At 59.4% G+C, this 41,047-nt stretch carries 38 protein-coding genes and 2 pseudogenes; 9 read left to right on the top strand and 31 right to left on the bottom strand.

Annotation, left to right across the window (positions count from 1 at the left end):
- Positions 1 to 46 precede the first annotated feature (46 nt).
- The 5 genes and pseudogenes from BN2476_RS38275 to BN2476_RS38295 all read left to right on the top strand — a co-directional run.
- A complete protein-coding gene (locus BN2476_RS38275; RefSeq protein WP_087739385.1) occupies positions 47 to 682 on the top strand; it encodes a hypothetical protein in 636 nt (211 codons plus the stop codon).
- Positions 679 to 2,679, top strand: a complete 2,001-nt coding sequence (locus BN2476_RS38280; RefSeq protein WP_087739386.1) for a TnsB C-terminal domain-containing protein — start codon at positions 679 to 681, stop codon at positions 2,677 to 2,679. The genes BN2476_RS38275 and BN2476_RS38280 overlap by 4 nt, the downstream gene beginning before the upstream one ends.
- Positions 2,680 to 2,707: 28 nt before the next feature.
- Positions 2,708 to 3,685: an AAA family ATPase gene (locus tag BN2476_RS38285; protein ID WP_087739387.1), complete on the top strand. Its 978-nt coding sequence runs from the start codon at positions 2,708 to 2,710 to the stop codon at positions 3,683 to 3,685.
- A gap of 4 nt (positions 3,686 to 3,689) precedes the next feature.
- Positions 3,690 to 4,325 (top strand): hypothetical protein, encoded by a 636-nt coding sequence (locus BN2476_RS38290; RefSeq protein WP_143811143.1) that lies wholly within the window; start codon positions 3,690 to 3,692, stop codon positions 4,323 to 4,325.
- A gap of 173 nt (positions 4,326 to 4,498) precedes the next feature.
- Positions 4,499 to 4,957, top strand: a pseudogene (locus BN2476_RS38295) (IS30 family transposase); the annotation flags it as partial.
- Between the two features lie 642 nt (positions 4,958 to 5,599).
- Here the strand turns inward: BN2476_RS38295 and BN2476_RS38300 are convergent.
- The 22 genes from BN2476_RS38300 to BN2476_RS38415 all read right to left on the bottom strand — a co-directional run bounded on the left by BN2476_RS38300 (position 5,600) and on the right by BN2476_RS38415 (position 26,565).
- Positions 5,600 to 6,202, bottom strand: coding sequence for a hypothetical protein (locus BN2476_RS38300; protein ID WP_087739389.1), 603 nt, complete (start codon positions 6,200 to 6,202; stop codon positions 5,600 to 5,602).
- 1,467 nt (positions 6,203 to 7,669) lie between these two features.
- Entirely contained in the window at positions 7,670 to 8,821 is a 1,152-nt protein-coding gene (locus BN2476_RS38310; RefSeq protein ID WP_087739420.1) for a PDDEXK nuclease domain-containing protein, read from the bottom strand.
- Between the two features lie 308 nt (positions 8,822 to 9,129).
- The gene (locus tag BN2476_RS38320) at positions 9,130 to 9,462 is read right to left on the bottom strand and encodes a TrbM/KikA/MpfK family conjugal transfer protein (RefSeq protein WP_087739392.1); all 333 of its coding nucleotides are present in this window, start codon (positions 9,460 to 9,462) and stop codon (positions 9,130 to 9,132) included.
- A gap of 10 nt (positions 9,463 to 9,472) precedes the next feature.
- Positions 9,473 to 9,922, bottom strand: a complete 450-nt coding sequence (locus BN2476_RS38325; RefSeq protein WP_087739393.1) for a hypothetical protein — start codon at positions 9,920 to 9,922, stop codon at positions 9,473 to 9,475.
- Position 9,923: 1 nt separating this feature from the next.
- Complete coding sequence (stbB, locus tag BN2476_RS38330; protein WP_087739394.1) at positions 9,924 to 10,631, bottom strand: StbB family protein; 708 nt, start codon at positions 10,629 to 10,631, stop codon at positions 9,924 to 9,926.
- A 76-nt stretch (positions 10,632 to 10,707) separates the two neighbouring features.
- Positions 10,708 to 12,564 (bottom strand): LPD7 domain-containing protein, encoded by a 1,857-nt coding sequence (locus BN2476_RS38335; RefSeq protein WP_087739395.1) that lies wholly within the window; start codon positions 12,562 to 12,564, stop codon positions 10,708 to 10,710.
- Positions 12,561 to 14,327: a type IV secretory system conjugative DNA transfer family protein gene (locus BN2476_RS38340; RefSeq protein WP_087739396.1), complete on the bottom strand. Its 1,767-nt coding sequence runs from the start codon at positions 14,325 to 14,327 to the stop codon at positions 12,561 to 12,563. Before BN2476_RS38340 ends, BN2476_RS38335 begins: the two co-directional genes overlap by 4 nt.
- A 60-nt stretch (positions 14,328 to 14,387) precedes the next feature.
- On the bottom strand, positions 14,388 to 14,741 hold the full coding sequence (locus BN2476_RS38345; RefSeq protein ID WP_087739397.1) for a hypothetical protein: 354 nt from the start codon (positions 14,739 to 14,741) through the stop codon (positions 14,388 to 14,390).
- A gap of 9 nt (positions 14,742 to 14,750) precedes the next feature.
- Positions 14,751 to 14,987, bottom strand: a complete 237-nt coding sequence (locus tag BN2476_RS38350; protein WP_087739398.1) for a DUF3717 domain-containing protein — start codon at positions 14,985 to 14,987, stop codon at positions 14,751 to 14,753.
- The gene (locus tag BN2476_RS38355) at positions 14,984 to 15,247 is read right to left on the bottom strand and encodes a hypothetical protein (protein ID WP_087739399.1); all 264 of its coding nucleotides are present in this window, start codon (positions 15,245 to 15,247) and stop codon (positions 14,984 to 14,986) included. The genes BN2476_RS38350 and BN2476_RS38355 overlap by 4 nt, the downstream gene beginning before the upstream one ends.
- The gene (gene virB11, locus BN2476_RS38360; RefSeq protein ID WP_087739400.1) at positions 15,244 to 16,296 is read right to left on the bottom strand and encodes a P-type DNA transfer ATPase VirB11; all 1,053 of its coding nucleotides are present in this window, start codon (positions 16,294 to 16,296) and stop codon (positions 15,244 to 15,246) included. The genes BN2476_RS38355 and virB11 overlap by 4 nt, the downstream gene beginning before the upstream one ends.
- A 56-nt stretch (positions 16,297 to 16,352) precedes the next feature.
- Positions 16,353 to 16,988: a hypothetical protein gene (locus BN2476_RS38365; RefSeq protein WP_143811144.1), complete on the bottom strand. Its 636-nt coding sequence runs from the start codon at positions 16,986 to 16,988 to the stop codon at positions 16,353 to 16,355.
- A gap of 20 nt (positions 16,989 to 17,008) precedes the next feature.
- Entirely contained in the window at positions 17,009 to 18,520 is a 1,512-nt protein-coding gene (locus BN2476_RS38370; protein ID WP_235851145.1) for a TrbI/VirB10 family protein, read from the bottom strand.
- Positions 18,426 to 19,406 (bottom strand): TrbG/VirB9 family P-type conjugative transfer protein, encoded by a 981-nt coding sequence (locus BN2476_RS38375; protein ID WP_087739403.1) that lies wholly within the window; start codon positions 19,404 to 19,406, stop codon positions 18,426 to 18,428. Before BN2476_RS38375 ends, BN2476_RS38370 begins: the two co-directional genes overlap by 95 nt.
- The gene (locus tag BN2476_RS38380; RefSeq protein ID WP_087739404.1) at positions 19,403 to 20,260 is read right to left on the bottom strand and encodes a VirB8 family type IV secretion system protein; all 858 of its coding nucleotides are present in this window, start codon (positions 20,258 to 20,260) and stop codon (positions 19,403 to 19,405) included. The genes BN2476_RS38375 and BN2476_RS38380 overlap by 4 nt, the downstream gene beginning before the upstream one ends.
- A 325-nt stretch (positions 20,261 to 20,585) precedes the next feature.
- The gene (locus BN2476_RS38385) at positions 20,586 to 21,458 is read right to left on the bottom strand and encodes a TrbL/VirB6 family protein (protein WP_087739405.1); all 873 of its coding nucleotides are present in this window, start codon (positions 21,456 to 21,458) and stop codon (positions 20,586 to 20,588) included.
- A gap of 64 nt (positions 21,459 to 21,522) precedes the next feature.
- Positions 21,523 to 21,768: a hypothetical protein gene (locus tag BN2476_RS38390; RefSeq protein WP_087739406.1), complete on the bottom strand. Its 246-nt coding sequence runs from the start codon at positions 21,766 to 21,768 to the stop codon at positions 21,523 to 21,525.
- Positions 21,758 to 22,435, bottom strand: coding sequence for a TrbJ/VirB5 family protein (locus BN2476_RS38395; protein ID WP_235851146.1), 678 nt, complete (start codon positions 22,433 to 22,435; stop codon positions 21,758 to 21,760). The genes BN2476_RS38390 and BN2476_RS38395 overlap by 11 nt, the downstream gene beginning before the upstream one ends.
- A 24-nt stretch (positions 22,436 to 22,459) precedes the next feature.
- Complete coding sequence (locus BN2476_RS38400) at positions 22,460 to 24,946, bottom strand: VirB4 family type IV secretion/conjugal transfer ATPase (protein WP_235851147.1); 2,487 nt, start codon at positions 24,944 to 24,946, stop codon at positions 22,460 to 22,462.
- A 115-nt stretch (positions 24,947 to 25,061) separates the two neighbouring features.
- Positions 25,062 to 25,466: a VirB3 family type IV secretion system protein gene (locus tag BN2476_RS38405; protein WP_235851148.1), complete on the bottom strand. Its 405-nt coding sequence runs from the start codon at positions 25,464 to 25,466 to the stop codon at positions 25,062 to 25,064.
- Between the two features lie 9 nt (positions 25,467 to 25,475).
- A complete protein-coding gene (locus tag BN2476_RS38410; protein ID WP_087739409.1) occupies positions 25,476 to 25,847 on the bottom strand; it encodes a hypothetical protein in 372 nt (123 codons plus the stop codon).
- A 52-nt stretch (positions 25,848 to 25,899) separates the two neighbouring features.
- Complete coding sequence (locus tag BN2476_RS38415; protein ID WP_087739410.1) at positions 25,900 to 26,565, bottom strand: lytic transglycosylase domain-containing protein; 666 nt, start codon at positions 26,563 to 26,565, stop codon at positions 25,900 to 25,902.
- A 211-nt stretch (positions 26,566 to 26,776) separates the two neighbouring features.
- Here BN2476_RS38415 and BN2476_RS38420 point away from each other — a divergent pair, with 211 nt between their 5' ends.
- Positions 26,777 to 27,175, top strand: coding sequence for a helix-turn-helix domain-containing protein (locus tag BN2476_RS38420; RefSeq protein ID WP_087739411.1), 399 nt, complete (start codon positions 26,777 to 26,779; stop codon positions 27,173 to 27,175).
- Between the two features lie 263 nt (positions 27,176 to 27,438).
- Here the strand turns inward: BN2476_RS38420 and BN2476_RS38425 are convergent, their stop codons facing one another.
- The 3 genes and pseudogenes from BN2476_RS38425 to BN2476_RS38435 all read right to left on the bottom strand — a co-directional run.
- Positions 27,439 to 28,464, bottom strand: a complete 1,026-nt coding sequence (locus BN2476_RS38425) for an autoinducer binding domain-containing protein (RefSeq protein ID WP_087739421.1) — start codon at positions 28,462 to 28,464, stop codon at positions 27,439 to 27,441.
- 17 nt (positions 28,465 to 28,481) lie between these two features.
- The gene (locus tag BN2476_RS38430; RefSeq protein ID WP_087739412.1) at positions 28,482 to 30,446 is read right to left on the bottom strand and encodes a diguanylate cyclase domain-containing protein; all 1,965 of its coding nucleotides are present in this window, start codon (positions 30,444 to 30,446) and stop codon (positions 28,482 to 28,484) included.
- A gap of 1,401 nt (positions 30,447 to 31,847) precedes the next feature.
- Positions 31,848 to 32,201 (bottom strand): annotated as a pseudogene (locus tag BN2476_RS38435) (integrase core domain-containing protein); the annotation flags it as partial.
- A gap of 140 nt (positions 32,202 to 32,341) precedes the next feature.
- Between BN2476_RS38435 and BN2476_RS45985 the strand changes: the two are divergent.
- Complete coding sequence (locus BN2476_RS45985) at positions 32,342 to 32,530, top strand: hypothetical protein (RefSeq protein ID WP_143811145.1); 189 nt, start codon at positions 32,342 to 32,344, stop codon at positions 32,528 to 32,530.
- A gap of 416 nt (positions 32,531 to 32,946) precedes the next feature.
- Positions 32,947 to 33,183 carry a transposase gene (locus tag BN2476_RS49805; RefSeq protein ID WP_369122661.1) on the top strand — a complete coding sequence of 79 codons (237 nt, stop codon included), beginning with the start codon at positions 32,947 to 32,949 and terminating at the stop codon, positions 33,181 to 33,183.
- 637 nt (positions 33,184 to 33,820) lie between these two features.
- Here the strand turns inward: BN2476_RS49805 and BN2476_RS38445 are convergent.
- Both BN2476_RS38445 and BN2476_RS38450 read right to left on the bottom strand, forming a co-directional pair.
- Positions 33,821 to 34,804: a ParB/RepB/Spo0J family partition protein gene (locus BN2476_RS38445; protein WP_087739422.1), complete on the bottom strand. Its 984-nt coding sequence runs from the start codon at positions 34,802 to 34,804 to the stop codon at positions 33,821 to 33,823.
- The gene (locus tag BN2476_RS38450; RefSeq protein WP_087739414.1) at positions 34,801 to 36,009 is read right to left on the bottom strand and encodes a ParA family protein; all 1,209 of its coding nucleotides are present in this window, start codon (positions 36,007 to 36,009) and stop codon (positions 34,801 to 34,803) included. Before BN2476_RS38450 ends, BN2476_RS38445 begins: the two co-directional genes overlap by 4 nt.
- An 817-nt stretch (positions 36,010 to 36,826) precedes the next feature.
- Between BN2476_RS38450 and BN2476_RS38455 the strand changes: the two genes are divergently transcribed.
- Complete coding sequence (locus BN2476_RS38455) at positions 36,827 to 38,203, top strand: replication initiation protein (protein WP_087739415.1); 1,377 nt, start codon at positions 36,827 to 36,829, stop codon at positions 38,201 to 38,203.
- A 189-nt stretch (positions 38,204 to 38,392) separates the two neighbouring features.
- On the opposite strand, the gene BN2476_RS38460 is transcribed toward BN2476_RS38455, so the two are convergent.
- The 4 genes from BN2476_RS38460 to BN2476_RS38480 all read right to left on the bottom strand — a co-directional run bounded on the left by BN2476_RS38460 (position 38,393) and on the right by BN2476_RS38480 (position 41,024).
- The gene (locus tag BN2476_RS38460; RefSeq protein ID WP_328590441.1) at positions 38,393 to 38,761 is read right to left on the bottom strand and encodes an XRE family transcriptional regulator; all 369 of its coding nucleotides are present in this window, start codon (positions 38,759 to 38,761) and stop codon (positions 38,393 to 38,395) included.
- A gap of 613 nt (positions 38,762 to 39,374) precedes the next feature.
- A complete protein-coding gene (locus BN2476_RS38470) occupies positions 39,375 to 39,683 on the bottom strand; it encodes a hypothetical protein (RefSeq protein ID WP_087739417.1) in 309 nt (102 codons plus the stop codon).
- Between the two features lie 48 nt (positions 39,684 to 39,731).
- Positions 39,732 to 40,559 (bottom strand): DUF932 domain-containing protein, encoded by an 828-nt coding sequence (locus BN2476_RS38475; RefSeq protein ID WP_087739418.1) that lies wholly within the window; start codon positions 40,557 to 40,559, stop codon positions 39,732 to 39,734.
- Between the two features lie 51 nt (positions 40,560 to 40,610).
- Positions 40,611 to 41,024, bottom strand: a complete 414-nt coding sequence (locus BN2476_RS38480) for an antirestriction protein (RefSeq protein ID WP_087739419.1) — start codon at positions 41,022 to 41,024, stop codon at positions 40,611 to 40,613.
- Between the last annotated feature and the right edge of the window lie 23 nt (positions 41,025 to 41,047).

Raw genomic sequence — 41,047 nt, forward strand, 5'->3', positions numbered from 1 at the left:
CGGATTTATGAGCAGTTACGAATCCCGACCGTAAGCCTTTGATCTTATGGGAAATTCTCTGCACACAGCGGAGCCGGTCGCGCTCGCCCGTCCGCGCGGTGCGCATCGGTTCGAAGCGTTCAGCCCAAAACTCGGGCGCCGGGTGACGTTTTACCGACGCGCGCAGTTGGACCAATGGCTGCTGCTCGAGGCAAGCCCGGGAGTGATCACGTTTTGCGAGCGTCCGGGCTACGTGCTGATCGACGGGGCCCGACAGCTTGCCGATTTTTGGGTCCGTCACGAAAACCATGAAGAATTAGTTATCCTAGATGATTCGATGTCGGAATGTAGCGGAATCAGTTCACGTCGTGACATCGGCAACAGTGCGTTGCCGATCCGGATAGTCGCGCCCGCCGAGTTCGCCGCCGCGCGCACCTGGACCGAAAACTGGAAGCGCATACTCCCCTACCTTGTCGCCAACGAAGGGCTCGTTCCGTCGACCTTGCCTCGAGCGATCGCCGGGTTCCTGGGAGAACCGCAACGATTGCTCGCTATTGAACGCGAATTCTCCACCGTCGATCCGGTCCTGGTCCGAACCGCCCTGTTTGACCTGCTCCATCGCGGACGCGTCAGCGCGCCCGAGCTTCACACGCATCCGCTGTCGCTGCTCACGTCATTCGCGGCTTCCGAGGGAACACCATGAGCCGCCGCAAACTGGAGTTACAGTCGATCGACGTGAGCGACTGGCCTACGGTAGCCTTCACCGAACTTGACGATGTGTCGCGGGCCACATTCGAGACACGTCAACAGGCCGTATTGCGTTACACAGCCGGAGAGCCGGTCAAGGCAATCGAGCGATCAACTGGCATCAATCGCCGGCAACTGTACCGATGGCTCGAGCGAGCCCAGACACCACACCCTGATGGACGTCCCTTCGGCTTTCGGGCGCTCATTCGCTATTTGCGCATCGCGGACTATGAGCGGGTGCGCGACGTACAAGTGCGAGGCGAGCACGGCAGCCGGGGCACGGCTGGTGCTTTGACGCAGCTGTTCGAGCGTTACCCTGAGTTGACTGGATGGCTTCTGCTTCAGGTCAAACAGCGCAGGGTGCTGCTCGAGCAGCGGCATACGGATGGTCAACTGCGCACGCGCCTTCGTGGTTTGCAATCGATGCACGATGAATTCCTGCGCCGATGTCGATCATTGGGATTGACGGCGGCCGATTATCCATTCAACACCGCCGACCATGCGGTTCGCTCGCTGTCCCGACGGTTGAAGGCGGAACTGCTTCGCACGTTTGGCACCGCGGCACGCTCGGCCGGCGCCTCGCACCTTAAGGGCCTTCCCCGGCTCGACGGCGCGGACGCACCTGCGGCGGTCCGGCCGTACCAGGTTGTCGAATTTGATGGTCATCGGCTCGATATCAGGCTCAAGGTTGTCGTGCGGGATCCGCTTGGTTTCGCGCACGAATTCGAGATCGAACGGGTATGGCTCCTGGTAATCATCGATGTGTGCACGCGTGCTGTGCTCGGCTATCACATAGCGTTTCGTGAGTACAGCCGCTATGACGTCGTCAAGACAATCGAGAATGCACTCGAACCCCATCGTGCGCGGTTGTTCACCATCGCAGGGCTTGAGTATGGACCACAGGACGGTTTTCCGTCGGGTCGCTTGCCCGAACTGGGTTACGTCACGTGGGAGTGGATCAAGCTCGACAACGCAAAAGCCAATCTTGCAAGGGAAACACTGAATTCGTTGTGCGAGTTTGTTGGTTGTGTCGCTGACGCCGGACCGAAGTACAGCCCCGATGAGCGGCCCTATATTGAGAGATTTTTTGGGACGATCGCCAGCCGCCTCTCATCCCGTTTGCCTGGCTACACGGGTGCTCATCCTCGCGATCTGCGCCGGGCACTCGCAGATCCGAAGGGCAATCTGAGGCTCTACGTCTCACTCGACGAACTGTCGGAACTCGTTGAGTACAGCATTTCCCGCTACAACGGCACACCGCACGCCGGCCTTAACAACGCAACGCCTCTCGAAGCGATGGAGTATTTCGTGCGCGGCAAACAGACGCTTGTGAGATGGCTGGCCCATGCGCGTCGCCAGACACTCTGCCTGATGCAATCGGCCCGACGATGCCGGGTGCGCGCCTATCTCTCTCAAGGCGTGCGTCCGCATATCAACCTGCACGGTGTGCGCTACACGAGCCGGTTGCTCGCGGCAGGTACGCATCTGATCGGCGAGTATCTGCTGGTCTACATGAACGCTGACGATTTGCGCTCAGTACGCGCCTTCGTGACAAATGGCGAGGAACTCGGTGTCCTCGAGGCGCAAGGGGCGTGGGGCGTGGTGCCGCACAATCTCAAGCTGCGTCAGGAGATTCTCAAGCAATCTGGCAAGCGCCGACGCCATATTGCTGCGATCGATCCCAATCCAATCGAGGCCTACGTCCAGCAAAAGCTCACGCAGGCGAGGAAGACCCGGAAAGCAGCGACGGATCTCGCCAATGTCACGCGGATTCTGACGTCGGCTCCGACGGTACGCACGCCTGTGGGGCCGAAACGTCGGGTCGAGGTAGAGACTGCGACAACAATCGCCGCGCCAATCCCGGGCACACAACCGGCGACGGACATCGATTTCGCGCCACGGCTATCGGTGCGCCCACGCAAGCTCTCCATCGGTACCGGACAGGTTTTCTGATTTCGTCGCTCACGCCAGGAGGTGCATCATGTCGCTCGAAGTGCCGCGTCCGATTGATCCTTCGCTGCATCCGCTCGTCACGGGCAATTACCGCCTGGCGACGCCCGCGATCGAAGCGTTCTACGAGCTTGTCACCCGCTGCCTGCGCTATCGGATCCCGGGCGCACTTATCTATGGACCGCCGCGCATTGGCAAAACCCGCGCGATCGAGTATGTGCGGCTCCTGCTAGCGCGTCAGCACCCGAAGATGTCCAGCTACCATGCACAGTGCGAGCACAAGCCGAAACACGCGGAAGGCCCCTTCTTCACCAATCTGCTGGAGGCCGTCGGTGATCATGCTCCGCACGCAGGCACGAGCTCGGCCAAACGCACTCGCCTCTCGCTGCGCATCCGCGAGGCCGCCGCCCGCGCCGGGAGCGGGACCGTGCTCCTCTTCTGCGATGAGAGCCAACGTTACAACGAGAATGAATATGAATGGTTGCGTGATGTGCATGACGCGCTCGATCGTCAGCAGATCAAGCTCTTCACGTTCCTCGTCGGTCAGCAGGAGCTGCTGGCGCAGAAGACGGCCTTGCAGGTCGCAGGCAAAACACAGATCGTGGCGCGTCTGATGGTCGAAGAACTGGCTTTTTATGGCATCAAGAACCCAGAGGACGTCGCGACGTGCCTGAATGGCTATGATCAGACCGCGTATCCGGAGGGTTCTCACTGGAGCTTCACGCGGTTCTACATCCCACAGGCGTTTGACGCCGGCTATCGCCTGGTCGCCGACTCGGGCACGCTCTGGCAAGCGTTTGAGGCTGCACATCATAAGGCGAGCCTGCCGGGTAATCTCGAGATTCCGATGGAGTCGTTTACACGCGCTGTCGAGATCGTGCTCAAGGAAAGCGAGCTCAAAGACGCTCCGGGTTACTGTCCTGAGGCTGCCTTGTGGACTCACGCGGTTCAGCACTGCGGCTACGTTCAGTCCCGCCATGCGACGGGCCGCGTGCTGGCAGCGGTGTGATCTCGTGGCGCTGACACGGCCGCGCTTCCCGATTCTGGCGTTTGATGAGGGGGAGCTTTCGCTTTCTCGAGGAAGCGCGCTCAACCCAAAGTGGCTAATGCCGGGCGAATCGATTATCTCTATCCTGTGGAAGTTCGCGTGCGCCAACGTCCTGCCCGGAGACGCGCTCGTGCATCTGATCAGCCCATGGGTTGATCCGTATGACGGCGTTGCACCTGTGCGCGACAACATCGAACTCACGCGCCTGTGCCGCATACTCCGGCTGCCAGAAGATGTGTTACGGGTGTCCTTGCTTGATGCCGCATTTCCCGGCCGGTTTCACGCGGCGTTCCGATATTGCCGGCTGTGCGCCGCGCATGGCTACCACAGCGTGCTATTTCAGCTTGAGGATGAAGAGCGCTGCCCCGCACATCATCAGTCACTCGACACACGCTGTCTGCACTGCGGTGACGAGACACCGTTCATCGTCAGCGCCAGCGTAATCGAGGCTCCGTTTCGATGCTCAGGGTGCCGTTCCCATTTCAGTTATGGTCGACTTTCGCTCCGCTCGACCATTCCCGCGATGCGCAGGCAGGACCGCATGGCGCTCAGTCGCCACTGGCTGCTGCGCTCGGGCAACGACATGAACGATGGCTCCTGAAGTGCGTGTTCGCGAGTTGTCGGCGCCGGCATCTCGTAAGCAGTTGGAGACACTTTTATTTCGTTTCCCGTAACGGCCTGAATCTGCGGAAGTTTTTCGCGCCGCTGCATCATGCGAACGCGAAGTGACAGAATTATTAGCGCAACGGAGTCACTTTTAATACTGTCTACGCCGGCCACTGGGAAGGTGATCTCCTGTGCGGCAGCGCAAGCAGCCAGATTGTGACGCTCGTCGAGCGCCAGACACGCTACGTGATGCTGGTCAAGGTCGCCAGCAAGGATAGCGAGGTCGTCGCCAATGCTCTCATCAGGCATGCGTGCAAGTTGCCACAGGAACTGTATAAATCGCTGACCTGGGATCGGGGAACGGAGATGGCTGACCACAAACGTTTCACCGTGGCCACTGATGTCATGGTCTACTTCTGCGACCCGCAGCATCCATGGCAGCGTGGGTCGAATGAAAATACGAACGGCCTGTTGAGACAGTATTTCCCCAAGGGCACCGATCTGTCCGTGTACTCACAGGCCAGACTCAATGCCGTGGCGAGGCGATTGAATGGGCGTCCCAGGAAAACCCTGAACTACGAAACGCCAGCCGAACGATTCCAGCAAACTATTGCATCCACCGGTTGAATCCGCACCGGCTGAGTGGACGTTGATTTGACTGAGGCAAATGTCCCCAATGGGCCGCAACCCCTGAACGTCGGCAATTGCCGAAATGCTCTCACTCACAATCGGGCCGGTTTCGAAGTGGACCGGCCGTTCGAGTGACCGCGCTGTGTGTAGGGCGACTGGCAGGAGTTGGCCGGATCCGGTCCGATGGCGCGAGTGGCTTACGCTGCTGCTTTGCGGGTGGATTCTGGTCTCCTCGCACGCTCCTCGCCGCTTGCCCTCGCCCTGCTGACGGATTGTTGGCGAAGCCGGCTACGAAGAAGAACTTCGCTGAGTTAGTTGCGGACAAGATGGGCAGAACTGTTTAATTCGCGCATTGCGCCTCGACATGCTTCACGTGCCTCTCTACAGCTGCCGCGCGTCTCCGAATAAAGTCGGTAGCTGCAAAGGCCTGCGTCCCGTTGACATAGAGACGAACCGATCGATGCCTTCCATGAACGGAGCCGCGCCTTCCCGCCTCGTATTTGAGGGCCGCGAGCCTGCCGCCATGCCGATTGTGATTACGTTACCGCCAAAATCGGCTTTCCAGGTCATTCGACATTGATATGCATTCCTTATCATCATGTCGCGACGTTGCTAATGCGCCTTTATGATCAACATCAATCAAGCGTGCCGTTCGCGCGCCCTGTCGGCGTAGGGTTCGCTGGCTTGCACTGGTTGCGGCGCCCGCGTCGGATCGAAGTCCGCCCAACGTCCCTGCTGCCAGCGTCCCGACGCGTGCTCGATCGACGCACCGCCGGCCTCGCGCAACACATTGGCGGCGTTCTGCTGCGTTTCCGGTGCGACGTGAACGGCGAGCAGTACGCCCGAGTTGCGCTGCGCGAAATTCGCGCGCTCTTGCCGGATGCTCCTGCTCGCCTCACGCGTCCGGTACATCGCGCCGATCAGCGAGCCGATATATGCGCCGACACCCGCCGCGATCGCCGACACCAGTACAGGTGCCGAAAACGCAGTAAAAATGCCGACACCAACGACAGCACCGATGACCGCGCCGATCGTCACGCCCACGCCCGCGCCCTTCGGGGCATCGGTGGAAGCCGCCTCCTTGTTCTGGTCGCCGCCAATCGGATAGCGCGCGTGCTGCCCGGGCGGATTGACGAAAAACAGCGACACGTCCTCTTCGACGAAACCGGCTCGAAAAAGCCGTTCGGCGGCGTCTTCGGCGCCCGGGAAAGTGGTGAATCGCGCGGCAACGATGAGGGACATAGTGCCTCCCTTGTTCAGACTTCGGTCGGTAAAGGACGGCTGCCTTGCGCCGGGCGGCCATGAACTGATCCGAGTCAGCAGTGGGCCCGCATACGCGCATTACGCATTTGGGTCGACTTACTGCTTCTTGACGGATGCCTTTGCATATGACAAACACATTTCACCACCTCCGTCTCGTTGGATTGCACTGCAACGGAGGCGACGCAAGCGCCGTCGACGAATTGCCGCATCGACCGCGCGCCCGAACATGCGGGTTACCATGCACGGCCGCGGTCACGACACGGCGTTTTTCACGATGTGCTCCTGCGCATTCACTACGAGTGCTGCGAACAACAAGCGATCAAGCAGCCGCTTGTCATCGCGCCCGTCCAAGTCCATTATAGGCAATATATCATGTTGTGACATACATGCGACCGCGAAGGTGGGAAAACCATGGGGACGGAGTTCCCGGCTGGCCCGCACGCGCCTGACTACCGTGCGCTGTACGTGCACCAACCATTTCGGATACCAAGATTTCTAACAGGCCGATATTTGCTGAGGTAACCGCGACCACGTTCATAACGCCTCTTCCGGACGACCCCGTCATGCAGGGAGCAGCCGGAAATCCATTACAGGGTCCGCTGAGCCGGCTCAGTGTATACGGCTCTCCTCGGTAGCTCGTATTGAAAGAACACGACAAGATCTCGTTAAGACAAACGCCCTTGCTGTCCGGGACAACGCTCTATGTAACATCGAAGCGACATGCCTGGGCGGACGCCAGCCAGCGTGCAGCAACTTCGGCCCTGTCCGCCAACCGGGTCGTCGCGTCCGTCAAGAAGCCACTCGCAGGCTCGCATCCACGCTGCCGGGTTTCACGCGTTGCGTTTCCTCGGTGTCGGGTCTTCTGAAGATCAGTGTGCAGCAGGTCCCGGCGAAGAAGCGCCGTTTCGGCCGGCGAGGAGCGCTGATTCGAAGCGAGGCCGGCGGCGGTTCGCAACAAGACGCGTACGCTGAAAAAGCCGAAGGAGCGTGGCCATTGCGTCATCGGACAGGGCTGGTTCTATGTCAGAAATATGTAGAATTCTTGATGGTTGCGACATCGAGCAACCGAACGGCAGCTTCCTACATCAGCGGACTCACACTCCCGACCCACTGCCCTCGTTCGATACTGCGCGGCCTGACGGCTGGTCTTGCAGCATCGGCGGATCACCAGTCTTTATCTGGCCTCTATTCTATCGGGCGGATCGCGCGATCAAGTATCCGGGGCTCAAATTTTCGAAGAACGGGAAATCAAACCACGCTATAAAGATAACTTTTCTAATCTAAACGGCGATGACGAGATCCTCACTATCCGCAAATCGTTTTCATGATAATTTTTGTGATCCTTAAGATATAGCCAGACCATTCTCCGAATTCCCCGGGTGCGGCTAAGCACATGCTCAGGTGGGTGCTCTACCCACGAACTGGCGACAACGGCAATGTGAGTCTTTATTCGTGAGTCTGAGGATCGCTCGGCCGCGCGAGGCCTCGCGCCTCCAACTCTCGCCGCGTCTTGACGAGTTCGTCGGCCAGCAATTTTTCATCAGGCAAGACGGTCTGGTATTCGGCGGCCAGTACCTTGTTGGACAAGCCTTCCAACGCGTAACGCGCCACGGCCGCATTGGTACGGGCACACAGGATCAAGCCTACGGGTGGGTTCTCACCGGGCAGCATCCAGTGCTCACGGGCATAATTGCAATACATGTGCATTTGTCCGACATCGGCGTGGTTCAGTTCAGTAAGCTTGAGGTCGATGATGACCAGGCAGCGCAGACGCCGGTGGAAAAACAGTAAATCAACGCGGAACCAGCTTTCGCCGATGCGCAGTCGACGCTGGCGCCCAACGAAAGTGAAGTCGCCACCGAGCTCCAGCAGAAAATCTTCCAGCCGGTGGATCAGCGCCTCTTCGAGCTGTGATTCCGAGTATTCGTCCTTGAGGTCGAGGAATTCGAGAACGTACGGATCCTTGATTGCCTCGTCTGGGGTGACCGAATCGCTCGCTTGCGGCCGGCTTCCTTTTTCCAGCATCGCGCGCTTGTTCTTCGAGAGCAGGGCACGAGTGTAGTACTGCGTGGCGATCTGGCGATCGAGCTGACGTACACTCCAGCCACCCCGCAGAGCCTCGCCTTCGTAGAATTCACGCTCTTCCACCGAACGGGTGCGGCGTACCAGATGGACGTAGTGCGACCAGGAGAGCGGGAAAACCGAGGCCAGCTGCTCAAGGCTCAATTTCCGAGACAGCGTCCCGGATTTTTCAGACACGGGCTTCGCTGGCAATTTCCGAGACAGTGTCTCGGAAATCCGGTCGGGCGGGTATGCCAGATAGAACAGGCGCATCTGCTCCAGATTATCGGTGCCAAAACCTCGCCCGAATCGTGCCGACAGGTCTGCCGACAAGCGTTTGAGCAGAGCTTGCCCATAGCCCGCCCGTCCCGCACCGCCTTGATCAAACTCGACGATGCGTCGACCAATTTCCCAGTAGGTGCCCGTCATCAGCGCGTTGACGCTGCGTGCGGCTGCGCGGCGGGCGGCATCCAGCAGGGCGACGATGTCGCCATGAAACGTGCCATATTCGGGGTTGTGGGATGTGAGATCAGTCATGCCGCCCTTATGCTGCTTGCGCGTCCGCACGTCTATTTCGGCCTTTCGCCAACGAGGCTCGACGATTTCACCGCGAGCACAAGCTTGTGGGGTTACGTCTTGCCGGAACTTCTCAATGGTTATCGACGCTTCTCAATGAACCGCAACGTGCCGCGCCGCTGTTCGGCCTTGACGGCCGGCACCGGGCCGACGCCGGATTCGCAGGCTCATCATTGTATCAATGTGACGTGCGAGATGCCGGCCGGCAGCTCCCAAATCAACGATCCAGCTGGTGCGAACGCGCTGGTCATCGGAAAAGCAGGATCGTCTCAAGGCCCGTTCTCGACACTGCCATACTTCGAGTTCACTGCGCTTTTCTGACCGCTGTCGACCGAGCGACACTGATTCAGGAATTCGCCCCGCGCGTTGGACGTGCCACTCAGATCGAAGTGGCCGTGGTGGTAACGCACGATCGAGAAGTAGTTCGCCTCGTACTGGCCGCACTCGCTGCCACCGCTACCACCCATCATCAGCCCTGCCAGGCAGAGCACCGCGCCGCACGCGTTCTCATTGTCGCCATCCGCGCGCGCCGGTGATGTCACCACCATGCCTAAGGTTATGACCGTACAGGCCAGCACGAGCGCCCTCACCTGTCGTTCCATTTCATGCTCCCTATGTGCCAAAGAGATGAAGTGCCGCGATCGCACCAGAGAGCAGCGCCGCGCCTATCGCAGTACACACGGACCAGACGGCGAGCTCCGTGCGACCGATCCCGCCTGCGCGCCGTTGCCCCTCGCGAAGCACATCGCGAAGCAACTCACGGCTGCGTCCGTTGGCTTCGTCGTAATGTCGTAGCGAGATCTCGCCGAGCAGCTGGTCGCGCGCCTCGTCGAAACTGGTCGCTTTCGCGAGCACGTCAACCGTCGTTTCGGAAAAGTCCCTGAGAAACTGCTCATAGCGCGCGGTGAACCGCAGCAGCGTCAGCTCGCCGTCGTCCCTGAACCGCTTGCCGCTCGCCTCAAGCAGCTGCGACAGTTGCTGCACGTCACGACGCAGGAGTGACAGCTCGCCCAGCACCGCCCCGATCAGTTCCTCACGGATCGCGTCGTCCGTGGCGCCCATCTCAGTGCACCACGGCCTTGAAAACCGCGTCGAGCTCCGACGTCACCCGACCCGCGAGCCGTTTGAGCGCAACCATCTGCCGGATATGGGCGCGCTGCTCCTCGGGCGCACCGGACTCGATTGCCTCGGCGTTCATGGCCAGGTAGTCGGTCTGGTCGAGAGAGATCTCCGCGATTGTCTTGCCTGTGCCCTTGATCTTCTCGAAAATGGGGTTCTCATGGATCACGGCGCTGACGTCCAGAGCAAACCAGCCGTTACGGCCGACGGCGTCAAAGAGCCTCGCAAAGGAGCGCACGAGATCCTGTTTCGGATCAACCATGTTGAACACCACCCTGATCTTGCTGGACGGTACACCAATCGCCTGCAGCGACTGGAGCGTCGAAATGGTGTCAACCTGTTGCTTTGAACCGTAGACGGTTGGCACAACAAAACGGTCGAAGTCCTGATGCGAGCCGTCATAGCGTTGCATCAGCATCAGGAAATCCTCGACATTCGAGGCGCCGACATCCACGACGGCGTTGCCAATGGTCATGAGCCGGTCCTGTAACTCGGCAAACTGGTTGCCGCGTAGCGCAGCCGTTTCCTTGCCGTCAGCATTGATCGACTCGACAGAAATGACCTCGGCACCCTCCAGGCGCGGAGCCAGCAGATGATCCGAGACGGTCGTCTTGCCGACGTTGCCTGAGTGGCTCAGTACGACGATTTTCATGGCGTGTCCCTCCAGTGAATGGTTTGCGGTGATGGCCGCGGCATGCGCGTGACCGCGGGCCAGTCCAGTTGTCGGGTTACGGATCGATTTGGAGTGTCGGCGCGTCATGACCTGCCTCGTGCGTGGGTTGCTCCTGTCCGTGTTCCGCGTCGTTCTGTTGCTGCCGCACGCTCTGACCGGCTCGCTCCCGTACGATCTGTTCGCGCATGGCTTCGATCGTTGCTTCGCTCACCTGCGGCATCGGGACATTGAGCGGCCGGTTACCCGCGCGCGCCTCGGCCACGGCGCTTTCGAACTCCCCCCGCAGCTGCTCCTGCTGTTCTTCGGGTAGTCCCCGGATTTCGTCTTCCAGCACCTCGCGCGCAGCCTGTTCCTTGATCCGCTCGCGCGCGGCATCGAGCGTGGCCTGCTGCGCCTTCGTGTATTGCCACTCGCCATTCAGGAACCGCTCACGCGCCTCGTTAATGCGCCGACGCTCATCGACCTCACGACGCATGGCTTCGATTTCCGCCCGCTGCTCGCGCGTCGGCATTCCCGGCACATCGGGCGACGAGACAAGCCATGCGTTGCGACGGCTTGCCACCTCTTTGGGTGCCAGCTCCTTGCCACTTTCATCAAACTGCCGCTGCGTAACCGTCACGACCTTGCTGCCACCCCGTTCGAGCTCGATGCGCTGGCCTGGCTGCAGGCCGCTTTCGCCGATCGCGCGCTCGAGGTCCAGCCCCCACACCGTGTGGTCGCCCGACTCCGTGCGCACGGTCGCGTAGTAGCTCGCGTTCTCCTTCGGATCGTGATGAAAGCGTGCCGCGCCGTGTTCAACCAGGACGCCCGCCGTCACGGCAGGCGGCTTCTGCGTGACGGGGCCCGCTTTCTGGCGCGCCGGTTTGCCTGATGCAGTCCGTGGTGATGTCTGTTGCGACGGCACACTACTGGCGTCCAGCGGCAGCCGCGCCTGATTCAGATCTTCCGGTGCAGGTTTCGCTTCAGAGGATGCAGAGGACTGGCTCGCTGCCGGCCCGGGCTTCGAAGGTCGCGGATTTCTCCGCCGCCTGCCGCCGCCCGGCGATGCCCCGCCGGGACCCGATGTATCCTCGCCCGGTGCCTCAGCGGTTGCCGGCTTGCGGCTATCGCCGGGCTGACCCGGCTGGTTCGGCTGTTCCGCCTGATACGGCTTTGGCCCGTTCACAGGCGTCGCTTCCACGGTGTTCGTGCGAGCGGGATCAGCAGTCGCCGATCGCTCGCCTGCAGCAATTCGCATGGCCTCGCGCGCGGCCTGCAGCGTCGCGCGATCCTGCGCATCCGGCTTGAATCCGCGCGTGGGCATGTCCGCGAGTTCGGCCGCAATCCACGCCTGCCGGCGGAATTCCTCGCTCCCCTTTAGCTGCAACTCGCCCCAGTGCTTCGCCTGTGCAACTGCAACCATGTGCGTGATCACATCGCGATCTTCACTGGCCGTGGCCAGCGAGCGCCCCTTGTCCTCGAAATGCACCGCCTCGCTTTTACGATCGAGATATTTCCCTTCAAACGCCACATACCGGTCCCTGACCGACTTCGGTATCTCGTAGCCACTCTTCTCAAAGATCGGCTTCGGCCGGATCGCGTTTCCACTCATATTGCTGTTGTTCCTGTTCCCCGTGCTGCCGATCGGCTCGCCAAGTCCGGCCGCGGGCTGGACGCCGTCGTCAGCGGGTGAAGCCGGTCTGAGGCCACCCTCGTACTTACTCCGGCCGGCTTCGCGAATCTTCTTCATCCTCGCCTGCGTCGCTTCATCCAGGCCCGTTTCGGGATTGCGCGGCACCGCGCGCGCATTTGACGCGCTCGCCTCGTTCGCCGGCGGTGTCGCGCGTGCCCGGATGGACGAAGCGTCATCGGCATTGGCGGCCTCGATCTCGCGGTAATCGGGCTGACCGTTCGGGAATTCAATCTCGTTCATGGTGTAGCTCCTTCAGGAATAGACGGAGAAGCGGTGCTACCCTCGCCTGATGTATCGGGCGATGTGTCGGGCGACACCTCGGATAGCACCTCGCGCAGATAAGGCATCAGCTGGAAAAGCGATGCGCGAATGCTGGACCGGTTGGCGAAGTGAGCGGCAGCCAGCACGCCGATCTCGTGTTCGCGGACGTCGCGCACGACGTACGTCGCCGGGGTAGCCGGGGTAGGCGCCGTACCCTGTGCGCGGCGGGCGGCATTCTGTGCCTGCCACCACCGCTCGACATCGATCTGCGGCACGGGCGCACTCAATTCACGTGCGACAAACGCGGCGTGCTTCATCTGCTCTTCATCGGGCAGCTTCGGTCCGAAGCCGAACCACGCGCGTCGGCGGTTGGTCTTCTCGAGCTTCGCCATCACGCCCTGCAGGTAGGGGCTTTGCTGAACCAGCCGGTCGACCAGTTCGGGGTCTTCGTAGAAGTACGCCTTCTCGCACAGGATCGGCTCGCACCCGTCCATCGTGATGATCTGTTGGCGGCCGGGCAGTGCCCGCAGTTCCTGCGGCAGCATCAGCGCCCGGCTGTGTTCGGTCTCGTTCGTGCTGGTTGAGGCGCCGCGGCCGCGGCTTCGGCTACGCGAGCGCGACAGGTGAGTAAAGGTCCCAAGCAGCTTCGAGTACTCTTCCGAATCCTTGAGCGTGCGCGGCGCAAAGAGGCTGCGCATCCTGCAGTTGATGGCGAGCGTTTCCGCGCCGTGCCTGCCATACAGCTTCGGATCTTCGAGCTGGGACATGCCGTGAAAGATCAGCATCAGCCGCAGATTGAAGCCGGCAATGAAGGCGTTGGCCGTGTCGATAATGTCGATCTTGCCGGGTGCGGCAAACTCGTCCATCATCAGCGCGCACTGGTATTTCAGGTCCGGATTCTCTGCAGGCTGCTCGCGGGTATTCAGGTCGATCAGTTGCGAGAAAAAGAGGTTGATGAGCAACGCGCCCGCTTTCAGGTCGCCCGGCTTGATGCCCACATAGATCGACATGGGCTTCCTGCGCACATCGCCCAGGTCGAAGTCCGAGCGGCTCGTCGCCGCGTCGACGATCGGGTTGCTGAACACATTCAGCGGCGCCGTCATCGTGGACACGATATTGGCGAAGGCTTCCTTCGACTGCGACAGAAACCGGTTCAATGCGTCCAGGCACTCGAAGCTCAGCGGAGGCAGCGTGTCCGTCGCATGCGAGCGCGTGCTGACAATGGAAGAGATGTGCTCGCGCACGGCCCTCCCCCTGCCCGAGGCCTGTCGCAGTACCTCGCCGAACGTGCAGGGCAACAACGGCGTCTCGAGCAGGTACAGCACAATGCCCACAAAGAGATTGCGCGCGTTGTCGTTCCAGTATTTCAGCCTCGCGTCCACGCTCGACGGATACAGGTGCTCCCCCACCGTCAGCACGTCGCCGACCCGCGTGTAAGCCGATCTGCGCTGGATGAATTCGAGCGGGTTGTAGGCGTGCGAGCGGCCATTTTCCGAAAACGGCGACCAGAGGTAGGTTGCCTGACCGCATTTGCGCCGGTAACCGGACGTGTACAGGTAGTTCTCTTCCTTGATGTCCTCGACGACAACTGAATCGGGATAGGTGAGAAGATTCGGGATGACCATCGAGACGCCCTTGCCCGAGCGCGTACCGGCCGCCAGCATCAGAAAATCCTGGCCGCGGTACTTCAGGTATTCGCCCTTGTACTTGCCGACGATGAACGGCGGATACATGTGTGGCATGTGGTCTCCCGAAGTGCGAACTAAGGCCGGCCGGACTGACGGCCGCGGTGTTCATCACGGTCATTTCTCCAGCAGGCCCGCTTTCACGATGTCGCGGCGTGTGGCGAAGCGCGCGTTGCCGAACTGCGCAATGCGTCCGCGTGATTGAACCAGCGCCATCGTGATCACCACGGCGGGCATCCCGCCAATGACGGCCGAGAGCAGCGTGCAGACGGAAAGTGCGCGCTTGACTGCCGGCACATCGCCATACGCCTGCCAGTAGTCGAACAACGTGAACACACCCACGGCGTCCTGCGGCAGCTTCTGCATGCGGGCGAACAGCAGGCCGCCGAGGTACTGGCCGAGGGTTGCGGCTGCCGCGCTGATCAGCAGCAGCACAACGCACGGGATGAGGATGCGCAGCGTTTTAGGCATTGGTGGACCTCAGTGCGTTGGTGGTGACGATTTCTTGATGGTCAGCGTGGTCAGGATCTGCAATGCGTCGCGCTGCGCATCGTCGAGTTCGGCATCGGCGAGCGCCTCACAGCCATACACGATCACGGCACCGTACAGGCGTGCGAGCGCGCAGGCCTCGACACTCGCGGCGAACGCTTCGTCGGACGCTGCACGCAGGCGCCATCCCTCGATCGCGGCTTCGATGTCGCTGATGGCGTAGTTCATGACCGCCCCTCCCCGCGTACGAGCCAGTGCGCCGCGAGGCCCCGCGCCCATGACGCGGCGTAGACAACGCTCAGCGCCAGCACACCGTACTGATGTGCGCGCCACGCCATGTCGAACCAGAAGGGCTGCGCGACCAGCCCGAAAATGCAGGCCCAGCGTCGCCAGCGTGGACGACTGTCCTGCGACAGGAAGACGGCGAGCGCACCGCACAGGCCGATCAGAGACTGCTCGACAACCTGCATGTCCGGGTCCGCGTTCATGCAATACCTCCGTGCAACTGCCCACCCAGCAGTTCCCATTTCCCGACTGGGTCGTACCAGATCTCGGCGAGTCGTTTGTCACGCATGAAGAGCACGAGATCCATCGTCATGCGCACCTGCTCCAGAATGAATTTCCATTCGAGCGTCTGGCCGACGGCGCTCTGCTTGATGAGCGTCGCGGCACGCGAAGCCGCAGAGCGCGCATCGTTGCAGTGGATCGTAGTGATGCCGCCCGGCGTGCCCGTGTTCAGCAGCGTCATGTAGTCCCACGTCTCGTCCCCCCGGAGTTCCGCAAGCAATACACGATCGAACTTCATGCGCAGCGTCGAGCGCACGATTTCCTTCGCGGGCAGCGTGTCACTGAAAAACATGTGCACACGGTTCGGGTGGTTCGGCAGTGACAGCTCCGGCGTGTCCTCGATGGTGCCAATCCGCTCACAGGACGGCACGAAATCAGACAGCGCCTTGTTGAGCGTTGTCTTGCCCGAGCCAGTGCCGCCCGCCAGCACGATGTTCAGCCGGTTGGCCACGGCAAGTTCAAGCATGCGGGTGACGTCGCGCCGCAACTTCGCCTCCATCATCTCGACTTCGAATGGCTGCAGGTCCACACCGTCCGGAACGGTCTGATGGGGCGACACATCGCGGAAGCTGTCGAACCAGCCGTTGCGCTCATACTCATGGACGGAAAACCGCACGCTCGACGGAATGCGGATCGTGATCGAGATCGTGTCCCGCTCGCACGCCGGTTGCATCAGCACGTGCCCGCGCTGGCCTTCTGGCAACACCACAGGATGGATCGGCTCCTTTGTGGAAAACTTGCCACCCTTCATGACCGTCAGGGCATTGGCCAGCTTGAAGCACGCATCGAGCGTACAGGCGGGCGCCTCGTGCCGTCTCCATCCGCTGGAACCCTGGGTCCAGATCTCGCCCGGTCGGTTGATCGCCACTTCGGTCAGGCTGCCGTCGAAGAAGTTCGCAATGCCCATCTGCTTCAGGAAGTTGCGGGCGACCGTCCCTTTCTCTATCACGTCGATAACAACTGCACTCATCAGTAGTCCTTTGCGTTAATTTCATAACAACCGGAATAAATGACACTGCAGGCCGGTCAGTGCGCCGCCGGTACGGTGACCTGTGGCGCGACCCGCACTGATATGCGATACGGCCGCCGGTCATCCGGCGCGCTGCACGCGAGTTTGCGTAGGGTCTGGGCGGGCGACGTGGAAACCACGGTCGCAACCATCGGTGCCGCGACGGGTCGCGCAATCCACCATCCGGCAGCACCACCAGCCGTTGCCGCGAGCATCACTGCGAAACCGGGTTTTGTTGGTGCGGCTGCCTGCGGATGCTGGACCTTGTTTGAGAGCGACGATCGCGACAGACGGTTAGTTGCATCACCCTCTTCGCTAACCGGGTCCGCTGCAAAGCGTGGCTCTATCAGATCGAGGCCCAGACACGCGCCGACGACTTGCAGGATAAAGCGGCGCAGCGCCGCCGACATATCACCGAACGTGCAACGGTCGAGCGCCATGCATTTCTCGAAGGTGTGCTCGTCACCGATGCGGCACAGCGGCAGCACCCCGGCGGAGTCGAACGACCGGCGTGCATCGACCTGGTCGGCGAACTGTCTCACGCGGCTGCCGTCGAACAGGTCATACAGAGCGTTGCGTAGCGTCGTCTCGAACGCGTCGCGCTCAATGCCGTGGAGCGGGAAGTTCTCCGGAAAATGGATGTGCATCTGCATCGTCATGTCCTCGCCCGTCCTCATTGCTGGTTCGTCCGGCCAATCTCGTTTCCGTCAAGACCGACGTTCTGGTACACACTGCGCAGGTCAACGTCGCGTGCAACAAAGATGTTGATCACCGAGCCCTGATTCGAATACGCGGTCGGCGGGATGTTGATGGTGCTGCGAAGCGTCTCGGCAGCGACATCCTGCGTGGCATTCGAACTGTTCGAGAAGTTGATCGTCTGTCCCGCTCCGATCGCCTTGTTGGCCAATGCCTGACCGAAGTCGCCGATGAGGCTCACCATCAGCGCGCCCTTGAAGCGCTGCCAGAAGTGTTCGTCGACGTAGGCAGGAATTCCTGCCGCGCCAAGCGGATCAGTCGCCGGCGAATTCAGGGGAATACGGACATCGCCGTCGTCGATCTCATCCCAGATCGCACCGATAACACCCTGCCCCTGTATGACCGCATCGCGCTGTTCGCCCTTCGCCAGCGCGCCCTTGCGAACCAGCAAGGTTGTGCCATCGTCCGACCAGACATCCTGTGCGATCGGGCAGCCAATCAGGCCGGGCCGGTCAGTCCGGATCGCCGTCGCCTGCCCGCAGCGGATCATCGTGTTACGGCTGATCAGGTAGTGCCGGTCCGGACGGAACGCGGCCTGCATTGGCTGCAGTTTCGAAGGCCGCAGGGACTGGTCGAACGACGTGTCCTTGCTGTCGTTGCCGCTACTGCTGCGGTGACTGCGGGTGGTACTTCCATGAGCATCGACATTTGTGCCCTGTCCGGATCCACCACGCAGCGCGGACAAACCCATCGACCTGGCCATGCCCGATAGCCCACTGTCGGGCCCCGCATCACTATCACCGCCCGAACCGCCGCGCCCTTCGTCGGACGCAACCGGGCCGCTGCCCTCAGCACTTTCAGCACCATCCGGGCGATCGGCGCCAGCATCATCTGACCGGGACGCGAGCACACTGCCGCTCAGACGCCGCTCCGCCGACGTCAGCGGTCGCGGCTGATTATTCGTGTTCATCTGAACGCCAATCGCAGACGGTTGCGAGGGCGCACCCGCGGGTACCGCGAGGCCCGCTCGCGCGGCGGATGCGGCGGCCGCTGCCGCCGCGGCATCCGAGGCCTCGCGGTCGCGCTCCTGCTCATCGCGCTTGATGCGCGCCTTCTGCGTCTCGAGATCCGCGCCCGTCTCGCTGCTCGCTGAATCTTTCGGTTTGTTCAGCGCCGCCTGCTTCGCGTCCTGATGCTGCTGAAACAGACGCTGCAGGTAAATCGTCACGCCCGATGCGCCCAGTGCGATGACCGCGAGCGCCACGAGTGCGAGCCGCACCTTTCCGACCCGGGTCTTGCGGCGTCCCGGCAGATGGAGTGATGCCTGAGGCACGGTGTCGGGCGGTGATGCGTTCGAGAGTTCGTTGGGTTCATTCATGTGCATTCGTCCGTGATCAGTCACCCGCATTGGCACTTCCGGATCCGACATGGTCACGCGGCAGGCGCGCGGTTCCGGGCAGGGATGAGCCCGGCCCGTTGTAATGGCCATCCGGCGCGTAGCCGTCGTTACGGATGCCCAGCACGGACTGGCCATAACGGATCACAAAATCCCTCGAGACCTCGTGCACGACCACGGTGTCGCCCTCCATGTGGAAGTTCACGGTCGCTTCACCGCCGTCCGGGAGTTTCGTGAAGATTGTGGGCAAGTCTCGCGCAGTCGCATACCTGAAGTAGGTAAAGCGTCCGTCGTCCCACAGCGCGGTCGGCGCAAGCGCGCGATCGCCGCGCATCATGTACTGCATGTTCGCGCTGTTGCCCGCAACCGACTTCTGCGACTGCGGCACCGTGCCGCCTGCTGTGGCCGGTGCGGTCGGTGTAGCCGGAGTGTTGGCCGCGACCGTCATGGACGCTGCCGCTGGCGCCATCGCGAGCGGCACTTTGGCGGCACCGCCGGCGAGCGCCGCACTCACGGCCTGCTGTCGTCGCAACAGCGCGGCGGAGGCTCTCGCACGCGTGTCCGGATAGTCGAAACGCAAGACCCACGTGGCGGGCTGCGATGCCGATACGTCGGCGAGAGACAGCGTGTAGGTACGCCGGTTGGTGACCAGTACAAGATTGGTTTCCGGCTGGATGGCACCGGGCTTCAGCAGCGCGCCGCTATCGTTCATCGCCATGTGCCACGCCTTTGCATCACCGATGCCCGCGCCGTGATCGACGATATGCTCACCCGGTTCGAACTGGATCATCACTGCACGCCCTGGCATGGTCGCCACCCGATACACCTGGTCGGGGTCATAGGATGCACACTGCACGTGTGGATCCGCGCCGCAGCTACGCGGCGTGTCGAGTGCCAGAGCGGACGGACTGGTCGCGACCACGCCGGCGGTAACGGCAAGCGCAATCGCGGTCCGGGCGAGAAGCGGATACACCGTCATGTTCCGCCCCCGGCCGGCGGCGCAGTCGCCGCCCCCGAAGCCCCACCGTCGGGAGTCGCATCGGCAGGCGCACGAGTCCAGTCCCGTGTGACGGTGTAGCTCGTGCAGCGAAAGCCATCCGGATCAATGTCCTGCTCATCCTGCTTTTCCGGCACATTCACACGTGCAAAGGCGACCGTCGCAATCCAGTACGTCGGATCGGGACGGCGGGCCGCGACGTTCAACGGAATCGCCTGCCGGGAAAAGAAAACCTGCGCGGTCGAACCGACGAAGGTGATGGATCCCACCTTCGCGATCACGTGCCACTTGTCCTTCAGCATCTTGAGCGGTCCCGACGGTCCACGAATAAACGTGTCGTAGGCGCTTTTCTCCTGATCACCGCTCATCAGCATGACGGCGCTGTGGGCGTCCTGGATCGTCTCCCAATCGTAGCTCTCGCGCAGCTCGACGTACGTGTGCAGGTCGTGACGGTCCGTTTTTTCGGTGAAGGAAACGCGGCCGTTCGCCGTGGTGGGCAGTACATCCACCTTGCCGGTGACATCGTTGACCCGCAGCACGGCGGGTGGATTGGGTCGCCTTAGTAGTCCTAAAGCACCCATGCCAAAAACAGCCGCGAGCGCGATGCCACCCGAGAGGATCGAGCGCCGGTCCGCAATTCGGGCCCTCTCCTCGGCAGCCTGCACTTTGGACCGTTCGAAATTCCGCGCCTGTTTCAAATACCACGCTACAGCGTCACGCTCGTCGGCAGTCACCTTCGCCTGCAGCGGCTCCGGGTTGACAGACGGTGAGCTGGACGGCTTTGGCAGCCGCCCTTGCGTCGCTGCGGCAAACCACTGTCTGATCAGTGCCGGCATTGCATCCTCACTTCGATTCCGCGCGGCTCAGTTGTGGCGCGGGCTGGTTAACGGGTATCCATTGGCCGGTGGGTTCAGGTGGTTTGGGCGCCGAGCTGCAAGCCTGCAATCCAACTGCTACTACCAGGACTGCGATTCTCGATTTCATGGTCATGTCCGCCTGTTTCAATACTTCCCTCTGCCACCTTGATGCGTTTCACTTCGGAGAATGACAGTCAGCTAAAGAGCTGAATCGACATCATCGCCCTTATGGTGGCGATGATCGCCGCCATCAGCCACAGGCGGCCCAGTCTTGTGAGCAATCGATACATGGGTTTTCCTCCCCTCACGCACTGATACGACCACCCGTTGCGCGAGAACCACCCCCGCCGGATTTCGCGAGCGACATTGCTATTCTCGCCACTCCGCCGAGCCTGCCAACCATCGTAGAGATGCCAACCCCTCCCGCGAGAGCCGACGCGAGACCCGGCAGGTTCAGAGAAATGATCCAGAAAGAAAGCCCCATGATGTCGAGCTCTATGATCTGCGCGATCGATGGTGAACCATTGTTCACCGGAATGATCCCCATCGCAAAATTCACCTCTAGCGCGCATGCCGCAGCGAACAACGTGACGAGCAGAACGTAGTTCATGCACTGCCCGACCCAATTCCAGAAGAATTGTCGCGACGGCGGAAACAGCGCTGCAGAGATGAACAGCGGTCCCAGCGTCAGCAGAAGTTCCAGCGCGAACTTCGCGAGAATGATGTAGGCAATGCCGATCGCCATAAACGGTCCACCAAAGATGATCATCAGGGCAATCGTCCAGATCGCCGCAATTATCTTGATCCCACTGGCTTGAGCGTAGATCGCCTGCGCCGCATTAATGTACGCGTTTAGCAGGCTGTCGAGTCCCGAGACTTCGTTGCCTCCGTTTGTCACCGCACCAGCGAGCTGTTCGCCAAGATCGTTGAAGAACGGGACTACGTATTCCGTATAGAACTGGATATTCATCCCAGCCGTCAGGATGACCGCCCATGATGCCATCCGCATCAGGAAGTCATTGATTGGCTCGTCGTTCCTACCCTGCCAGTATGTCCAAAGAATGAGCAGTACGTAGATACTGAAGCACACTGCCATTAGTGGCGAGATCAAGGAAATAATGCGCGTCGATCCGGTGCTGATTGTGTTCACTACGTTCTGGTCAAAATAGCTGACCATTGAAGAAAAAATGTGCACGTCCGCCACAGTGATTCCCCTTCACTCATGTTGTGTATGCAACCTATCACTTCAGACCGGCTGCGCTTGCCTCAGCGTCTTCACTCGCCGCGTTAATCCCCAGTGCCTTGCGCTCTGCAGCTAGCTGCGCCGGAGTTTTCCCCAGCATCGCAGCATCGAACTCGAGTTCCTTCTGCTGCTGTGCCTCTTCCTGCAGGTTGTGCTGGTGACGATCCCAGGCGAGGTAGCCCAGATAGCCCGCGATCGTGACGAGCAAGGCGACTATGGCGCAGAGAAGTGTCTTATTGACCATTGGTTTTCCCCAAAAAAGAGTTGTCAAATTCACGGTCGCGTTGCTCCTGTGCGAGTCTGAGCTCGTCCTCCTGCAAACGTGCAGTCAGCTGCAGCCGCGTCTGGTCGTTCGTGACCATCGCCTCTTCAGCTGCCATGCGGTTCTGCAGATCGGCCTTCTGCGCAGGGTCCTGAGTCAGGTTCGACTGCTGCATGAGCGACTGGATGTTGTTGAAACGCGCCATGATCGCGGTGTACGCCTGCTCGTTCATCGCCTTGTTGGTTGCCAGCGTGTCGTAGTAACGTTGCTGTCCAACGCTCGATGGGCCGGTCATTCCTTCTTGCTGCTCGATGAGCCGCATCGACGAGCTGACGGCCGAAAGCCCGCCGCCCTTCGCCTGGATGTAGACGTCCTGCCATTCCTCGGGCAGGTAGTTGCGCAGTGCCGGATTGTTGTTGATCATGCCCAGCCCGCTGTTGCCGGTAAGGGCCTGGAACTGCGCCTCCTGATTCTGGACCTGCTGGATCAGCTGCTGCACCATGACCATCTGCTGCGCGAGCTCCGCCGGCGAGATGGTCGGCACGCCTTGGGCATGCGCAGTCGCCGCCGCGCAGAGGACTGATGCTGCCGCAACGATGCGGCGGGGAATGGTCCGGCACATGGCCGGCACAGCGAGGTGAGGTTTCACAGATCCCTCCATCAAGTTTGGGGTTCAGACAGCCGTCACAGCGGCGACCTCCTGATCTACAGGCGGATAGATTGCGGCAAGCTCGGCACGCTTGCGCCCGAGCGCGTGCCGCAATTCACTCATCCAAAGTTGCTCGTCAGCACCGTGCTTTGCGGTCAGACGCGTGCGTTGCCTGCGCTCGAATACCCGTAGCAGGTACACCGGCAGCCACGCATCCGGGTCGTCGCCCATCTCCGCGCGCACGCCGTCGAGGATCAGCACGTTTTCCCGGTCGCCCGAGAAAACCGCGATCGCATCATCAAGGCCACTGAGATCGAACGTCGCAAAGGCCGACTGGTTGCCCTGCTTGATCAGGAAGCGGTGCGACTGCGGCGTGAGCTTCCTGAACTCCCTGAATTCTTTTCGCGTCATGCCATCGCGTAAATACGGTGCCTCTTCGGCGGCCGGGTCGGCGAGATAGATCTTGGTGGCAACGAGGCTGCGTAGCGCCGGATAGAGGTCCGCTGCCTTTTGCGCCTGCTCCGGCTGCTGCGTAACCAGGCCGATGAACTCGCCTTCCTTACGTCCGCTGGCGAGCGTCTCCTCGATCTGTTCCCGGATGGTTCGAAACCGGATCGGCAGCCAGTATTCCTCGATGATCGTAGCCATCAGCGCGCCTTCCTTGCGCATCAGCCTCTTCAGGTGGAACAGCCAGGCGAAAGCGGGCTCAGACGGTTCATAGTTCTCGACGAGGAACGCCTCGACGTCGAACCCAATGCACCGCTGCCCGCTCATGTTCAGCGACAGGTTAGGCGGGTTGTCGAACACCCACCAGAACCGCCCGCCTTCCGACTTGCACCAGATCGACAGCCGCGCGCGCAAGCTGTCATCGCCCTCGTCCGGAATACTGTCCAGCAGGAGGCTGAAGCGGCGTAGACGCACGTCGTCGATGTCCATCACGGCGTCAACAGCATTGCGGCACTGCATTTTCTCAGCGGCGCTCAGGTCAATCCTGATTGGCTTGCCCTGGAGGTCGACACCATTCCTGCGGCCACACAGTTCGACCAGACCGTAAAGAAATTCGCGATTCTCGGGTGTATCGGCCAGCTCGAACGGTGCCCAGCCGGTAGGCTTGCCCTTTTCCAGATACACATACGCACCGCCCATCGTGCGGATAAACACTTCCCAGCCGCGCCCCTTGTCCAGCACATAGAGCAGCGGCTCGAACCGGAACGACATCGCGATGGCGGCTGCAATGAGCGTTGTCTTGCCTGTGCCCGTCGTTCCTTTGGCTTCGAAGTGTCCGGCCAGCTTCTCGGATACGTTGACGTCACCGAGCCGGGTTGCGTGGAAGTTGAAATTGAAGACATTGCCGGCGTTAGTGCGAAATGGAATGATTGCCGAACCGTCACCGACCGGATTGCCCTCAGCCTTGCCTGTCGAATAGTCGTGACACGCATGCATCGCGGCGAAGTTGCGCGACGACTGAACCTTCGGCCGCGGCTTGACCTTCGCACCCGGCACCTGGGAAAAATACGTGAACGGCGCTGAACCGGTGGCGATCATCCATTCGACACCGCACTCATTCAGGGAGCGGGACGTGAACAGATCGCCGTTCGCGATGGCTTCCTTCGCCGTTTCTCCATAGATCACTACGGCGCCGTGATAGTCGCCGAAGCTCAGTTCGCCCGTATTGACGTACCCCTGGGCTTCACGTAGCTCCCTGACCTGATGCTTCGCCTTGTCACCAGCGGACTCCAGCTTGTTGATGGCGGAATCGACAGTGCGGTTCGCTTCGAACCCTGTCATGCAGTTAAAGGACTGCGTGATCGTGAATTCCATCGGCAGCGTCAGCAGTGAGTTCAGTTGCCCCCAGCCCGGCTTGTCTGGAAAGCCGCGCAGGTCATGGCAGGTTGCGAACTGCCGCGACGGCGGAACGCCCGGGCCGCGGATCGCGACAGTGTTATAGCCGAAATGCAACCAGCTGGACGGGATGACGTCGGTACCCGGTTCGGCCGCGACCGGCACATCAGTCCACACCGCGTTGACCAGATCACTGATAAAACCATACAACTTCGAGAACAGCATCTTCGTGCCGTTCATGTGCTGACGCTCGTACACTTCTAGAAGCTCGGCCTCGTAGTCCGCAAACTGAAGCAGCGCCTGCTGCGCGAGAGATTCGATTTCCTTCAGTCCGTCATCGAAGTCGTCGTATTTCAGGATCAGCGACAGGTAGTAGCGGTTTTCGTAGAACCTGTCTTCATTGAACCGCCCGACATATTCCCGCGAGAACCACTGCATGAAACGAGGACTGAATCTGTACACACGGTCGAACCTTACGCGCCGGCGGGTAAAGGTGGCGTGGTAACCCAGGCGCCCACCAAGGTCACGTCCGAGCTTGCTGTATGTTTCGGTGTCGCGGTCGAACATGCGCTCGATCGCGACGTTCTCATGTACTTCAAACGGCACGCCGCGCTTGACCAGCGTCACCATGAAGCGGCTTCCCTCGAGATGCTGCACGTATTTGGTCACCGGATGGCCATACTTCGGGATCCAGTCTTCGATAGCGCCGAGGCTGCCGAGAATCTCGCTTGAAATTTCAGGTTTGCGTGTCATGACTGTTCCGGCTCAAGCTCGTGCAGGCGACTCATGCCGCATGGCAAGGGTTGAAGAAATCCCGATAGACCCGGGACTGTCGACCATAGCGAAGCGGTGCGAGCGTTACAGTGTTGCCAAAACGCGGGGCTCCTCGCCTTGCGTTGACCAACGCGCGAAGCTTCAGTGTCCAGAAATATGAGCGGCAGCGCATCACGAGCCACATGATTCGCAAACCCTGATCGTCCGTCTCGCATACGTGCTTGAAGTACATCAGCACCGGCACACCGAGAAACACGAACAGAAGGCCGCCGGGGCCGACCATGAAGGCGATGAGGACACCAGCGAACATCGACGATACGACTACCACCAGCATCGCCATGTAAGGGATCCCCCAGATGGTCGCCGTTCGGCCAAGACCATTGAAGCCGGGATAACGGGCTTTTTCGTCCAGCATGGCAGGAGCTCAAGTGAACAGGTTCCAGAGATAGGGCGCGAGCACTCCAACCACGGCACCCACGACCGCGACCTTGCCGCCGAGCGTGATGAATTCGCTCCAGTGCGCGCGATCCGCCCAGCACTCGGCGCCTTTCCATAGCAGTACACACGACGCGCAGACCCCGAGGAAGGTGTAGAGCCAGATCCTGAAGGTGTTGACACCCTGCGTCGCGGAATCCAGCCCGCCGCCGGCAAACACGAGTTGTGGGCCGATGATCGTGCCCAGCAGACATGCGTTGCACACTGCCTCGCTCAATCGGCGCGCCCGGGCGCACAACGCACCAGCACCATCTATAAGTTGTGCTAATTGCATGATCGACGACTTCGTATTGCGATACATAATTTCTCCATTGGCTTGTCATTTCAAACCGCCGCTCGGCGGGCCGGCTACATCACTTGCACGATTCACCGTCGCATTGGTAGTCGCCAAAGGCGTCCCATACCGGGTGCGGATCACTGCGTTTGCCGCTTGAGCCTGCTGTCTTCCTCATGGCGTGCATTAGGACAATTTCATGGCCAGCGTGCCCCGGAACACGAGAAGTGCGTCCCATAACAACAGGAATTGCCGGGACAACACTGGTGGAATCAGCTGACGACGGAGCGTTGGCGACCACTCGCTGGACATAGCTTGTTCCGTCAGCGTCCTCTGTCAGACCACGTGTGAAATTGCCGCTGTAGTAACAACTGATCGCTGCACGGAGCGCGTTTGCCCGCTCTCCCATCGCTACAGATGCCCTTTCGTAACAGTCGTGGAGAATTGCACTGCCGGCCCGAAGGTTTGCGCACGGATCGAAGGCAGTCTCGTAGGTCAAGTCGTAGCGGGCGAGGTTCGCCTTGTTGATCTGGCCAAGCCCCATGCTGAAATTAATGCCTTGAGCAGCGAGGGCTTTTGCGGTGGTAACGGCTTCATCACGAGTGCGTGGTTGACGTGTCAGATGACCGCCCACCACACCAATCGCGTTCGGGTTGAAACCGGACTCCGTGCGGACGATCGCCCGCAATGTTACCGGGTGAACACCCGGTGCGCATTGTTGGGCCAAGATGGCGAAATCGAGCATGATTTCGCCTGTCAGCGACGAACGACCAGCGATGCAAGTTTCACCATTGTCCGTCCTCCGTCAGAGTCGACAGGTTACCCCGTCAAACTCTACGAGAATCTTCACCATCGTTTTCAGTGCCATATGGTGGTCCGTATACTGTCTGACTGAAGCGACCTGCGATAATAATGGGACATTTTTATCACATTTTCAAGCTTTACGACCAATTTTTATGACATCAACCTTTGGGTCGCGCCTTCTTGAGGAGCGCGACCGGCTCGGACTTACGCAGACCAACATTTGCGAATGGACCGATATCAATAGAAGAACCCAATCGGCATATGAAAAGGACCAGCGGTATCCGGATGCACGTTATCTCATGATCCTGCTGGAGCATGACTTCGACGTGTCATACCTGCTCACAGGAAAGCGGACTCCCCGCTACGGAGCCATCGACATAGAACTCCTATGCAGCGTATTCACCGCGATCGAAGCGGGCCTGCAGTCGACGAACCGCGCCTTGGACGTGAACAGTAAGGCTCGGCTGTTTTCCCTCATCTACCAAGCATCATCCGAAACTGGCTCGGTCGATCCCCTCGTTGTGCAGAAGGCTATTGACCTTCTCGCATGAACAAACCATGCAAGGCCACCGTAACCACAAACTCGTGCACGCCTGCCAAACGCAAATTCCACCGACCTGCGTGTTGGCAGGGTTCAGTTCGCATACGAGCACGAGATGTGACCCAAATCCACTCGGCCCATGTGGCGTCGCGTATCGCCCCCAACTGGATTAATGACACTATGGACTACGAGTGGATACCAATTCAAGGGCGTGAATTAGTATCCCTCGCAGTACGAATGAATGTTGACGAAGGGAGTTATTTTTCAGGACGCTCAGTCTAGCAGGCCGTACCCACCTGCTATCTGGACAGCCTCGGTGATACGCCCTGCCCCAAGTTTTTTGTTGATACTGGGAAATACGCTCTTATAGACGGTGTGTATGGAGACGCTGAGTTGGTCCGCGATATGTTTCGCCTGTCCTCCGTCCCGAAGGGTCCGCAGGACACCTGTTTCCGACTCGGTCAATTGGAATTCACTGACTGCCTGCCGACGGACCTGCTCGGTGTACCAGTCAAGCAGCTCCGATGACAGCGCCCTGAAATGGCGCCGGTGCCCCCAGAGCAACCTCTCACCATCGATCCCACCGATGTCGTTTCCCACCTGAAGCAGGCCAATCATTCCGTGTCCATGGTGATGGACCGGCGCGACAAGTGTGTTCGAGAATCCGTGTGCCTGCGCCTCGGCGTACAGCCAGTGGTCAGCACGATGTACGGCAACATGCGATTTCAAGGCAGGCGCGATGTTGGTGCGTGCATATGTCACGTAAGGATCGTTCATATACCAGAGCCGCGCGATATATTGCTGCATCCATGCTGGCCTGCAGCCAACCAAGTAACGAGCCTCCACCAGATCACCGCTTGTCGGGGACACGCCATCGAAGCGCAACCACTGATACGTAAATTGGGTAGCGCCCAGACGATGTACGATTGCGCGCACACGAGCAAGCAACTCCCCCTCTCCGACGCACCCGTTCAGACTATCTATTGCATCCCCCGGATCGATGACCTGTGGAGTTGAGCGATCGGCGTCGGCGGCTGCCGCTTCACACTTTCGTGACAGTATCGAGTAGCATGATTCCAGCCTCTGTTCGTAGAGATCAGCGGTCGCCAGTTCGAACAAGGACTCGCTTTCAGCCTCGAGCACCTGGCTGAAGGTCGCGCCGTCCTGGCGCACCAGTCGCCGAACGAGAACGCAGATCTTGTCTAACGCGAGGCAAAAATCCACGCGCTCATCAAAGACGCGATAGGAAGCCTCATGCAGGATCCTGCTGCTCGGGGCTTCAGTGAATCGAAACTCCATCGTGGTACCCGGGTTCTTCACTGGCCCTGGTGCGCCTCTTCCCGCAAGAAGGTCCCCTGTGCATCAACGTGCCTGAACGGCTTGAACCATTCCCGCTGGTCAGGACGCTCGACTCCGTAGGCAAGAACATCGAGGCTCATCTCCCCGCATACATTGACGAGCCCTGTGATAACTGCGCGCGTCACCGGATCACCGGGCAGGCGTGCGGTTAGATCCTCAGTAATGCAAAGGCCATCGATGGGAAGAGCTCCGAGATTTGGAAAGGCAGAGTGACCGCTGATTTCTGCCAGCACACGCACCCCTGTTGATCTCAGGGCCGCGAGTTTGTCCAGGACAGACTGTGACGCTTGGTCAATGCCGTGCGGCACGACAATTCGTAACGCTCCCGGATCAAGCCGGTACTCTCTAAGGCAACTGAACGCACACCCCGCCAAGTCTCCGTCAAGTACCTGCGACAGGGGAACTGTCACCGAGACGTACTGAATGCCAAGGCCTTCATCTTTACACGCGCGAAGGCGTTTGCTTGCATCGGCAAGCTGGAACTCACCTAACTGGACACCGAACCCGGCCGATTCGGCAAGATCGATTAGGTCAGCACCGGCGATTTGTGTGCCGTCTGGCCGCGCCCATTGGGGAGATGCCCGGAGTCCTCGTGTCCTTCCGTCGCACGACAGGAAGCAGTCGAAGCACGAGCAGATTTCTCTTCTCAGAAATGCGTACTGCAGTGACTGGTAGACCTGAAGACGCCGCGTCGCCTTGTCGGCAAGATCAGGCGTGAAGCACCGAACGACGCTGACGTCTCGGTTTTTGCCCTCAGCCTTTGCAGCGTACATCGCAAGATCTGCCTGCTTTAGCAGGTCAAACGGGGATGTCCCTTGTTGTACGTGTTCTGCAATGCCGATGCTCGCGCGCATGCGGTAGTTGCTGCTACGAAGCACGTATGCGAGCTCGAAGTCTCTGATAATTCTGTTGGCCAGATCGCTTGCCATGTAGTGCGCAAATGCACCCTGCAACAGGATGACAAATTCATCGCCACTGATCCGCGTCAGTTCCTGCCCCAACTCAAGGAGATGCTGAAGACGTCTGGCGACTTTCTTCAAGAGAACATCGCCGTCCTGGTGTCCGAGGGTATCGTTGACGCGCTTGAAGTTATCGAGGTCCACATAAAGAATCGCCAACTCACCGACAGTGCGTGCGTCGGCGAGTAGCCCATGCAGTTTTTCAAGCAGATAGTTTCGGTTGCCCAGTCCTGTCAAACCGTCGACATTTGCGAGCCTCGCGAGCCGCTGTTGAGCGTGGCGTTCCTCTGTGATGTCCGCGCCTGAGCACACTAGGAATTTTTCATCTTCGCTGGTGCCCGTCCGTACAAACTTGTTGCGGAAGAGAAAGAGCCGTGGACCTTTCACGGTTTTGACGATGCGCTCGACCTGGTATGGATCTCCGCTTTCAAAAAACGCTTCGATATTCTTGCGAGATGCTTGCGCCTCCTCATCGCTCATGAAGAGATCCCACGCGCTCTTTCCGATAACGTCCTCTTCCTTGAGCCCAGCAAGCTCTTCAGCCACACGGTTGAAACGTTGAATACGTCCATCGCGTGTAAGAACGACTACGAGCGAATTGACTTCAGAGAGAATAGTCTCTGCAAAGGAAAGCCCGCGTGCAAGGTCAATGGCGACGCTCTCGGAACTGACGCTGGGAGAACAGGTACCGGCCCACACAGCACGGTCGACCTTGCGCCCAACAAGATGAAGCCGGAGATTGTGGCCAAACAGTCGGGTATCAACGGTGACGCTGCCTGTCACACCCCCGATTGTGCGCACACGCGCAGCCTGCCCGGATGGAAGCGCGATCGTCTGGGCGGCAGGACCAGTCAGGGGACTTAGCTCCAACGCATCGCTATCCGCAGCGAGCCTCCAACGTGGACTGGAAGTTCCAAATTGGACTCTCATCAAAGAGAGCACGTCGTCGTCAGGTTCTATCATCCGACGAAAACTACATTCTCTTCCCGCTATGTTGCGACGTTTGTTACGAGTTTTAACTTGGAGAAATGACCCTATTCCTTTCGGGTCAGTTATCCACAGCTTGACGTATCCGGGGAAATCGGATTGGAGATCTGCTCGTCGCGGGCTGTTTTCATAGACCTCGCAGCGTGACCACAGTTGTTGACCAATGAGGGTTGATTTGCGCCAACTATGCTTCTGCAAATTGGCGCATACAACGCGCGTCAAGGCGATTCTTCCTTTTGGGGCGGAAAGAGAGATCTTGAATCCGACCGGCGCCTCTCGTAACGGCGGACGACCATCGGGCGATATTGCTCAGTTCCGGTAGTATCGGCAAACGAATTACGAAATACGTAACGTTTATTACACTCCCACCGCAAAGGGTGTGGCAAGGGCGCAGCAGGATAATCCACAGCGGGTTCGGGCGCGCACATGACATCTTTGCTTGTGAAACGTTATCAAAAGGCTCAGGGGAATCGCCCTTAAAGGCCCGTATTTATTGGCTCTCGTTGAAATGTGCGAACGCAAGTGAATGTTTCACGATTGATAATCCTGACACACGCGACATCTCAGGCGTTCTCTGCTTGCAGATCTGAGCGTTCGCTGCCGTTCGTTCGAAGGAGAGTTAATGCTTTCCAGAGTCGTGGATGAATAGCCATATAGACGTCTATACGATTTGATTGGACGCTATCATCGCTCGCTCCGCATATCAAACTAAACGGCTTCCATCTTCAACACTAGGCCATACGCGAGTGCATCAACGGGGACAACGTCCACAGGCAACTTGCTGGTGGCGGCGTTTGTCGCAGCTGCGCGCAAACGCCAGAACTTCGCGCCGGCGCGCCGTCGCTGGACAAATTCGCCGTCCCGCACAATCCTGGCGGCTTACGGAGGGGGAATTCCTCGAAGTGTTCAGCGCCAGGTAGAGGTCAGCCGCGACGCCTGTCCGACGCCGTGATGTTGACGATCGGCTCGTCCCGGCACTGTCGCGCCTTGGCGACACGGCGCGCGTCGTATCACCGCGTCGCTGGAACACTATCATGTCGTCGATGGCCTGAAAATCGAACAGCGTGCGCTGATGCATCTGTCGGAGCGTGGGCTTCCGGTGCTACGGCAGGACCGTGAGGCTGTCACGGGCATCGTGCCGTTGAAGGATTCCTGATTCCGGCAGACCTAAACGGATCGAGCGGCGCAAACCGCGGCCAGAGACGATGAACAACGAACCTTAGTGGTCGACTATAGCAATCCGGACACACGGGAGAGACCGGTCGGCTGAAGCCGAGCGCCCATTTGGTGGTCCGCTGGTACTCAAGAGCCACCACGTTTCCTTCTTGCACACGAACCGCTTGCGGTCTCGTGAGCCTGACCCAGTATCAGTCCTGTTCAGAACCAGAGATTTCCGGTTCCTCTGAATCCGTCATTGCGGGCGTGAGCCCGCAATGACGGAGCGAATTCGGCCCGTGTGACCCAGCCCAATGCGGAATGGGGACGACCCTCGTTATAGTAGCGCCGCCACTCCTCCACCTTGCGTCGCGCATCAGCCAGCGACAGGAACCAGTTGGCGGTCAGGCACTCCCGGCGCAGCCGGCCATTGAACGATTCAATGCGTGCATTATCAGTCGGCTTGCCCGGGCGACTGAAGTCCAGTTCAACGCGATTCTCGTAGGCCCAACGGTCCATCGCTTTTGAGATGAACTCCGACCCGTTGTCGACCTTGATCGAACGCGGTGACCCGCGTGACGTGCAAATGCGTTGCAGTATCCGCACGTTGGCATCGCGTGCAGTCACCGCCCATCGGGCGTTGCGTCCGCGACTAATGGTACGGTCCACCCGCTTTCTTCTATCGTAGTGGGCACTACCACCCCATGGAGGCTGCCATGAACTCGGTAACTTTAGGGATCGACCTCGGAAATCGCTGGTTTCACGTCGTCGGCTGCGATGGTGGCGGCCGTGTCCTGCTGCGCGAGAAGTCTAGCCGCAGTCAGATCCTGCAGTTCATGGCGCAACATCAACCATGCCTTGTCGGAATCGAAACATGCTGCGGTTCGCAGTATCTGGCCCGCTAATTCCAGGGCTTCGGACACGAGTTCAGGCTTTTACCGGCACAGTACGTCAAGCCGTTCGTCAAGTCGCAGAAGTATGATTTCAACGACGCGCAGGCTATTGCCGAAGCTGTCAGCCTTCCCAAGATGCGGTTCGTGCCGCTCAAGACCGAGGAACAGATGGATGTTCACTGCATCGTGCCCGCGAGCGGATGCTTCAGCAGCGCCTGGCATTGGCCAACCAGATTCGCGGACTGCTACTCGATCGCGGTATCGAGATCGCACAAGGATTCCATGCCCTGCGCACTACCTTGCCTGCGCTACTCGAGGACGACGACTCGGGCCTGACGCCCATGTTGCGTGATCTCGGACGCATGCTGCTCGATATGTGGAACCGCACGGAAGCAACAATCGACCAGATGAACAACCGGATAACGTGCATGTCTCGCGACAGCGAACTCTGCCGGCGTCTTCAGACCATTGCGGGCATCGGGGTCCTGCTGTCAACTGCGATCGTCTCCGCTGTCGGCGACGCGTCCGCTTTCAGGCGAGCCCGGGATCTCGCGGCCTGGGTTGGACTCGTGCCACAGCACGCATACCACCGGCGGCAAGCCACGTCTGCTGGGCATCACCAAGCGCGGGAACGGTTATCTGCGACGCCTCTTCGTGCAGGGTGAACGCGCGTTGTGGGTATGGAAAGACAAGCACCCAACGATCCGGTCCAGCGGTGGCTGCTGCAGCTCGCCGAGCGCCGGCACATACACATTGCGATCTGCGCACTGGCAAACAAGCTCGTACGCATTGCATGGGCTGTCATGCGCAGTGGTATCGAATTTCAGCACCGGTACCACATCTGAGCACCAGCGAGTGTCCCGATCGCAATTTCCCTCCGCAACTCGCGCAGCTAAACAGCATGGCGCAAACGACCACCCGTCGCTTCCCCAAACCCGTCTGGACTTTCGGCAGTCAACATGTCGCGCAACTAATTGGGATGGGAGCGTGCAACTACATCATGCAGGCCAGATCCGGCAGCAAGCGGATCACGACAGGCCGGATAGATAAACGCGAGTCGTCTACCGCCACCAGTCCGCGCTTGCGGTTTGCGGGTGGACCATAGAAAATCCATGCTCCAGACCCGTCTGCTGCCGTGGCTGCCTGACGCGCGCCGAACGGTTGAATAGGTGACTCGTTTGGCGGCGGATCTCAGATGAGTGACTGGGTGTCCCCAATGGGGACACGGGAGATGAATGGGTGTAATGTGCCAGCGTCCTGTCCACCGCGCACACGAGACGTGTCCCCAATGGGGACACACGGTTATTCCGCGCCAGCGCTGCCTGCCGAAAAAAGCTGCGCGATAAGCGTCCGTATCTTTTGCTCCTTATCCGCAGACAGCATTCCCGCTTTGATCTTCACGGTAAAGCCGACAGCGTCCTTCGTAATCGACCCTGCCTGATTCTTGCCCGAAAAAATCTTCTCAATGCTTCGATCGCTGACCCCGCCGGAGGAGTTGTTGTCACTTTCGATAGCCTGTTTGATAGCTCTTGCTAACTTCGTTTGATCCAAGTCGCCAGCTACAACTCTCGCCCAAACCCCACGCGCAATATCAAACGCATGTGCATCCTTGTCGCGCAGCACTGACACGACGTCTTCCGCGGCGTGTGCACCCATCAGCCGGGGCTGGATGTCCAAATCATGAATCACGAAATCCGGCAAATCGCCAAATGCCAGGTATCGATAGAGTTCCGAGCGTGAGACTCCCATTGCTTCCGCCATGCGCTTACGGTTTGGAAATTCCTTTTCGGTCCTTCGGATAGAGCGCGAAATCTCATAGTCCGACAAATCCTCACGCGCTACATTCTCCACGAGTGCCAACATCGCCATCTCTTCGTCTGAGAGTTCGATAATGACAACCTTGATCGTCTCTTTTCCGATCATCTTGTGCGCGCGCCAGCGCCGCTCACCAGCCACAATCTGATAGCCGTGCGCCGCACGCCGCACCACAATCGGTTGAACCAGACCCGCTTCACGAATCGATTCCGCGAGTTGCGTTAATTTCACTTCATTGAACAGCTGGCGCGGTTGCCATGGATTTGGAACGATATCCGTCACCCGAACCTCTGACGCCGCACCTGCCTTTTCGAGTTCAACGATCCGTTGCTGCGCTTGCGCCAACGCGCCCGCCATGCCTGGGGCGGTACGTGGACTAGTCGGTCTGTCTTGCTGCGGTTCAAGCTTAATATCTTTTGCTGCCCGAACTTCGGCAGTCTTGTTCATCATGCGTTCGCGCATGTTACTCATTGTCCGGCCCTCCATTGCGCCACGTATTGGTCATCGATCCATTGGCAATAGTCCAACAGCGGTTGCTTGACGCGCGCTAACGTCTTCGCCACGGCATCAGACCGCGACAAATCAAAAACCGTCGAAAATGCCAAGGCCCCATTGCTCATCACGGAGCTTGCCGGAACTTCGGTTGCATGGAGCCAATCGCCGTATGCGCGCTGGGACCAAGAGCGCACAACGGGCGCTGATGACGTAGTGCCGTAGTCCACTCTCGACAGAAGAACGGAAATGAAGTCGTAGGTTTTATCTACTTCATGTTCCACGAAGCCATTCGCAACTTCAGCGAACAGCGACCAGAACGACACCGATGAAATGAAGTCAAGACTCTCAGGGACTAGAGGCATTACCATCGAATCCGCGGCCATCAATCCGTTGAGAGTCATGTAAGAGAGAGAGGGCGCAGTGTCAAGGATGATGTAGTCATACCGCGCCCGCAACGGCTCGATACCTTTGCGCAACACAGACCAGAACTCGAAACCCGGGTTCGTTTTTTGGGCTGTCGGAAGATGGAATTCTGCGTCGTGTAGGTAGTTATGCGCGGGAATAACGTCGAGCCCATCCCAATACGTGCTTTGCACTTTTGAACTGAGCCCCCCCTCAATCGTCGGGTCATAGATGTATGGGAGCACCGTATCCTCCCACGTCACGTCCTTCTCGGCATACAACCCGCACAGTTCCGACAAAGAGGCCTGTGGATCGAGGTCAATCACGAGTACTTTGCGACCGCGAAGACTCAGGCCTTGTCCGATGCACATCGTCGTTGTTGTCTTGCACGAGCCACCTTTGAAGTTGGCGGTGATCAAGACGCGCCCACGATGCTCACGTGTGCCTGTGACCAGCGGAGTCTGGTAGATATCGGATACCTGCTGCACCCAAGTACGTACGTCTTTTAGCGAAAATATGCGCGCTCTTCCGGAACCGTGAGCTTCGCCCGGCGGCAGATCGCCTCGTTCCTTCGTTGCCAGATAGTTAATTTTCTGACGGTCGATGCCGCAGAGCTCCGACAGCTCACCGATCGTGAATACTGGAGGTGTCTTGCGCGGCCGGGGTGCCAAGATTTGGTCGCGCAGTTCGTTCGTCATAACTGACAGGCGCTCAGCAAACTCCCCAAGGTTGGAGAGCTTCACGCGTCGGTCGATACCGGGCAACTCGCTCAAGTTCATTTAGGACGTTCCTTTTGTCGACGGTGAGGTGTTTTCTCGACGCTCACCATTCATTTCTACGGTTTCTGGCTTGATGACTGCCGAACCGTAGAATACTCGCCACATCGAAGAATAGCTATCGGAATCTGGCAGGAACCGCACCTTGCCGCGCATCGGGCGAGAATTCTCGTGCATTCAATGATTTGGCACGGTCAGCGTGAAATCCTTAATTGCAGACGGACAGCTGGGATCGCTTTTCACCGCAAAGGGCCATCACAGAAAACCTCACCTTGGACTCGGGAAAGCCAACGCATTTGACACGCATCCGGGACGAACACAATTCGTCTCACCTTTCTCATGCCCCGCGAATCCGGCGGTTCCCTGTGCATGCCTTAGTAAATCCGTGCCTCATCCTTGCCGTCTTCGTAATCGCTTGGTGAGAAGAACAATCTGTTTTCTTGCTACAAATCGGCTCACTGGCCCAAAACAAAAGACCGGTTCGTTAGATTTTGTAAACGATAGAACCAACCCACCACTAACAGAAAACGAACATCTATTTAAAATCAATGACTTATGCACGCAACGTGAGGAGTTCTGTGTTAGAGGTGCTGTTAATTGAGTATTCGGGTGAGGTGTTTACCACTGGTAGGTGAAACCATTTGTCAGAAAGGTGAGGTGTTTGGGCGGTAATAGGTGAGGTGAATTGAGTTTGAACGGGCGCAAAGGTGAGATATTTTGTGTCCGGTTGCGGGCAAGGTGAGGTTAACTGTGTTGACATGGCACCTTGCTATCGGTACCTTACCGCTCCATATCAACGAAGAACAATGCGGGAGGCCGAATGGCGACAGCAGGGCAAGTGGCCACGTCTAGGCAACTGGCACTGGCCTTATTCGACGATGCGAACGCCGAAGACTTGCCCGTTGATGCCGCCCGCTCGGACATAGGTTTCGCCCGAAAGAACGTTTTAATCCGCATTATTGATTTGGGCGTTGCCGCGCGACGTTTGATCGACGCCGCTTATTTTATCGTCGCACAGGAAGAGCAAGTTCGCGACCTGTACGACGTTGAGTTGGACTATTTCAAGTGGCTCATGCGCTACTCGAGTCGTAACAACACTCACCTTGAACAGGTCATCACCGAGGCGCAAAGAGCACTGATCCAAGCGACCACAACACCGGATGCCGACGGATCGAAGCCATTTGGTTCGGTGCAGTTGATCGGCCGGATTTCCTACGCGGGTGGACGCTTCCAGTTCCGTGTTCCGCCAGATTTGATCGGAATAATCCGTGGTCCAGGCAAGTCGCACTGGCTAAGCCTGCGAATAACCTCGCTGTTTACGCTCAGCTACGCGCGAGTGATGTATGACCACCTTCTGCCTTACGCAGACGAGGGCATTACGGATTGGTTCGAGCTCGACGAGTTACGTGCCTGGCAAGGGGCAATGGGCACCAAGGCGTATGAATTCAAGTATTTCAAGCGAGACTGGCTTGCACCGGCCGTGGAGCAGATTAATGAAGTTTCTGACCTGACGCTTTCGTATGAGACGCGAAACGAGCCGGGCTCTCGCAAGATCGGGCGCCTACGGTTTCGCATCGAGCGGAAACAGTTGGCCGAGCGTGCATTGCAAACACACGAACAAGCCCAGGCACTCTACAAGACCTTGAAGCAGGAGTTCGGCTTGTCCAGCGCGCAGTTCAATCAGATTGCGGCGGATCGGGACACATACACGGATGAACGCTTGGAACGGGCGATCGAGCGCACTCGTTTTAGTCTGAAGCTGGGCAATATATCGAAGAGTCCGGCGGGATTCTTCATGAAGGCATTGAAGGAACAGTGGATCGTTTCCGACGCCGAGCGCCAGATGGTCCAGATTCAGGAGGGGCTTGCTCTGACGGAGAAACGTGAGTTGGAAGCGAAAGAGCAGGCTCAAACTAATATCGCGTTGCGGATCGCCGCGCAGGACGTGCATGCGCAGGATCGAATGGTGGACGAAATCCGCCGTGGTTGGGACGCATACGAAGCCGCGACTTCTAAGCAGCGGGAGGACTGGCGACGTACCTACAAAGGGACGCCGGCTGGCAAGCTGACGCTGCGTCGTTTGGGCATTGATCCTATGACTGATTTATCCGAGGCCATGATTCAGAAGTTTCCCGATCTGAAAGACGGATTCGCTGGCTATGTGTTCAACAGATCAAGGACTGGCAAGAGTCGCTAATCCAATTCTTTGGTTTCCTCTTGAAAGAAAGAGTTGAGGAGCTGCTCGAGCCGTTTCACTGAAGAAGGACGGCCTCCGCGCTGCAATAGTCTGGCGGGAAGCCTTCATCATCCCATCGCGCCGTCCAAAGTACCTCGGCTCCGATGTGTTGGACTACAGATCATATCCCTTGCACATTTGTATTTCAGCTCACGCGACCGGCTCATCGTGACCCACTAGGTCATCTTCTGGTCCGTCCCGACGCAGGTTCTTCTTTTCGGCCGGATGCGCGCGCCTGAAGCGGCGCATCTCGTCCGTGTCGATCTTCCAGATCGTACCGAGGTCCGCTGCGTAGCACAGCAGTGCCCATGCAGCGTAGGGGATTCTAGTTTCACCACTGATCCACTTGCGAATCTGTCGTCCGCTTTTGTCGGCGAGATCAAGGTAGTCGGCGCCGAGTCGGCCGGTGAAGCCGGCGCGCCGCAATACTTCCTGCACCTCCGCGCCGGTCGGTTGACTCCAGTAGATCGCCGGCCGCAAGCATTCATCGCGGATCTCGACACGTGGTTGATCGCTCATCAGTTTCCCTTACATTGTTATCGAGCCCCCACGGCACCGCCACGGGGGATACACGCGCCCCTCCGGGCGCTTGACGACCCTCGGCCGGCGGTCTGCCTGCGCCCGAGCCGGATCGTCCCGCCGCGATCCGCGGCGCGCCGGCACGCTCCCCACGCGTCCCGCGTGGGTCCCCGTGTGCCTCGATCCGGGCACGCGGCGCGTGCGACGCCCCCGTGATTATCCGACTTCTGGCTTGCAGGAGGAACGGTAGGGCGGGGTGCCGCGCAACTGCCGGCTCACGCGCGGGTGGATCGGCTGCGACCTGCGAGAACCTCCGCTGACTACTTAAGGCAACCGTAACAGCGGCAGTTGCCGGCGATACAGCGCCAGCGAACGGCGTCTATCTGTGCAGGGGTAGGTCGTGACACCCTCGATAAACGATTCATGCTCGTAGATCACCAGCCCGTAAACGTCAGCCAGCGGACGCGCGCTTGTGCATAGCGCCTCAGCCTCCTCGGGAGCCTGTCGGGCGCACTGTTCGCATTCGGTCGTGGTCAAAGCTTGTCGTTGTGGAAACCTCGATAACCCGCGCTGACCTCGCGCGGGCGTTATGTGCCGGTCGGTCCCGCGTGCCTTATTGAAGGTAGCCACTATGCTCGATGAGCATTGCGGCAGGTGCGGAGGGCGGCACGCGGTCGAACTCCGCCAGAGCGGTGCGGGCAATCGAGCGCAACTCTTCACGGTGCATGTCGATGGCGTTGCCGTCACGATCCAGCATGCTAGCAATGCGCCTGAGCGCGTCGGCTGACTGTGCTGCCGCATCAGCCGACAGCGCCATGCGATACAGTTCGCCCCGAACGATATTCCGGTCTCCGTACTGCCACATCGCCAGCAAGGGGAGAAGGGCGGCCAGCCATGTCGGCCGGATATTGAGCGTATTCATGAATGTCTCCTGGTCGGGATGCCCCGGCCCGCAGGCCGGGGAAACCGGTTAGCCGCGCAGGCGGCGCAGTTCATCGGCGAGCACCCACAGGGCGCGGTTAAGACGGATGTTCTGGTCAATGCCGGTGACCGCGCGGGTCGTGGTCGCCCTGCCGTTCGGGGTGCGACCGTGAAGGCCACCACGGAGCATATTTTCCTGAACCCGCTGGAAGGTTCTCCAGAGATCGGATGCGTGATCCTCGACGCGACGTGGTGCGAGAAGCTGCCGTTCGGTGATCGGCGCAGGTTTGTCGTCGTCATAGCGCAGGGCGAGTGCTGCTCGGGCGAAGGCCATCTGCTCGCCCTCATCGAGCGACGTCGCCGCCATCCCTTCGCGCTGCCGCGTCACGCCCTCGAAGCTGTCCAGTACCTTGAATGCGCCGTCGATCACCTGACCGACGACATCGCCCTTGTGCGGCACGCGGATATCGCTCACGTTATCGCCGCACACGATCCCGTTCTTGCAGACAAAGCGGAACATGCCTGCAATCATCTGGTAGCTGCTCGTGCCATCGTGACTGTTCAGGAGGATGATCTCGTTCGCCTCAGATCCGCTGATCTCGTCTGCGTGACGCAGGCGAAGCATGTGCTTCGTATATGCACGTCTGCCATCGTCCCGTACGCGGGTCTGGCAAACCATGAACGGCTGAAAACCTTCCTTGCGCAGGGCATCGAGGACATCAACGGTCGGAATGTAGCTGTACCGCTCTGACCGGCTTTCATGCGCAGAGTGCGCAAGGATGGAAGGCGCAACCTCGGCAATTTCGTCATTCGACAGCGGGTAATCCGAGCGCAGGGCGAGGGCGTTACGGCTAAAACGGCTTGCAAGCATATTCATTGATGTCTCCAGAGAGGGACCAGTCCCGGCCCGCAGGCCGGGGCCAGTTAATCAGTCGATAGCGCGGAGGATGTTGGCCGCTTCCGCGTGATGGACGGCGAACTCCCGCAACTGGTGGTAGCGCGTGACGATGACGTCATCGAGCGTGTGTTCCGCGAGGTGGCAAAGCGCGAACAGGGTGACCGTAATGCCGAAGGCGTCCGCGCCCATCATGTCGCTGTAGCCGTTCATGTACCAGCGGACATGCACACGATCCATGTTCGACGGAGCCATGTAGAAACCACCATTGGACAGCGTGAAGAAGTTCCAGTGTCCGCCCTCGTAGCTGCTGCACAGGCGCGCGGCCCAGTCATAGACCATCGATTCGCCGGTGAGGTAGTGGCGACCGAGATAGCAAGGAAGGACATTCAGGCGAAGTTCGTCGGGAACCACGGATGAGGTGATGATGCAATCAGTAGTACTCACAGATATCTCCGGTTTGAGCCACA

The sequence above is a fragment of the Paraburkholderia piptadeniae genome (assembly GCF_900007165.1).
GTDB classification, from domain to species: Bacteria; Pseudomonadota; Gammaproteobacteria; order Burkholderiales; family Burkholderiaceae; genus Paraburkholderia; species Paraburkholderia piptadeniae.

What these genes read in the sequence shown, in the direction of transcription:
- BN2476_RS38275 (WP_087739385.1), top strand. Translation starts at nt 47, where the DNA reads ATGGGAAATTCTCTGCACACAGCGGAGCCGGTCGCGCTCGCCCGTCCG.
- BN2476_RS38280 (WP_087739386.1), top strand. Translation starts at nt 679, where the DNA reads ATGAGCCGCCGCAAACTGGAGTTACAGTCGATCGACGTGAGCGACTGG.
- BN2476_RS38285 (WP_087739387.1), top strand. Translation starts at nt 2,708, where the DNA reads ATGTCGCTCGAAGTGCCGCGTCCGATTGATCCTTCGCTGCATCCGCTC.
- BN2476_RS38300 (WP_087739389.1), bottom strand. Translation starts at nt 6,202, where the DNA reads ATGTCCCTCATCGTTGCCGCGCGATTCACCACTTTCCCGGGCGCCGAA.
- BN2476_RS38310 (WP_087739420.1), bottom strand. Translation starts at nt 8,821, where the DNA reads ATGACTGATCTCACATCCCACAACCCCGAATATGGCACGTTTCATGGC.
- BN2476_RS38320 (WP_087739392.1), bottom strand. Translation starts at nt 9,462, where the DNA reads ATGGAACGACAGGTGAGGGCGCTCGTGCTGGCCTGTACGGTCATAACC.
- BN2476_RS38325 (WP_087739393.1), bottom strand. Translation starts at nt 9,922, where the DNA reads ATGGGCGCCACGGACGACGCGATCCGTGAGGAACTGATCGGGGCGGTG.
- stbB (WP_087739394.1), bottom strand. Translation starts at nt 10,631, where the DNA reads ATGAAAATCGTCGTACTGAGCCACTCAGGCAACGTCGGCAAGACGACC.
- BN2476_RS38335 (WP_087739395.1), bottom strand. Translation starts at nt 12,564, where the DNA reads ATGAACGAGATTGAATTCCCGAACGGTCAGCCCGATTACCGCGAGATC.
- BN2476_RS38340 (WP_087739396.1), bottom strand. Translation starts at nt 14,327, where the DNA reads ATGCCACACATGTATCCGCCGTTCATCGTCGGCAAGTACAAGGGCGAA.
- BN2476_RS38345 (WP_087739397.1), bottom strand. Translation starts at nt 14,741, where the DNA reads ATGCCTAAAACGCTGCGCATCCTCATCCCGTGCGTTGTGCTGCTGCTG.
- BN2476_RS38350 (WP_087739398.1), bottom strand. Translation starts at nt 14,987, where the DNA reads ATGAACTACGCCATCAGCGACATCGAAGCCGCGATCGAGGGATGGCGC.
- BN2476_RS38355 (WP_087739399.1), bottom strand. Translation starts at nt 15,247, where the DNA reads ATGAACGCGGACCCGGACATGCAGGTTGTCGAGCAGTCTCTGATCGGC.
- virB11 (WP_087739400.1), bottom strand. Translation starts at nt 16,296, where the DNA reads ATGAGTGCAGTTGTTATCGACGTGATAGAGAAAGGGACGGTCGCCCGC.
- BN2476_RS38365 (WP_143811144.1), bottom strand. Translation starts at nt 16,988, where the DNA reads ATGCAGATGCACATCCATTTTCCGGAGAACTTCCCGCTCCACGGCATT.
- BN2476_RS38370 (WP_235851145.1), bottom strand. Translation starts at nt 18,520, where the DNA reads ATGGCCATTACAACGGGCCGGGCTCATCCCTGCCCGGAACCGCGCGCC.
- BN2476_RS38375 (WP_087739403.1), bottom strand. Translation starts at nt 19,406, where the DNA reads ATGACGGTGTATCCGCTTCTCGCCCGGACCGCGATTGCGCTTGCCGTT.
- BN2476_RS38380 (WP_087739404.1), bottom strand. Translation starts at nt 20,260, where the DNA reads ATGCCGGCACTGATCAGACAGTGGTTTGCCGCAGCGACGCAAGGGCGG.
- BN2476_RS38385 (WP_087739405.1), bottom strand. Translation starts at nt 21,458, where the DNA reads ATGGTCAGCTATTTTGACCAGAACGTAGTGAACACAATCAGCACCGGA.
- BN2476_RS38390 (WP_087739406.1), bottom strand. Translation starts at nt 21,768, where the DNA reads ATGGTCAATAAGACACTTCTCTGCGCCATAGTCGCCTTGCTCGTCACG.
- BN2476_RS38405 (WP_235851148.1), bottom strand. Translation starts at nt 25,466, where the DNA reads ATGCTGGACGAAAAAGCCCGTTATCCCGGCTTCAATGGTCTTGGCCGA.
- BN2476_RS38410 (WP_087739409.1), bottom strand. Translation starts at nt 25,847, where the DNA reads ATGTATCGCAATACGAAGTCGTCGATCATGCAATTAGCACAACTTATA.
- BN2476_RS38415 (WP_087739410.1), bottom strand. Translation starts at nt 26,565, where the DNA reads ATGCTCGATTTCGCCATCTTGGCCCAACAATGCGCACCGGGTGTTCAC.
- BN2476_RS38420 (WP_087739411.1), top strand. Translation starts at nt 26,777, where the DNA reads ATGACATCAACCTTTGGGTCGCGCCTTCTTGAGGAGCGCGACCGGCTC.
- BN2476_RS38425 (WP_087739421.1), bottom strand. Translation starts at nt 28,464, where the DNA reads ATGGAGTTTCGATTCACTGAAGCCCCGAGCAGCAGGATCCTGCATGAG.
- BN2476_RS38430 (WP_087739412.1), bottom strand. Translation starts at nt 30,446, where the DNA reads ATGATAGAACCTGACGACGACGTGCTCTCTTTGATGAGAGTCCAATTT.
- BN2476_RS45985 (WP_143811145.1), top strand. Translation starts at nt 32,342, where the DNA reads ATGAACTCGGTAACTTTAGGGATCGACCTCGGAAATCGCTGGTTTCAC.
- BN2476_RS49805 (WP_369122661.1), top strand. Translation starts at nt 32,947, where the DNA reads ATGTCTCGCGACAGCGAACTCTGCCGGCGTCTTCAGACCATTGCGGGC.
- BN2476_RS38445 (WP_087739422.1), bottom strand. Translation starts at nt 34,804, where the DNA reads ATGAGTAACATGCGCGAACGCATGATGAACAAGACTGCCGAAGTTCGG.
- BN2476_RS38450 (WP_087739414.1), bottom strand. Translation starts at nt 36,009, where the DNA reads ATGAACTTGAGCGAGTTGCCCGGTATCGACCGACGCGTGAAGCTCTCC.
- BN2476_RS38455 (WP_087739415.1), top strand. Translation starts at nt 36,827, where the DNA reads ATGGCGACAGCAGGGCAAGTGGCCACGTCTAGGCAACTGGCACTGGCC.
- BN2476_RS38460 (WP_328590441.1), bottom strand. Translation starts at nt 38,761, where the DNA reads ATGAGCGATCAACCACGTGTCGAGATCCGCGATGAATGCTTGCGGCCG.
- BN2476_RS38470 (WP_087739417.1), bottom strand. Translation starts at nt 39,683, where the DNA reads ATGAATACGCTCAATATCCGGCCGACATGGCTGGCCGCCCTTCTCCCC.
- BN2476_RS38475 (WP_087739418.1), bottom strand. Translation starts at nt 40,559, where the DNA reads ATGAATATGCTTGCAAGCCGTTTTAGCCGTAACGCCCTCGCCCTGCGC.